Raw genomic sequence first — 57484 nt, 5'->3', positions numbered from 1 at the left:
GTCGCCGCCGCGGGGTTGGGTGCACTCGGGGCGACACTCGCCGACGGACTCAAACCCGTCATCGCGGGGTACGTCGTCGACGACAACCTCTCGATTCCACCCGCGGCGGCAGTCGGTATCTGGGTCGTACTGGCGCTGTTCGGCTGAGTCCGGAGCGACGAATCGGCTGACGGCAGGCCTATCCTTATTAGGTACCTTCGAGTAGCATCGACTATGACCGTCTACGAGAGTGACCTCCCCGGCGTCGGAAAGAAACACGAGATAGAACTCGACGATGGCTCGCGGTTGGTCGTCGTCACACACCACGCCGGAAAACGGGAGGTGTATCGACGACCCTCGGAAGATGCCGACTCGGAGAAGCTGTTCGAACTGTCGGACAAACTCGCTCGGCAGGTCGGGACGATTCTCGAAGGAGCGTACTTCCAGCCCGTCAAGACCGACCGTATCGAGACGCTCCTGGCGGGTAACGTCGTCATCGAGTGGATCGACGTCGCTCCCGAGTCGCCGCTCGTCGGCGTGACGCTGGCGGGGGCAAACATCCGTCAGAAGTACGGCATCTCTATCATCGCCATCCAGCGAGGCGACGAGACGATTCCGAGCCCCGCTGCCGACACCAGCATCGAGTCGGGCGACACGCTCGTCGTGCTCGGGCAGAAAGACGCCTGCCGGTCGTTCGTCGGCCACGTTACTGGTAACGAGGACTGATGGCGGCAGGGCTCTCACAGATCGGACTGCTGTTTTTCGGCGTGGCCGTCGCGGGGGTCATCGCGGCCCGTATCGGCCTGTCGGTCATCCCGGTCTACGTCGTTATCGGTATCGTTCTCGGGCCGAACGTCGCCGGCGCGTTCGACCTACTGTACGTCGAGTCAGGTGAGTTGACGACCGTCCTCGGAGAGTTAGGTATCATCCTGTTGCTGTTCTTTCTCGGACTGGAGTTCAGCATCGACCGTCTGCTCTCGACCAGACAACGCATCACGAGTGCGGGCGTCATCGACATCGTCATCAACCTCCCGGTCGGCATCGTCCTCGGGTTGGTGCTCGGGTGGTCGCTCGTCGAGTCGCTCCTCCTCGGCGGTATCGTCTACATCTCCTCGTCGGCGATAATCACGAAGTCGCTCATCGACCTCGGCTGGATCGCCAACCCCGAGAGCGAACCGATTCTCGGCATCCTCGTCTTCGAGGACCTCGTCATCGCCGTCTATCTCGCCATCGTGGCGTCGCTCGTCGCTGGGGGGAGCGGACTGCAAGAGACGGCGACGAACGTCGGCGTCGCGATGGGGTTCCTGCTCGTCCTCGTCGTCGCGGTGTACTACGGCGAGCAGTGGTTCGAGCGTCTCCTCGACGTCGACGGCGGCGAACTGTTCGTCCTTCGGGTGCTCGGCATCGCCGTCCCCGTCGCAGCACTCGCGCTCGCGTTGGGCGTCAGCGAAGCAGTCGCAGCGTTCTTCGTCGGGATGGGGTTCTCTTCGACGGACCACAAAGAGCGCATCGAGGACCTGCTGACACCCGTCCGCGACGTGTTCGCGGCAGTGTTCTTCGTCTGGATCGGCCTCGGTACGGACCCGGCAGTCGTCCTCGACGTGATCGGCCTCCTGGCAATCGCCGTCGTCCTGACCGCGCCGGCGAAGGTAGTGAGCGGCTACTACGGCGCACGACAGTTCGGGCTGGACGAACGGCGGTCGTTCCGAACAGGTGTGACGATGGTCACGCGTGGGGAGTTCTCGCTCATCATCGCAGCGACCGCTGCCGCGGGGACGACCGAGGTGATGACGCAGGTGATTCCGGCGTTCGCGGTCGGCTACGTCCTCGTCATGAGCGTACTCGGGTCGGTGTTGATGCAGTACGCCGACCAACTCGAAGCGGTCATCCTGCGGCGCGGGTCGACGAGTTGACCGGAGAGGACTTTTGACGTCGGGGGCGGAAGAGCGAGCGTATGCGCCGCCGTGCCCTCCTCGCTGCCGGCGGAGGTAGCCTGGCTGGACTCGTCGGTCTCAGTGGCTGTACCTCGTCGACGGGGTCGAACCCGGACGAGATAGCTCACCCACCCGTCGAGACGAACCCGGGGACGACCCCGCCACCCTCACCAGCGGAACCGACCGGTGACGAGACGGTCGTCCCACTCAGTGTGTCGACGAGGACAGTCGAGGCCACCGACGGCTACGCGACGACGGTGCAGTTCACCGTTCGCAACGACACCGACGAGAGCCTCCGATTCAACCCCTACTCGTGGCGCCTCTGGTCGTGGACCGGCGACGAGTGGTATCGGTGGAAGCGAGAGAGTATCGGGAGCGGCTTCGTCGACGTCGAACCCGCCGAGACCGAACAGTGGTCGCTGGCGGAACTCACCGAGCACTTCGGATATGGGCCGCCGACGCGCTCGGGCTGGTACGCCGTGCAGCTACGGTCGGTGTCGACTCGTCCCGTCAGATTCCGACTGGTCGAGCCCTGACAACGGGCTGAACGTAACCATTGCCGCCCCGAAAGCGTTTAATAGCCCGCATAGACAATGCTCCAGTAATGGTGGAGACTCGTCCGACCGACGCTCACACGCTCGTGAGCGCCGCGTCTCTCCTTCTCCGACCGCGACGAGTCCGACGACGGGCCCTTTAGGCCCACTACTATCTCTCCCCCGACAGTCGAGTTCCAAACTACAGACTCACAAGCCTTCGTATCGTCTATAGACATCTCTGAGACTTTATTTCAAAATTATGAAACCAAGAATTTAATACCCTCAAAGCGGGAGAGTGTAGTACATGACAAAGCGCGTCGCACTCGCATTCAGCGGAGGACTCGACACGACAGTTTGCGTTTCCCTTCTCAAAGAAGAGTACGGTTACGACGAAGTCGTCGGCGTCACCGTTGACGTCGGCCAGCCCGAGTCGGAGTTCGAAGAGGCCAAAGAGACGGCCGACGCCCACGGACTCGACATCCACGTCGTCGACGCCAAAGACGAGTTCGCCGAACTCTGTTTCGACTCGGTTCGCGCGAACGCGACGTATCAGGGCTACCCACTCGGGACGGCGCTCGCCCGCCCCATCATCGCCAACGCGATTCTCGACGTCGCCGAAGAGGAGAACTGCGACGCCATCGCTCACGGCTGTACGGGCAAAGGAAACGACCAACTTCGCTTCGAGGCCGTCTGGCGTACCTCCGACCTGACGGTCATCGCCCCCGTCCGCGAGATGGGTCTCACCCGCGAGTGGGAGAAGCAGTACGCCGACGAGAAGAACCTGCCAGTTCAGGCGGGTAACGACGGTATCTGGAGCATCGACACGAACCTCTGGAGTCGCTCCATCGAGGGCGGCCAACTCGAAGACCCGAGTTACATTCCGCCGGAGGACATCTACGAGTGGACCGACGACCCAGCCAACGCGAGCGAACCGGCACTGGTCGAAATCGAGTTCGACGACGGCTATCCCGTCGCCGTCGACGGCGAAGAGATGGACCCCACCGACCTCATCGAACACCTCAACGACCTCGCCGGAACGTTCGGCGTCGGCCGCACCGACATGATGGAAGACCGCATGCTCGGGCTGAAGGTCCGCGAGAACTACGAACACCCCGCGGCGACGGTGCTTCTCACCGCCCACGAAGGCCTCGAACAACTCGTCCTCACGAAAGAGGAGCGCGACTTCAAGACGCAGGTCGACAACCAGTGGGCCGAGAAGGGCTATCAGGGTCTCGTCGACGCACCGCTCGTGAAGTCCCTCGAAGGGTTCATCGGTGAGACGCAGAAGAAAGTCACCGGAAGCGTGACGGTCAAACTGCAGGGTGGCCAGTGCCGTCCTGTCGCCCGCGAGTCCGAGTACTCGGTCTACTCCGAGGAAGTCGCCTCCTTCAACACGAAGACGGTCGGCGACATCACGCAGGAAGACGCCACCGGCGTCGCCAAGTACCACGGGTTCCAGGGCCGCCTCGCCAACGACGTCGCCGAAGCGGTCGAGAAGCCCGAGTTGGCCGCAGACGGCGGCGAAGAGAGCGAGGAGTAACCGATGAGCGAGGACCCCTCCGAAGGTGTCGTCCGCCGCGACCGCTTCAGCGGCGGCCCCGCGCGGGGGTTCCTCTCTAGCCTCGCGGCCGACGAACGAATCTTCCAGGCGGACCTCGCCGTCGACCGCGCCCACGTGGTGATGCTCGCCGAGCAGGACATCGTCGACGACGACACTGTAGGCGAGATTCTGGCCGCACTCGACGACGTCGAGTCGGCAGGCCACGGCGCACTTCCGGACGGCGAAGACGTCCACGAAGCCATCGAGTCGGCCGTCATCGACCGGATGGGTGCCGACGGTGGAAAGATGCACACCGCCCGCTCGCGCAACGACGAGGTGGCGACCTGCATCCGCTACCGTCTCCGCGAGGACGTACTCGGCGTCGTCGAAAACACCATCGCGCTCCGCGAGGCGCTGGTGAGCGTGGCAGAGAAACACACCGAGACGGTGATGCCCGGCTACACACATCTTCAGCCAGCGCAACCGACCACCGTCGCACACTATCTGCTCTCGTACGAGGCCGCAGTCGCCCGCGACACCGCGCGCCTGCTCGACGCGTACGACCGCATCAACCAGTCGCCGCTCGGTGCGGCGGCGTTCGCGGGGACGCCGTTCGACGTGGACCGCGAGCGCACGGCCGAACTTCTCGGCTTCGACTCGGTCATGTCGAACTCGATGGACGCCTCTGCAGCACGCGACTTCCTCGCGGAGACCCTATCGGCGCTGGCGACGTACGCCACGACCCTGTCGGGGTTGGCGGAGGACATCATAATCTTCGCCAACAAGGGGTACGTCGACCTCGACGACGACTACTCCTCTACGTCCTCCATCATGCCCCAGAAGAAGAACCCCGACACGCTGGAACTCGTTCGCGGAACCGCGGGCGACGCCGTCGGCGGGTTGACGGGGCTCTTGACGACGCTCAAGGGACTCCCGCGTGCGTACAACCGTGACTTGCAGCGCGCACACGGCCACGCCTTCGACGCCGTCGACGCCGTGGGGAACGCGACGGACGTCGCCGGCGGTGCGGTGGCGACGGCGACGTGGAACACCGAACTCCTCGCCGCCGAGGCCGCAGATGGCTTCTCGACGGCGACCGGTGTCGCCGACCTGCTGGCGATGGCCGGACTGCCGTTCCGGACGGCCCACGAGATGGTCGCCGAAGCGGCCGCAGAGGCCAACGGGGAGAATCCGACCGTCGCAACACTTGACGCGGTCGCAGAGGAGGTATTAGGGGCGTCGCTATGGGAGTACGTGAACCGCGACGCCGTCGAGGCCGCGCTCGACCCGACCCAGAGCGTCGCGTCCCGCGACTCGCAGGGCGGTCCCGCGCCGTCTGCGGTCGCAGACGACCTCGACGCGGTCGTCTCGGCACTCGACGCCGATACGGCGGCGCTCGCGACTCGCCGTGACGCTCTCGCCGCGGCCGACGAGCAGTTAGCGACAGAGGTGACGCGCTATGACTGAGCAACTCGTTCGACAGCGTCGGCGACGGCCCCGACGGAGCGTCGTCGTGGAACCGCGCCCGCGGCCACCACGACGACGACCGTCCCCGTTCGGGGACAACTAATACTATCTGAATTCCGATATTTAATTCAGACACGACGTTTGGAACCCTCCTACACACCCGTAGCGAAGCCTGTACTTTCTATAATTATTTTGATAACTTCGATGGGTTTATGGTACCGAACGGCGAACGCTGGGGTACACAATGACCGAAGCAGAATGCGTCGAATGTGGGGGCGACGTCGCCCTCTCGGACGACCTGGAGACAGGAGAGATCATCGACTGCGGAACCTGTGGTGCGGAGCTCGAAGTCATCGACGTCAACCCGCCAGTCCTCGACCGAGCCCCGGAGCTCGAAGAGGACTGGGGGGAGTAAATTGCACGGTACGAACTCCCAGCGTCGGCTGACTCGCGTCGACCGGAGGTGGTCGGCGTGAAGGTCGGCATCCTCTACTCCCGTATCCGCAAAGACGAGAAGCTTCTCCTCTCGGAGCTTCGCGACCGCGGCCACGAGGTCACGAAGATAGACGTCCGCAAACACCAGTTCAGCCTCGACGGAACGACGGCACCGGTCGAAGGGTTGGACATCGTCGTCGACCGCTGTCTGTCGACCTCGCGGTCGCTCTACGCGACGCAGTTCCTCGACGCCTACGGTGTCACCGTCGTCAACGGCCCCGAGACGGCCGACGTCTGTGCGGACAAAGCCAAGAACAGCCTCGCGCTCGCTAAGGCGGGCGTCCCGACCCCCAAGACGGACGTCACGTTCACCAAGGAGAGCGCAATGCAGTCGATAGAGAAGTTCGGCTACCCCTGTGTGCTGAAACCCGTCGTCGGGTCGTGGGGCCGCCTGATGGCTAAGATAGACTCCGAGAGCGCCGCCGAGGCGATTCTCGAACACAAAGCCACACTCGGACACTACGAGCACAAGGTGTTCTACATCCAGGAGTTCGTCGAGAAACCGGGCCGCGACATTCGCGTCTTGGCGACTGACGGCGAACCGGTCGCCGCGATGGTCCGCTCGTCGGACCACTGGCTGACCAACGCCGCGAAGGGCGCGACGGTCGAACCGTTCGAACTCGACGACCGCGCACTCGAACTCGTCGAGAAAGCGAGCGCCGCCGTCGGCGGCGGTCTGCTCGGTGTCGACCTCATGGAGACGGGAGTCGTCTCCGACGATAAGTCGGAGGCCAGCCAGACGGAGTCTGGCGTTGACTACACCGTTCACGAGGTCAACCACACCGTCGAGTTCAAGGCGCTGAACGACGCCGTCGGCGACGACGTCGACGTTCCTGGAAAGGTAGTCGACTGGCTCGAATCGAAGGCCGCCGAATCGGCCGATAAGGAAGCGGAGGTGTCGGCGTGACGAATACGCTCTCGGCCGCCGTCGTCGGTGGCTCCGGCTTCACGGGCGGCGAACTGCTCCGCCTCTTGGACACTCATCCCGAGTTCGAGATTGCGCAGGCGACGTCCCGCGAGTACGACAAGAAGACACTCGGGTCGGTCCACCCGAACCTCCGCCACCTCGACGTGCGGTTCAGTGACCCCACGGACCTCGAATCGGTCGACGTGCTCTTTGCTGCGACGCCGCACGGCGTCTCGATGCAGCACATCGACACGTTCCAAGACGCCGCAGACACCGTCGTCGACCTCTCGGCGGACTTCCGTCTGAACTCGGAGGAACAGTACGACGAGTGGTACGACGGCCACACGTGTCCCGAATATCTGGAGAAGTCGGAGTACGCACTGCCCGAGATTAACCGCGAGAACCTGCCCGGTGCGGACCTCATCGCGTCGGGTGGCTGTAACGCGACGGCGACGATTCTCGGCCTGAAACCGCTGTTCGACGCCGGAATTTTGGAAGGCGACGAACAGGTCGTCGTCGACGTGAAGGTCGGGTCGTCGGAAGGCGGCGCGAGCGGTGGCAAGGCATCGAGTCACGCCGAGCGCTCGGGTGTCGTCCGCCCGTACGCGCCGACCGGCCACCGTCACGAAGCGGAGATAGAACAGTTCCTCGGACTCGACGTCTCCTTTACCGTCCACGCCGTGGACATGGTTCGCGGCGCATCGGCGACGTGTCACGTCTTCCCCGACGGTCCCGTCTCGAAGGGCGACATGTGGGGGGCATATCGTGAGAGCTACGAGGACGAACCGTTCATGCGGATGGTCGCGGGCGGCGGTGGCGTCTATCGCTACCCCGAACCGAAGGCCGTCGCCGGGACGAACTTCGGCGAAGTCGGCTTCGAAGTCGACCCGTCGAACAAACGCCTCGTGGTCTTCTCGGCCATCGACAACATGATGAAAGGCTCGGCCGGGCAGGCGGTTCACGCCGCCAACGTCGCGCTCGGCCTCGAAGAGACAGCAGGGTTAGACTTCGCGGGGTTCCACCCCATTGGAGCACCCTAACGAAGATAGCGAACTCGAACACCAATGACCAACGGATACACGCGCGAGGAACTCCTCGCCGCTCACGACGACCTCATCGACGCATCGGCCAGCGACTGCCTCTACACGGACGGAGGCGAGCCGCGAGAGCCGCCAGTCGTCGTGAAAATCGGCGGCGCCCGCGCCGTCGAACCGGAAGGTGCGGTGCAGGACATCGCGCATCTCGTCGCCAACGGCCGCAAGGTCGTCGTCGTCCACGGCGGTTCGACAGCCGTCGACGAGACGCTGGAGGAACTCGGCGAGGAACCGACCTACGTCGAGACGCCCTCGGGTGTCTCGGGACGCTTCACCGACGAGCGCACGATGGAGGTGTTCACGATGGTGATGCCCGGCAAGTTGAACACGGAACTCACCGCGACGCTGCGTGGCGCAGGCGTCGACGCGCTCGGTCTCTCCGGCGTCGACGGCGGTCTCCTCACGGGTAAACGCAAGTCCGCCGTCCGCGTCGTCGAGGACGGAAAGAAGAAGATCAAGCGCGGCGACCACTCGGGCAAGATTACCGACGTCAATACGCAACTCCTGGAAACGCTGCTCGACGGCGGCTACACGCCCGTGGCGACCGTTCCGATGCTCGCAGACGACGGCGTGCCGGTCAACGCCGACGCCGACCGCGCCGCCGCGGCCATCGCAGGCGCACTCGGCGCGGAACTCGTCGTCCTCACCGACGTCGAAGGCGTGTACGAAGACATCGACGACCCCGAGTCGCTCATCGCGTCGGCGGCGACGCCAGCGGAGTTTGAAGCGGTGAAGAACGCCGCCGAGGGCTTCATGACGAAGAAAGTAATGGCGGCCACCGAGGCGCTGGAAGGCGGGGCCGCGAAGGTCATCGTCGCCGACGCCAACGTCCGCGACCCCATCACGACGGCGCTCAACGGCGGCGGGACGCACGTCGAACCCGGCGTACTGGGTGACACCGTCGAAGCCGAGGAGGTGGCCAAATGAGCGGTGGGTTCGTCTTCAACGAGAAACCCATCCAAATCGAGTCCGGCGAGGGGCCGTACCTCTACGCCGACGATGGCACTGAATACCTCGACATGGGGGCAAACTACGCCGTCACGCCACTCGGCCACTCCCACCCGAAAGTCACCGAGGCGATTCAGCAGCAAGCGGAGAAGCTGACCTACGTGCAGGCGTCCTACCCGGTCGAGGTCCGTACCGAGTTGTACGAGAAACTCGCGGCCCTCGCACCCGGCGACTTGGAGAACGTCTGGCTCTGTAATTCGGGGACCGAGGCCAACGAGGCGGCGATGAAGTTCGCCCGCGCCTCGACAGGGAACTCCAAAATCGTCGCCACCAAGCGCAGTTTCCACGGTCGGACGATGGGCGCGCTGGCGATGACGTGGAAACAGAAGTACAAAGCGCCCTACGAACCGCTGGCTGGCGACATCGAGTTCGTCACCTACGGCGACAGCGAGGAGTTGGCGGACGCCGTCGACGACGAGACGGCCGCCGTCTTCCTCGAACCCGTCCAAGGCGAGGGCGGCATCCACCCCGCGACAGTAGAGTATCTGGAACACGCTCGCGACGTAACCGAAGACGCGGGCGCGGCGCTCGTCTTCGACGAGATTCAGACCGGCATGGGCCGGACGGGAACGCTCTGGGCCTGCGAACAGGCCGGCGTCGTCCCGGACATGCTCACGACGGCGAAGGGTATCGCCAACGGCCTCCCCATGGGTGCGACGCTCTGTGCGGACTGGCTGACCGAGGACTTCGGTGACCACGGGTCGACGTTCTCCGGCGGTCCCGTCCCCTGTGCGGCGGCGAACGCGACGCTCGACGTGTTGGTCGAAGAGGACTTACCGGGCCACGCCGGTGACCTCGGGTCGTACCTGATGGAGAACATCCAGGCAGCGAGCGAAGAACACGACCTGCCCGTCCGCGACGTGCGCGGACAGGGGCTGATGGTCGGCATCGAGGTCAAGCGCGGCGCGAACCGCCTGCTGAAGCATCTCGCGCTCAACCACGGGATTCTCGCGCTGCCTGCGGGTCGGTCCGTCCTTCGGCTCTTGCCGCCGCTCGTCGTCGACGAGAGCCACGCCGACCGCATGACAGACGCGCTGACAGAGGTCCTGCAATGAGCAGTATGGGAAAGATGACAGAACAGACGATTGCCGCACTCGACTCTGAAGCACGCCAACTGCTGTTCGACCTCGTCTCGACGCCCTCACCTTCGGGTGAGGAGGAAGCGGCCGCACAGATACTCGTCGACTTCTTCGAGGCCCACGACCGCGAGGTGTGGGTCGACGACGTCGGCAACGTCCGTGCGCCCGCAGACGACCGCGTCCTCTTGACGTCTCACATCGACACTGTCCCCGGCGACATTCCCGTCGAAGTCAAAGACGGCGAGGAAGACGCTGGCGAATCGCTGTGGGGTCGCGGCAGCGTCGACGCCACCGGACCGCTGGCGGCGATGGCCGTCGCCGCCGTCGAGACCGGCATGAGCTTTATTGGAGTTGTTGGCGAGGAACTCGACTCCCGCGGCGCACTCCACGTCGTCGAAGAGGGCCGCGCCGAACCCGGCGCGGTCGTCAACGGCGAACCGAGTGGCTGGGAGGGTATCACTCTCGGCTACCGTGGTCTGCTCGCGGGAACCTACGTCGCCACGAGCGAGTCCGGCCACACCTCTCGGCCGGAGAACAACGCGATTCAGGACGCCCTCGACTGGTGGCGAGCGGTCGAAGACGAGTTCGAGGCGGACGAGTGGACGCCCGTCTTCGAGCGCGTCACCTGCAAGCCGGTCAAGATGGCCGGTGGGACGACCGACGACGGTCTCTCCGTCGAGTCGACGATGGACGTGCAGTTCCGCGTCCCGCCGGAGATGACAACCGACGAGGTACAGGAGATGGCCGACTCGAAACTCAACGGCGGGACGGTCCGTTGGTACGACGACGTGCCACCCGTCATGATGAGTCCACGCACAGACGTCGGCCGCGCGTTCCGCGTCGCCATCCGGCAGGCAGGCGGCGACCCCCGCCTCCTCCGGAAGACCGGCACGAGCGACATGAACGTCTTCGCGAAGGTGTGGGACTGCCCGATGGTCACCTACGGTCCGGGCAATTCGGACCTCGACCACGCGCCCAACGAACATCTCCCGCTCGACGAGTACGACACGTCTATCGACGTGCTCGTCTCGGTCTGTGAACGTCTCGGTGGTACGGACGAAGAGGGAGGCGAGGACTGATGCTCGACATCGACCACCTCGTCGACATCGACGACCTCTCACCGGAAGACGTGAAGACGGTGCTCGACCGTGCTTCGGCGCTGAAGTCCGGCGAAGACACGACCCAGTTGTCCCAACAGACGCTCGGGATGCTGTTCGAGAAGCCGTCGACACGGACGCGCATCTCCTTCGAGACGGGGATGACACAGTTGGGAGGACACGCCATCTTCCTCGGGCCAGAGGACATCCAACTGGGCCACGGCGAACCGCTGAAAGACACCTCGCGTGTGCTCTCGCGCTACGTCGACGTGGTGATGGTTCGGCTGTTCGACCACGCCGACCTGCTCGAAATCGCGAACTACGCCGACGTCCCGGTCGTCAACGGCCTGACCGACGAGGCGCATCCCTGCCAGACGCTCGCCGACCTGCTGACTATCAAGGAAGCGTTCGGCGGGTTCGACGACGTGCAGGCGACGTGGGTCGGCGACGGCAACAACGTCGGCCAGTCGTTCGTGCTCGGCTGTGCGCTCGCCGGCATCGACCTCACGGTCTGTACGCCACCGGGCTACGAGATGAGCGACGCCGTGTTGGAACGCGCCGCCGAGTTAGGCGACGCACCCGAAGTGGTGGAGTCACCGAAAGAAGCGGTCGCCGACGCGGACGTTCTGTATACGGACGTCTGGGTCAGCATGGGCCAAGAGGATAAGCGCGAGGAGAAACTCGACGCCTTCGACGGCTATCAGGTCAACATGGACCTCCTGAGCGAGACGGACGCCATGGTGATGCACTGTCTGCCAGCACACCGCGGCGAGGAGATTACCGACGACGTGTTGGAGTCGGACCGCGTATTGGTGTGGGACCAAGCGGAGAATCGGCTTCACGCCCAGAAGGGTCTCTTGGTCGAACTGGTGGAGTAACGCCGCGACTCGAGCATCGTCTCGGACTCTCGGTCTATTCTTCGAACCCGTCCTCGAACCGAAAGACACCGTTCCGCTGGACGACGTCGCCATCGAATTCGATTCGCGCGTCGTGGCTCATGTCGACGAGCATGTCGACGTGCGCCGCGCTTCGGTTGAACGCATGATTGTCGGGAACGCACTCTTCGAGCGCGTTTCCGAGGGCCAGATGGACCGTGTCGCCCATCTTCTCGTCGAACAAGAGCGTGTGCGTGATGCGGTCGATACCGCGATTCATCCCGATGCCGAGTTCGCCAAGTCGGCGCGCACCGTCGTCGGTGTCGAGAACACTCGCTAGTACCTCCTCACCACGGCGTGCAGCGTAGTCGACGACGACACCGTCTTCGAAGACCAGGCGTGCGTCCTCGATATCTCGGCCGTTTCGACGGAGTGGAAGGTCGAACGTCACCTCTCCCTCGACTCCGTCGGGAACGGGAGAGGTGTACACCTCACCACCGGGGAGGTTGTATTCTGCGTCGTCGTTGCCAGCGCGCATCCCGTCGACGTCCAATCGGAGGTCCGTCGTCTCGCCGCTCACGAGACGGACTTCGTCGGCCGAATCGAGCAGGTCGGCCAACTGTTGCTGGAACTCGCGTTGTTGGTCCCAGTCTCTGTTTACGGCGTCGTAGACGAAGTCACACCACGCCGCGGTGCTCATCTCGGCCTGCTGTGCGGCGGCAGCGGTCGGATGCTGTGTGATGACCCATCTGGTGTCGAGACGTTCTTCGAGAATCGGCTGGCGGGCACGACTGGACGCCGTCGCCTTCGTGGGGTCGACGTCGCTCGTCTCGGCCGTATTCGTCGCGCCACCGACGAGAATCACGACGTCTGTCTCCTTCATCGCGGCGAGTTCGTGGTCTCTCGTGCGGAAGTCGTCGTCGTCCATCGCTCTCGCGTACGCACGGCCAGTGCGGGGGTTCCGCCAGTGGGTCGTCGGCCGCGCCCCGCGCTCTCCGAGCACTTCGTAGAGTGCAACGACTAGCTCTTCGGCGGGAGTCGGGGCTCTGATGAGGACGTTGTCGTCGGCGGTGACGTCGGTGCAGTGGTCGACGAGGAGTTCGGCGTGAGTTCTGACGCGGGGATCCATGGGTATCGACCGACTCGTGGGAGCTGCAAAAACGTCAGCCAAGTAGAGTGAAAGTGAAACAGATCACTCTCCCGCGTTCACTCGATTTACAGTTCTCGCACGAACGGGAACACTGCGCCTACGACCCCACCGTACACGAGGTGGCCGACGAGGCTCGTCGGGTTGAAGTTCGGCAGCGGCGGCGCACCGGCAAAGCCGACCGCCGAGAGCCAGATTGGCATCACCAGCGCGGCGAGGACGACCCACAGAATCGCGCCGTAGACGACGCCGAGTCCGACGCTTCTGGGGAGGTTCGTCCCGACGCCGGCGGCGTTGGCGAGACCGGCGAAGACGACGCCGAGAATCGCCGAGTGACTCATGTGGATGAACCAGCCTGCGGCCCCACCCGAGAGGCCGTACATCGCGGGAATCGCGACTTCGATGACGGGTGTCATCATCGTCGTGAGCATGACGCCCATGACTGCTCCGCCGACGAGGCCCGCACCGACACCACCCTTCCACGTGCTGTTCTCGGTTACACCGACCGTCGCTGTCGTGGTCTCTGTTGACATGCTACTACAGATTTCGCAGAGGTGAGCAAAACGCTACGTCGGCGAGGCGTCGACGACGCACCGAGGACATAGCTTCATGTCGCCTACGCGCGTACTGTACCCGTTCGAAGCGGGGTCGGACCGACACAACCTACCCCGGTTCCCGAGTGTTTTAACCCGATGACGACCAAGGCCACGTAGTGGCTGAATCGACCGGACATCTCCGCTTCTTCCCGTACGACGAGCCCTATCCGAACCAGGAGGAGGCGATGGACCGCATCGCCAACTCGCTGGCACGGCAGCAGGACGTCCTCCTCGAAGGGGCACCCGGGACGGGCAAGACGCTCTCCGCACTCGTCCCGGCACTCGACTACGCTCGCGAACACGACAAGACAGTCGTCATCACGACGAACGTCCACCAGCAGATGCGCCAGTTCGTCGAAGACGCCCGCGCCATCACCCAACAGAAGCCGATTCGCGCGGTGGTGTTCAAAGGCAAGGCGTCGATGTGCCACATCGACGTCGGCTATCAGGAGTGTCAGACGCTCCGCGATACGACTCGAAGTGTCGTCGAGAAACGCGCCGACAAAGCCGAGTTGAAACAGCGCGAGCAAGCCCTGCTAGACAGGATGCGCAGCGGCGAGGACGGCGCGGCCGACGCCCGAAGCGCCGTGATGGACGAACTCGACGCCATCGAACAGGACCTCGATGAGATGGAAGACGGCAACGTCTGTGAGTACTACTACAACAACCTCGTCGACGACACCGACGAGTTCTTCGGGTGGCTGTTCGAGGACGTCCGCACGCCCGACGACGTCTACGAATACGCGGAGGAACAGGGCTACTGCGGCTACGAGTTGCTGAAAGAGGGGATGGAGGGCGTCGACCTCGTGGTCTGTAACTACCACCACCTCCTGGACCCGATGATTCGCGAGCAGTTCTTCCGGTGGTTGGACCGTGACCCCGACGACGTCATCACCGTCTTCGACGAGGCGCACAACATCGAGGCGGCCGCGCGGGACCACGCGACTCGCACACTGACCGAGAACACCCTGGAGAGCGCACTCAACGAACTCGACGACGTCGACGACTCGCGAGCGGAACACGCCCGGAACGTCGTCGGCGCGTTCTACCGGGCGCTCAAGTCGACCTACGAGGAGAACCTGCGCTCCTCTGACCGCGACGACGTGGGTGAGAACTGGTACGACGTCGCCATCGCCAACGACGACCGCCGCGACGACCTGACGATGGCCTTTCTGGACGCGTACGAGGGCCGCGGCATCGACGCGGAAGTCGAACTCGCCCTCCAGTTGGGGAAGTCGCTCGACGAGGAGTACGAACAGGCGTACAAAGACGGCGAGACGACGACGCGAAAAGAGTGTCAGACCCAGCAGGCCGCGGCGTTCATCGACTCGTGGATGAGCGACGGGAACAAACTCGGTCAGCATCCGATGTGTTCGGTCCGTCGCGACGGCGGCACCGAGGAGATTTACGGCCGTGCGGAGCTCTACACCTGCATCCCGCGGGAAGTGACGAAAGAGCTCTTCGACGAAGTCTACGCCAGCGTCCTGATGAGTGCGACCATCCGCCCCTTCGACGTGACCGAGGACGTCCTCGGCCTCGAAGACGTCGCCACGCTGGCCTACGGACTGGAGTACCCCGAAGAGAACCGCCGGACCTACGCCGTCGAGGGACCGGCGCTGTTCGCCAGCGAACGCGGCGAACGCGATACGCAGGAGATAATCACCGCGACGCTCCGCGACGTCGTGCGCTTCACCCCGGGGAACACACTGCTCTTCTTCCCCTCCTACTCGGAGGCGCGCCGGTACTACGAACGCCTCGGCGGGGGTCGAGGGCTGACCGACGGCGACAGACACACGGAGTTCTTCCTCGATGAATCGGGCACACCCACCGAAGACCTCAGACAGGGGTTCGTCGCGAGCGAGAACGGCGCGCTGTTCACCTCCCTGTGGGGAACGCTGGCGGAGGGCGTGAGCTTCGACGGTGACGACGCCCGGACCGTCGCCGTCGTCGGCGTCCCCTACCCACACCTCTCCGAGCGGATGGAGGCCGTCCAAGCCGCCTACGACCGCGTCTACTCGGAGCGCTCCCGCGAGGCCGGGTGGCGCTACGCCGTCGAGATTCCGACGATTCGCAAGACTCGGCAGGCGCTCGGGCGGGTCATTCGGTCCCCAGACGACTTCGGGGTGCGCGTCCTGCTCGACAAGCGGTACACCGACGCCGACATGGGGAAGTACAGCGTCCGCGACTCGTTCCCACCGGAGGAGCGTGAGGAACTGCTCGACATCGGGCCGGACAAACTCAAGTTCGCGATGATGAACTTCTACACCGACCACGACGCGTACGACGGGCCGCCGCCGACGCCGTGAGAGACTCTCAACCGAGCGCGTGGGCTTTCGAGGTACGCGAACTGTAGTCACTGCTGACGGATAGAAATGTCGTACCTACTAACATCACAACTCGCCTCCCTACTGGACTGTGTGTGCTGAAGAGAGAGGGTGTATTCAGCACCACGAACAGGGTCTAATCAGAGCTGACGGTCTGAATCTCCGGTTCAGTAAGACGTTGAGTTCACCACTGATGGCCGCCGATACTAACAATCGATCCACACTGAGCACATTCGGAGACGACGAGCGAATCGGACGGAGACTGGTGCGTTACGATCTCGTCTGGCCCCGTTGGGCCACCGCACCGCTTGCAGATCTCCGAATGTTGCTGTTCCATTGTGGTAGTCTATACGGGTCTGACGAAAATAAAGTGAGCTAGCTGCTACCATCTTTCTTGCCGTTATCTGCCACTTCGGACGATGGACACTGCTGAGTTTTTTCATGGCCGACCAGCGCCCTCTATTCAGCACGGCACTTCTAGCAACTCTGAGAGAGCACACGAACCAATGTGTACCGCATTCTGTCTGGCGGTACAGAAAGAGTCTCTAGAAGACGAACCGACACCCACCGCACTACCAGCAAGCGCGTTCGTAGGCGAGTCATTCATCCCTCTCCACCCCAACTGGATGTATGAGTATCCAACCGCCGGGACCGAAGGGCGTCCCGGTCTTCGGAAACAGCGGGCAGTACTCGAAGGACCCCTTCTCCTTCATGACGGCCTGTGCGGAGGCCTACGGCGACGTCGTCAAATTCGACCTCGGGCCGATGCCGGTCTACATGCTCACCAACCCCGAGGACATCGAACGCGTCTTGGTCAGCGAGGACGCGAAGTTCCGCAAGCCCCGGTTCCAAGACGACGCGATGGGCGACTTGCTCGGGGACGGACTCCTCCTCAGCGACGGCGCGGAGTGGCGGAAACAGCGCGAACTCGCCCAACCGGCGTTCAACCCGGCGCGAATCGCCACGCTCGGTGGGATGATGAGCGAGAAGACGACTGCGATGCTCGACGACTGGCAGGACGGTGACCTCGTCGACATCCAGTTGGAGATGGCTCGATTGACCGTCCGCATCATCGTCGACGCCATGCTCGGCGCGTCGTTGGACGAAGAACGCATCCGAACGGTGCAGGAGAACCTCGAACCGCTCGGCGCACGGTTCGAACCGGACCCCCTCCGCGTCATCGTTCCCGACTGGGCACCGACACGGGAGAACCGCGACTACAAGGGAGCAATCGAGACCATCGAGCGCGTCATCGACGACATCGTCGCCGAGCGTCGCGGGAGCGAGTTCGGAGCGTCCGACCACGATGGCCGCCGCAGTGCCGACGCGGTCGACGACCCGCCGATGGACCTCCTCTCTATCATCCTCCGCGCCCAACAGCGCGGTGAACAGACGGACCAGCAACTCCGAGACGAGATGATGACGATGCTGCTGGCGGGTCACGACACGACGGCGCTCACGCTCACGTACTTTTGGTACCTCCTCTCCCAACACCCCGATGTAGAGGCGAAGGTCCAACAGGAAGTCGACGAGGTACTCGGCGGTGAGACGCCGGCGGCGGCGGACGCCCGTCAGATGACCTACACCGACCGGGTACTCCACGAGACGATGCGGCTCTACCCGCCGGTGTACACGATGTTTCGCGAGCCGAGAGTCGACGTCAGACTCGGCGGCTACCGCGTTCCCGAGGGGTCCGGCGTGATGCTCCCGCAGTGGGTCGTCCACCGGTCACCGCGGTGGTACGACGACCCCGAGACGTTCGACCCGGACCGGTGGCTCCCCGACCGACGGAACCAGCGCCCGCGGTTCTCGTACTTCCCGTTCGGCGGCGGCCCGCGCCACTGCATCGGCAAACAGTTCTCGATGCTGGAGGCGAAACTCATCGTCGGCACCGTCGCCCAGCAGTTCGAACTCGACTACACCCGCGACGAACCGTTCTCGCTTCGCGGGTCGCTGACGATGCACCCCCGCGAACCGATGGCGATGCGGCTTCGGTCGAGATAGAACGATAGAGCGACGGTGGTAGAACGGTAGCGCGGTTATCGAAGCCGAAGCGTCGCCGCTGACTCGCGAAACTTCCCGTTCCAGAGGTCGAGCGTGGAGACGGTCCACGTGACCGGGTCGATATCGAGGGCGGCGAGCGCTTCGGCGTCTTCGAGTGTCCCACCACGTGCGAGCGTGACGTGTGGAACGTAGTCGTCGCCTTCGAGTCCGTCGATGGAACCGAACTCCTCGCAGAGTCGGTCGTGAAGCGCGAAGAGACCGGGACTCTCGACGACGAGGTAGACGACCGGAGCGCTTCCCTTCGTCGGACGCTCGAAGAAGTCGATTCCCGTCACGCGAGCCTCGAAGGGCGAAACGTCGCGAAGCGGGAGACGAAGCCGTTCACGGTGTCTGTCGAGCGAGTCGTCGCCGAGACGTTTCGCGACGAGCGTGTGGCGGTCCCGAACCGTGTCGAACGCCGTGAGTCGCGGATGTAACTCGCTGGCGAGTCGCCGGACACCGCCCGGAACGGGAACGTTCAGGCTGTACACAGAGACAGATTCAGGAGACCAGAAGAAAAGCGTCGTGTTCCGTAACGTCAGAGTCGGTCGGTGAACCAGAGCACGATGAGGACGACGATGAGAATGCCCAAGAGCGGGCGGAGCGGCCCGAGAAGCCCGGCGAGCAAGCCGAGCACCTCACCGACGATTTCGAGGGCGAGCCACACGACGACCAACACGAGGACGATTTTCAGCAAATCTTCGACGTCTACTTCGGCGCGCATGGTCGTCGAATCGACCGAGTCCTACAAAAACGCACTGCTGGGAGGCTCGAAAAAGAGCTGTCGACGGAGAAAGAGGTAACTACCCGCCCGATAAACGCGAGAACATGGCTAGTGTCTTCCGCTTCCTCGGCCGCCTGAGTGCGCGAGGGCTCCCGACGAACACGATTCTCGCCGTCACGCTCGTGCTCGTCGGCCTGTTCGCCCTCACGTTCCTCCCGCCCGTCGCCGTCGTCGGCCTCCTCCTCGTCCTCCTCGCCGTCGCGGCAGTCGTCAGCGCCGTCGAACTCGTCCAAGCGTACGAAAAGCGCACGCTGACGGTGTTCGGCGAGTACCGCAAACTGCTCGAACCGGGGTTCAACCTCGTCCCACCGTTCGTCTCACAGACCTACTCGTTCGACATGCGGACGCAGACGCTCAACGTTCCTCGGCAGGAGGCAATCACCGAGGACAACTCGCCCGTCGTCGCCGACGCCGTCGTCTACATCAAAGTCGTCGACCCGAAGAAGGCCTTCCTCGAAGTCGAAGACTACCAGAACGCCGTCTCCTACCTCGCCCAGACGACGCTCCGGGCCGTCCTCGGCAGTATGGAACTCGACGAGACGCTGAGTCGCCGAACCGAGATAAACAGTCGAATCCACAATCAGTTAGACGAACCGACCGACGAGTGGGGCGTCCGCGTCGAGAGCGTCGAAGTGCGCGAGGTGAAACCCAGCGCCGACGTCGAGAACGCGATGGAACAGCAGTCCTCCGCCGAGCGGCGTCGCCGCGCGATGATTCTCGAAGCCCAAGGTGAACGTCGGAGCGCCGTCGAATCCGCCGAAGGGGAGAAACAGTCGAGCATCATCCGCGCGCAGGGTGAGAAACAAGCGCAGATTCTCGAAGCGCAAGGTGACGCTATCTCGACCGTCTTGCGAGCGAAATCCGCCCAGTCGATGGGCGAGCGAGCGATTATCGACAAGGGGATGGAGACGCTGACGAAAATCGGCCAAGGCGAGTCGACGACGTTCGTGCTGCCGCAGGAACTGACCTCCTTGGTCGGTCGCTACGGCAAAGCGCTGACCGGCAGCGACGTCCAAGAGAACGCGGGACTCGACTCGAAGGCGTTCGACGAGGAGACCCGCGAACTGCTCGGACTGGACGACATCGACGACATCGCCGACGGACTGGAGACCGAAGACGGCGACCGGCCGGACGTGGAGAACCTCGACGCGTTCGACCGCGAAGTCGAACAGTAGCGGTCTTTTCTCGTCGTGTTCAGTCCAGCGTCGGCGACGACGGCGACGGCAGGTCGCCAGGTAACGCGTCAGTGTCGAGACCCGTCACACGCGAGAGGTCCCAGAGCGTCGCGAGGTTGCTCGTGACGACCGACACGCCGCGTTCTGCTAACTCGTCGACGACTGCGAGCGTCGGGTAGTTCGTACACGAGACGAACAGCGTGTCGACGTCGGGTGCCGTTTCCAATACTGCGAGCGCCTGTTCGCGGGCGTCTGCGGGAGTGAGTCTCCCGATGTCGGTGTTTCGCTCGATGCCGCGACCGTCGAGACAGGCGACGTCGAACCCCGATTCGTCGAGGTACGAGCGTTCGCGTTCGTTCAACTCGTCGATGTACGGCGTCGCCACGGCGACGCGAGACGTGTCGAGGGCGTCGAAGAGCCGACGAACCGACAGCGCCGTCGCCACCGCGGGGACGCCCGCGGCGTCGCCGAGTCGGTCTTCTAACTCGGCGTCGAAGCCGTGGCCGTGGACGAGACTGCCCGTCGTGCAGGCGTAGGCGACGGCGTCGACGTCGGCGTCCGCGAGTCGCTCGGCCGCGGCCACCGCGTCGTCGGCCATCGTGTCGAGTCCGTCGACGGTCACGTCGACGAGGCGCATCCGGGCCGCGTGGACCGACGCGTTCGAAACCCAGTGGGCGAACTCCGGTTCGACCGTCGTGTTCGACGAGGGGACGACGACGCCGAGTTTCAGTCGGTCGCCGTCGGCCGTCGGGTCGGCGAAGTCAGACATCGTCCACCGTCTCGCCCTCTTGGGCCTCCTCGACCTTCTCGTCCAGTCGGTCCCGTTCTCGCAGTTCCGGGTCTCGCTCGGCCGGGTCGCCGTGACCGCCGCCGCCGGGCGTGAGCACCGTGACCGTCGTTCCGGCGTCGACGTCGACGGACGTCTTCGCGGCGACGGGTTCGCCGTCGACGAGATTTCGACCGACTGCGCCGTCTTTGCCGCCAGCCAGACCTGCAGGCGGGATGCGCCGCCGTTCGGTCAACAGCGAGACGGTCGCGTCCTCTTGGACGGTGACCGAGCGTTCGAGACCGAGACCGCCGCGGAACCGGCCGTCGCCGCCGCTGTTCGGCCGCAAGCCGTAGCGTTCGACGTGGAGCGGGTAGGCCGTTTCGAGTGCTTCGACGGGTGTGTTGAGCGTGTTGGTCATGCCGACCTGTACGCCGTCCATCCCGTCTTTCGTCGGCCGCGCACCGAACCCGCCGCCGATGGTCTCGTAGTAGGTGAAAGAGCCCGTGCGACTGCCGACGATGAGGTTGTTCATCGTCCCCTGGCCTCCGGCCGGGACGCGGTTCGGCACCGCCTCGCCGAAGGCCGCGAGGACGACGTCGGTGACGCGTTGACTGGTCTCGACGTTGCCGCCGACGACGGCGGCGGGAAGTTCGGGGTTCAGTAAGGAGCCTTCCGGAACCCGGAGCGTCACCGGGTCGTAACAGCCCTGGTTCGGCGGAATCTCCGGGTCGGTCACGCATCGGACGACGAAGTAGACGGCGCTCTTCGCGACGGCCAGTGGCGCGTTGAGATTCCCCGGTACTTGGTCGGCCGTGCCCTCGAAGTCGACGAGAATCTCGTCGCCGTCGACGGTGACGGACGTCTCGATGGGAATCTCGACGCTCTCGGGGTCGACACCCGACTCGTGTTCGAGGACGCCGTCGCCTTCGAGCACGTCGCGGGCGGTGTACGTCCCGTCGGGGAGGTCACGAATCTCGCTCGCGATGCGTTCTCGGGAGTAGTCGATGACCGCGTCGAACGCGTCGAGCACCAACTCGCCGTGTTCGTCGATGAGGTCACCGAGTCGCTCTTCTGCTCGCTCGTTTGCCGCGATTTGGGCGCGGAGGTCCGCACGGCGCTCGTCGGGCGTCCGGACGTTCGCGAGGATGAGTGCCATCACGTCCTCGACGACGTCGCCGCCGGCGACGAGTCGGGTCGGCGGCAGACGCAGGCCCTCCTGATAGATTTCGCGTGCACCGGCGGGCATACTGCCGGGTGTCATCCCGCCGACGTCGGCGTGGTGGGCGCGCGAGACCGCGTAGCCGACGATTTCTTCTTCTGGCGCGAGCGGCGAGACGAGCGTCACGTCGGGCAGATGTGTCCCGCCGTCGAACGGGTCGTTCAGGACGAACACGTCGCCCGGTTTCGGGTCTCGCTCTCTCACCGCGTCGACGGCTTCCGGCATCGCCCCGAGGTGGACCGGGATGTGTTCGGCTTGGGCAATCATCCGCCCCTCGGCGTCGAAGAGGGCCGTCGAGCAGTCCTGTCGCTCCTTGATGTTCGGCGAGTACGACCCGGTGATGAGCACTTGGCCCATCTCTTCGGCGACGCTCTCCAACTGGTTGCGGAGGATTTCCAGCGTCACGGCGTCGACGTCCGTCTCGCTCATGCCGTCACCTCCGTGAGGACGAGCGACCCATCGACCCGCACGGTCGCCTCCCACGCTGGCGGGACGACGACGGTGCTCTCGTCCTGTTCGAGCACTGCCGGCCCGGACACGGTCTCACCGGGCGGGAGACGTTCACGGTCGTAGATAGTCGTCGCGTACGACCCGTCGGCGAAGTGCGCTTCGCGTTCGTCGACGACGGCGTCGCCAGGTGCGTCGTAGGAGACCGAGGGGTCGGGCCGTTCTACCACCGCCTCCGCACGGACGTTCACGAGGTCGACCGACTCGTCCATCCGGTAGCCGTAGGTGTTCTCGTGGGCGGCGTGGAACCGCTCTTTCGCCGTCTCGGGGTCGAACGGCCGGTCGGCGGGCACGGTGAGTTCGAAACTCTGCCCGGCGTAGCGGAGGTCGGCGCGGCGGGTGACGACGGCCGCCTCGGGGTCGCTACACTCGTCGCGAACCGACGCTTCCAGTTCGTCGTAGGCGGTTTCGACGTTCTCGACGTCGACGGAGGCGAGCGACTGTCGTCGCGTCCGGACGGCGTCGTGTTTCTCGTCGGCCGCGAGCAAGCCGAACGCCGAGAGGACGCCGCAGGCACGCGGCGCGACGACCGTCCCGATGTCGAGTCGGTCGGCGAGGGCGGCGGCGTGCATCGGCCCCGCGCCGCCGAAGGCGACGAGACCGAAGTTCCGCGGGTCGTAGCCGCGTTCGAGCGTGACGGCGCGGATGGCGCGCGTCATCGTCGCGTTGGCGACGCGGTACATCCCCTGTGCGGCGTCGAGCGGTCCGTCGAGTCCCGCCTCGTCTGCGAGTTCCGCGAGAGAGTCGCGGGCGGCGTCGACGTCGATGGAGAGTTCGCCCCCGAGACTGGTGCTGTCGCCGATGTAGCCGAGGACGACGTTCGCGTCGGTGACGGTCGGAACGGTGCCGCCGCGACCGTAGCAGACCGGGCCGGGTTCGGCACCAGCGGATTCAGGACCGATTCGGAGCGCGCCGCCAGGGTCGACCCAGCCTTTACTCCCGCCGCCCGCGCCGACGGTCGTCACGTCGACCATCGGCGTCTTGATGGGTCGACCGTTGATTTCGGCGTTCGTCGTCTGTTCGACGTCGCCGTCACGGACGAGACTGACGTCGCTGGAGGTGCCGCCCATGTCGAAGGTGACGAGGCCGGTGAGGTCACGGTCGGCGGCGACGTCGCCGACACTCGCGCGAGCACCGACGACACCCGCCGCCGGCCCAGACATGCAGGTCCGGACGGCGTGTTCTCTGACTGTCGTCGCGTCGGTGATACCGCCGTTGGCCTGCATCACGCTGGGTTCGGGGACGCCCGCGTCGGCCGCTCTGTCGACCAGTCGCCCGATGTAGGCGTCGATGGCCGGCGTGACGTAGGCGTCGGCGACGGTAGTCGAGGTGCGCTCGTACTCACGGAACTCCGCCAGTACCTCGTGAGAGACGGAGACGGGTACGTCGAGTTCGTCGTCTAAGACGCTGGCGACGGCCGACTCGTTCTCCGGGTGGGCGTAGGCGTGGAGGAGACAGACGGCGACAGCTTCTGCCTCCGATGCCTTCACCGACGCCACCACGTCGTCGAGGGCGTCGGCGTCGACCGATTCGGTGACGCCCTCGGGCGTGGCGCGTTCGTCGACGGTGAACCGTCGTCGACGCGGCACCAGCGGCGTCGGTTTGTCGGCGTCGAAATCGTAGAGCGACGGACGCTCCTGTCGGCCGATTTCGAGTACGTCGCGGAACCCCTCGGTGGTGACGAGCGCCGTCTTCGCGCCGTCTTCTTCGAGGAGCGCGTTGACCGAGACGGTCATCGCGTGCGCGAAGTCGTCGATGGTGTCGGGAGCGACGCCCGCCTTCTCGCAGGCCTTCTCGATGCCGTCCATGACGCCGACGCTCTGGTCCGCCGTACTCGGCACCTTCGCGGTGACGAGACTGTTGTCCCGAAGCAGGACGACGTCGGTGAACGTCCCGCCGACGTCGACGCCGACGGTCGTCTCTGGCGTCTCACCGTCCATTCAGAACACCCCCGCCAGCGAGAGCAGACTCCGGATGCCGAGCCAGACGACGATGAGTGTGACGAGTCCGCCGAGGACGTTCTGTGCGGTGGTGTTGACGTAGTTGCCGAGTTTCGCGCTGTCGTTCATGACGAGGATGAGGAAGAGGGCGATGATGGGGAGCAGGACGCCGTTTGCGACCTGTGCGAACAGGATTGCTTGGACGGGGCTGAAGCCGACGGCCGAGAAGACGACGCCGACGCCGAGGATGGTCATCCAGACGGCGCGGAACTTCGTCGACGAGAGGTCGTCGTCCCAGCCGAGTGCGCCCGCCGTAGCGTAGGCACCTGCGAGCGGGGCCGTCGTCGCGCTGGTGAAGCCAGCGGCGAAGAGACCGATACTGAAGAAGATTTTCGCGTACGTGCCGGCGACGGGTTCGAGCTGTTCGGCCATCGTACCGACGTCCGAAATCTCCGTGCCGACGGGGAAGGCGGCCGCGGCGGTGATCATAATCGAGAGCGTGATGAGGCCACCGACGACGATGGAAGCGATGGTGTCGGTCCGACATTCGCCGAGGTCCTCCGGACCGGCCCACCGCTCTTGGACGCTGCTGGCGTGCAAGAAGAGGTTGTAGCCGACGACGGTCGTACCGACGAGACCCGTGATGAGGAACGCCGACCCCTCGGGGACGGTCGGAACGAATCCGGTCGCGATTGCACCGATATCCGGGCCGATGAGGATGGCGTCGATGAGGAAGGAGATACCCATGATGGCGACGAGCGCGACGAGCGCCCGTTCGATGAGTTCGTACTTGCCGGTCCACAGGAGTGCTCCGGCGATGATACCCATCAGCGGTCCCCACAGCGAGGCGGGAATACCCGTGACCGTCTCCAGTCCCGCCGCGCCGCCGAGGATGTTACCCGTCTCGTAGGCCGCAGTCCCGATACCGATGGCACTGACGACGAGTGCGACGCTGACGTACTGGAGTATCTGGTTGTCGAAGCGATTGCGTAACGCTTCGCCGAGTCCTTCGCGGGTGACGAGGCCGAGTCGGGCGCTCATCTCCTGTAGGACGATGGTGGCGACGACAGAGAACGCGATGGTCCAGATGAGCGCGTAGCCGAACTGCGCGCCCGTTACCGACGCCGTCGTGACCGTCCCCGGTCCGATGAACGCGGCGGCGACCATCGCACCCGGTCCGATAGCTCTGAGTCGTTCTACGATGCCCACTCCGACCACCTCTCGTGATACATGTTCACACGAAACGCAATATAGACCTAAAGCGTTGTTATGCGGGGTGTGTACGGGATGCACACGTCGTACGAACGAATGTGAACGCGTATGCGAAAATGCTCCGCGTGACGAGACACTCGTGTTCGTTACGTCGGTCGGCGTTCCGTAATGAGCACCTTCGAGACGCTCTGTTCGACGTCGAGTTCGAACGGGAGGTCACGGACGCTTCGCTCGATGAAACGGGTCATGAACCACCGGAGTTCGGCCGACGGGAAGACGACGTGGTAGGTGTCGCCCTCCGTCGCTCGGACGGAGAGGAACCCGCAGAACGAGAGCCACTCCAACAGGTCGCCGACGTTGTCGAATCGGTCGGCGTACTCGCGGGCGTGGTAGTCCGAGACGGTGTCGGCCGCCGCCGCGAACTCCGGGTCCGGGTCGCCGTTCGCGTCGGTGACGTGGTCCAGAAAGCAGTGCAGAAAGTCGATGTCGAGTAGGACGTGCTCGCCGCCAGAGAGCATCCGGTGGTAGGCGGCGAGATTCGGTCCGGAGTCTGTGCTCGCAGCGTCGAAGTTCGCAGCGTAGAAGGTGAGTGCCCGACGGATGACCTCGCTTTGGCCCTCGCCGGTTCGGTCGGTGAGGTCCGCCAACGCTGCTGCCGTGTCGTCGTCGAGTGAGACCGTCACGCGGTCGGCAGGCATATACACACGAGTGAGACGAGTGCGGGTATAGTTGACGCTCGAAACGAGAGAGACGAGACGCTACCAGTCGAGCGACCCGCCGGACTGGTACTCGGTCACCGTTCGCTCGAAGAAGTTGCTCTCCTTGTTCAGGTCGACCTGCTCGGAGAGCCACGGGAACGGGTTGTCGGTGCCGTACACCTCGTCCATCGCCAACTGGTGGAGTCGCCGGTCGGCGACGTACTCGACGTACTCGACGAACTGGTCGGCGCTCATGCCGAGGATACCCTCCGGACACGCTCCGCGGGCGTAGGCGGCTTCGAGGTCGACTGCCTCGCGAATTAGCGACTCGACTTCCGCTTCGAACTCGTCTGTCCACACGCCGGGGTTCTCCTCGCGGATGGTGTTGACGAGGTCGATACCGAAGTTCAGATGCAGCGACTCGTCGCGCATGATGTAGGCGAACTGCTCGCCGACGCCGACCATCTTGCCCCGGCGTTTCAGCGCGAGCATCATCGCGAACCCGGCGTAGAAGAACACGCCCTCCATGACGACGTAGAAGCCGACGAGGTCACGGAGGAACGCGCGAACGTCTTCGTCCGTCTCGATGGTGAACTCCTCGCGGTCGATGGCGCGGGTCAGGTCGACGACGAACTCGTCTTTCTCCTGAATCGCGGGCACGCGGTCGTACATCCCGTAGAGATAGTCGGGGTCGAAGCCGAGTGAGTCACAGCAGTAGATGAACGTGTCCGTGTGAATCGCCTCCTCGTACGCCTGCCGGAGGAGGTACTGGCGACATTCGGGGGCCGTGACGTAGTCGTAGACGGCGAGGACGATGTTGTTGGCCGTCAGCGACTCGGCGGTGGAGAAGAACCCGAGGTTCCACTCGACGAGTTGGCGCTCTTCGGGCGTGAGTTCGTCGTTCTGCCACTGGCTGACGTCGTCCTGCATCGGCACCTCCTCGGGGACCCAGTTGTTGGCGACGCCGTCGCGGTAGTACTCGCGGGCCCACGGGTAGTCGATGGGGAGAATCTTGTTCGGGTCGTGTTGGCTGTCGGTGTTGATGATGGGCATTGGTGGTGAGAGGGGAGCTATTGGCAGGACTCGCAGGTCGGGTCCTCGACGCTCGGGAGGTCGCAGGCGTCGGATTCGGTCGACTCTTCGTCTGTGACACCGCTATCGCCACGCGTCTGCGTGTCGCTGTACTCGCGCATGTCGAGCGTGGATTTCTCTATCTGACTCGCGCCGAGCGTCCGGAGGTAGTAGGTCGTCTTGAGGCCGAGTTTCCACGCCGTCTTGTAGACGTCGTCGAGGAGCGACCCGTCCGTCGACGGGAAGAAGACGTTGTGCGACTGGCTCTGGTCGATCCAGACGCCGCGTTGGGCAGTCAGCCGAAGTTGGTGTCGTGGGTCGATTTCGAACGCGCCGCGGTGCAGTTCCTGCACGTCGTCGGGAATCTCGTCGAGTTGCTGTATCGACCCGTCGTGGTACTTGATTCGGTCGCGAGTCTCTGCACTCCACAGTCCCTCGCGTTTCAGGTCCGCGACGAGGTGGTCGTTGACGACGGTGAAGTCGCCGGACATGTTGGACTTGACGTAGAGGTTCGAGTAGATGGGTTCGATGGAAGGCGTCGTTCCCACGATGGTCGAGATGGTCGCCGTCGGCGCGACGGCAATGGTGTTCGAGTTGCGCATCCCGTGGGCGGCGACGTGTTCTCGGACCGCGTCCCAGTCGAGGCGTTCCTCGGAGTCGACCGGAATCTCCCGACCGCGCTCGGCTTCGAGCAGGTCGAGAGTGTCCTGCGGCAGGAGACCGCGGTCCCACTTCGACCCGTCGTAGCTCTCGTAACTTCCTCGCTCCGCTGCGAGACGCGAGGAGTTCAAGATGGCGTGGTAGGCGACGAGTTCCTGTATCTCGCTCGCGACGGTGAGCGCCTCGTCGCTCGCCATCGGAACGCGCTGCTGCATCAATGCCTCGTGAAAGCCCATCACGCCGAGGCCGATTGGCCGATGGCGCATGTTCGAGCGTTCGGCGTTCTCCGTCGGGTAGAAGTTCAGGTCGACGACGTTGTCGAGCATCCGCATCGCCGTCTCGACGGTGTCGGCGAGTCGCTCGCGCTGGAAACCGTCACCGTCGCTGGCGATGCCGTCGCCATCGCTTTCGACGTGCTTCGCGAGGTTGACCGACCCGAGGTTACAGACCGCCGTCTCCTCGTCGCTCGTGTTGAGCGTAATCTCCGTACAGAGGTTCGAGGAGTTGACGACGCCCGCGTGGTCCTGCGGCGACCGGACGTTCGCGGGGTCTTTGAACGTTATCCACGGATGACCCGTCTCGAAGAGGCGCGTGAGCGTCTTCCGCCAGAGGTCCGCGGCGTCGACGGTGCGGTACTGGCGGAGTTCGCCCGCTTCGGCTTTCTGTTCGTACTCGCGGTACAGTTCCTCGAACTCCTCGCCGTACGTCGAGTGGAGGTCCGGAACCTCGTCGGGCGAGAAGAGCGTCCACGCTTCGTCCGCTTCGACGCGCTTCATGAACAGGTCGGGAATCCACGCGGCGGTGTTCATGTCGTGGGTGCGTCGGCGTTCGTCGCCGGTGTTTCGTCGCAGGTCGACGAAATCCGGGTAGTCGAGATGCCAGCATTCGAGGTAGGCAGCGGCGGCCCCGCGGCGCTTGCCCGAGCGGTTGATGGCCGCCGTCACGTCGTTCGAAATCTTGAGGAAGGGGACGGTTCCGGTCGACTCCACGCCAGTCGACTCGATGAGCGACCCCGAAGCGCGGAGGTTCGTCCAGTCGTTGCCGAGGCCGCCCGACCACTTCGAGAGTTTGGCGTGTTCGTGGTAGGACCGGAAGATGTCGTCGAGGTCGTCGGCGACGGTGGTGAGATAGCACGACGAGAGTTGCGGGTGGGTCGTCCCGGCGTGAAAGAGCGTCGGCGTCGAGTGGACGAACCGCAGCGTCGACAGCACGTCGTAGAACTCCTTCGCGTAGGCTTCGCGCTCGTCGGGGTCCTCGCGCAATGCGACGCCCATGGCGACGCGCATCCAGAACACCTGTGGGAGTTCCAGACGCTCATCGTCGTTCGTCTTGAGGAAGTATCGCTGGTAGAGCGTCTCCATCGCGAGGTAGTTCAGTTCGTCGTCCCGGTCGAGGACGAGTGCGTCGGCGAGCGCGTCGAGGTCGTAGTCGGCCATCCGCTCGTCGAGCAGGTCGGCATCGACGCCACGGGCGACGAGGTCACGAAGCGAGTCTCTGTACGCCTGCTCACGGTCCTCGTACTCACCGAGTACCTCGTGTTCGTAGCGCTCGCGGAAGGCGCGGGCGGCGACGGTCTTGTACGCCGGGTCGCGTTCGATTCTGGCGGCGGCGGCGTCGACGACGGCGTCGTACCGCTCCGCTCGCGTCGCTCCCCCGTACAGGTTGCGTTCGACGTCCGTAACGAGACGGTCGACCGACTCGTCCGTGACGCTGTGTTCGAAGCCGCGTCGAGTACGCTCGACGACGGCGCGTATCCGGTCTCGCTGCGTTGTTGTGGTTTGACTCATGTCTGAGGTGACTCGTTCTCCCGTCCGTTCGGCGCGACCGAGACGTCGGACAGTGTCGCCACTCCTCGTGAGCGGTGAATACCGCCCGACGACGGCGCGACTGAACGGCCGTGGTCCGTACTGTTCCCTGCGCAGACCATAAACATTGGCAATCGAAATTGGAGTATTGAAAGTTTAGTTGTTCTTCTGGCAGAGGCTCTCGGGTACGTAGAGTAGAGAGACGAGTCACACAGACCGGACGGCCCACACGACTAACCACCCCACCGGCAAACAGCGAACACGATGGACGACACCGAGGGCGGGGGTGTGATGCCCGACGGCGAAGAACCGTTCGCGGCCGACGAACAGCAGCGTATCGCCGTCGACTTCGACAAGACGCTGACGAAGGGTGAAGAGGAGTACATCACCGAAGAACCCGAGAAACCGAACGAGGAGATGGTTGAGTGGGTCAACTACCAGTACCGGCAGGGTCACACCATCATCGTCTGGACGGCCCGTCCGTGGGAAGCGGCCCAAGAGACCGTCGCACGCCTCACCGAGTGGGGCGTCGACTGGCACGGCCTCCGGATGGAGAAGGGCCACGCCGACGTCTACGTCGACGACAAGGGGTCGACGCCGACGGAACAACTGCTCGACCACGGCTTCGACGGCGACGGCGAACTCGACGACGGCGAAGGACTCGTCGACAAGGAGAAAGACGGCGACTTCGACGAGGCTGGAAACACCTGAGGCGACCGACGGCGTCGGGGTGAACTATATCTGTCGTCGGTCTGTCTGGTAGTCGATGGCAAGCAAGCAGTCGTGGTTCCACGGCTACACGGCGTGGTACACGCGAGCAGTCGTCTGGTTCCTCGAAGTCCTCCTCGTCGGTGCTCTCCTCCAGACACTGCTCGGGACACTCGGCGTGGTGGTGACTGGACTCGTCGGCGCACTCCTCCTCTTTCGACACGTCGAGAGACACGTGCAGCAAGAGCTCAACCAGTAGTTCGCATACCAGAACTGCCAAACGGTCGATACCGGCGGACAGACGACGTTCACCGATGGTTCCGCCCTCCACTGCACCCGCGTTCGTCGTCGCCGGAATCGCCCTCGTCGGGTCGCTGTTCTGGTTGGTGAAGACTCGTCGCGGCTACAGAGAACGAGTGAAAACACGAACAGGGCCTCCAGTGCGGACACTCGCCGAGTAGGTCAGTACGCGAGAGACGACGTCCGCAGAACGGTTCGACGAGTCAGCGGTGACGAGGCGAGACTACGACTGAAGCGGATGACGAGCGCCCGAAGTGGGCGCCGTCAACCGGAATGCCACAATCCATCGGTCGATCTCCGGGCAAGGGATCAGTCAATGGATTGTAGTCGTACGTACGCATTCCAGACAGTAGAATTTTCGCTTCACAATCGAAACCGAATATACGGACCTTCTCTCCTCGAATCGAGAGACGCAACGCTGGTGGACAGTGAGTAACCGACGAAGGGATGCTCTCTCGACCGAATGGAAGTCACACGAGAAGGGGAACCGAATCACTAGAGTGCCCCAAGGCGTACCAGACCGCCAAGCGTCGAGAAATCGAGAACCGAGAGGGTGAGGCCGCCGAATTACGCGATACCGGCGGCCATCAGGAACAGCGCGACGGAGATGATGGCGAAGAGGACACCGACGAAGTTCTTGATGGTGTCCGTCTCCAGCGCGTTCGAGACGTACGGGGCAATCTGGCCGCCGATGACCGTCGCGGGGACGGTGAAGACGACCATGTTCCACGGCGTCGACGCGAGACTCAGCGAGTGGCCACCGACCAGTCCACCGCCGAAGACGTGGACGAGCGACGCGAGCACGGCGGTGAGTGCGACGACGATGTGGTTCGTGCCGATAGCGACGCGGACGGGAACCTTCGTGCTGAGCATCGAAATGATACCGAGTTCGCCGACACCGAAGCCAGCGAGTCCCTGGAAGATACCACCGATGCTGTAGTTGCCGAACCGCCTGAGGTAGCCACCGCGGGTGTACCGGTAGTCGTCGCCGTCACGGTCGACACGGGTAACGTTGCCGTCGGCGTCGGTAGCGACACCGGCCGGGCCGAGTTTGTCGGGGTCGTTCGGTAGGTCTGCGGCGACACCACCGTCTGCGGCGACGGCCTCGTCGCCACTCTCGCTGGAGCCTTCGTGGCCGAGGTCTGCCTTGAACAGCAGGTACGACGCGGCCAACAGCGCGACGCCGAGCAGTGAGTGGAAGACGACTTCGGGAATGATGAACGACAGCAGCGCCCCGCCGACGACGAACGGTACCGCGCCGGCGACGAGCGTGAGCGCCAGTCGACGGTCGACGAGACCGTACTGGATGAACGCGACCGACGAACTGGAGAGACCGAACGCCTCGCTGATGAGTCCCACCTTCACGATTGTCTCCGGTTGCAGTGGCTGGGCGAACAGCGGGAAGATGAAGATGAGGAACGGGACGAACAGCGCCGACCCGCTGATTCCCACCGTGTTGACGATGGTCGCCCCGAGCAGGAACGCCGGGAAGAGCCACCAGTATTCGAGCCAGTAGTTCGTGCCCACGTCCCCTGTCGGCGCCGCAAAGTACACGCTCGTGACGAACAGCACCGGAGCGAGCAGGACGAACACGTGTTGATACTTTAGGAACGACTTTTGGATGCGACTTTTGTGCTGAGAACTCATCGGTCTGTAGGTCTAGTTGTAAGTTGCACTCACAGTATCCAGTGTCGAGGATACTGAGAACATCGCGCCGTACACCGGTGTTTCAGCGGAATCGAACCACGCACGCACGTCCGCCACGTTTTCCTGTGTGAACAATCGGGAACAATCTCCAATCGAACAAGGATGGTGACAGTCGTGTCCGTCGTACTCGTCCGCCGAGTCGCGGGTCACGGTCGGTACACCGAGTTGATTCTGCATAAGTAAAAAAACTTGGGCTAAAACGTCGGTGTGAGACCCTGAACCACACGATTATTGTCGTTTCCTAATACTCCTTATACAGCGCGACCACCACCTCGGGAATCAAATGTGAGCCAACTCACACCACCAGTACCCGTTCGACGAGCGCCCGCTCGTTCGCGTAGGTGAGTCTGTCGAGGGCATCGCTCGGAGCGACCCACGCGCGTTCGTCGACTTCGTCGCCCGCTTCCGGGGCGTCGGGCGGGTGTTCGTCGACGAGATGCATCCGCCAGACGAACACCCCTTTCGGCCCGTCGGCGTCGTACTGGTAGCGACCCGCGTATCGGCCACACTCGACCGCACATCTCGTCTCCTCTCGGACCTCCCGCACCGCCGCCTCGACGAGCGTCTCGCCGGGTTCGAGTTTCCCTTTCGGAATCGCCCAGTCGTCGTACCGCGGTCGGTGGACGAGGCAAACGGCGCCGTCGTCGCGGACGAGCAAGCCACCGGCCGCGAACGTCACCACGGTCAGAAGTCCGGTTCGGCCTCGGGTTCGACCCCGAGGTCCGCGGTGTTTAGGTCGAACTCCTGCTGGAGTTCTCTGATTCTGTCGCGAATGTCGGCGGCGAGTTCGAACTCTAAGTTACCCGCGGCCTCGTTCATCCGTTCTTCGAGCAGTTCGACTTTGGCCTCGGCTTCCTCTTCGGTCTCGATGTCGTCGACGGAGGTGTCGGAGGTGTCGGTCTTACTGCCGGGGAGACTCATCTCGCCGACCGCCTTCTGAATCGTCTCGGGTGTATAGCCGTGTTCCTCGTTGAACTCGGTCTGAATCTGCCGGCGGCGTTGGGTCTCGTCGATGGCGGCGGCCATCGCGTCCGTCGTCTCGTCGGCGTAGAGGACGACTTCGCCGTTGACGTTGCGGGCGGCACGGCCCATCGTCTGGACGAGCGTCGTCTCCGACCGGAGGAACCCCTGCTGGTCGGCGTCGAGGATGGCGACGAGCGACACCTCGGGGATGTCCAATCCTTCACGCAGGAGGTTGATACCGACGAGGACGTCGATGTCGCCGAGGCGAAGTGAGCGAATCAGTTCGTGACGCTCCAGGGTGTCCGTCTCGTCGTGCATGTAGGCGACGTTCACACCGGCCTCCTCGAAGTACTCGGTGAGGTCCTCGGCCATCCGCTTCGTGAGCGTCGTCACGAGCACGCGCTCGTCGCGTTCGACGCGTTCGTCGATGCGGGCCATCAGGTCGTCGACCTGTCCCGTCGCCTCCGAAATCTCGACCTTCGGGTCGACGAGATGCGTCGGTCTGACGATCTGTTCGACGATCTGCTCGGAGTGTTCCCGTTCGTAGTCGCCGGGCGTCGCCGAGACGTAGAGCGTTCTATCCGTCTTCTCTTGGAACTCCTCGAACGTCAGTGGGCGGTTGTCGTACGCAGTCGGAAGCCGAAACCCGTTCTCGACGAGCGAATCCTTCCTCGATTTGTCGCCCGCGAACTGCCCCTTTATCTGGGGCAGGGTGACGTGGGATTCGTCGACGACGGTGAGGAAGTCGTCCGGGAAGTAGTCGAGCAGCGTGTAGGGTGCCTCGCCCGACTCGCGGTTGGACATGTGAACCGAGTAGTTCTCGATACCCGAGCAGTAGCCCGTCTCTCTGAGCATCTCTAAGTCGAACGTCGTTCGCTCTTCGATTCGTTGGGCGGCGACGAGGTCACCCTGGCGCTCGAAGTAGCGCACGCGGTCCTCCATCAACCCCTCTATCTCCGTGCAGGCGCGTTCGAGGAGTCCCTCGGGAATGGAGTAGTGCTCCGCCGGGTGGATGAGGACGGCCGGTTCTTCGGATTTGACCTCGCCCTGCAGAGTGTCTATCTTCATCATCCGGTCTATCTCGTCGCCCCAGAACTCGATGCGGACGGCGTAGCGGCCGTACATCGGGAAGACTTCGACGGTGTCACCGCGGACTCTGAACGTCCCCTGCTGGAAGTCGATGTCGTTGCGCTCGTAGTTCAGGTTGACGAGTCGTTTCAACAACTCGTCGCGGCCGACGTCTTCGCCGACTTCGAGTTCCATCGCCATGTCGACGTAGTTCGTCGGGTCACCGAGACCGTAGATAGCAGAGACGCTCGCGACGACGATGACGTCGTCGCGGGTGAGAAGCGACCGGGTCGCCGAGTGACGGAGTCGGTCTATCTCCTCGTTGATGGACATGTCCTTGTCGATGAAGGTGTCCGTCTGCTCGACGTACGCCTCGGGTTGGTAGTAGTCGTAGTACGAGACGAAGTACTCCACCGCGTTGTCCGGAAAGAGGTTCTTGAACTCCTCGTACAACTGTGCGGCGAGCGTCTTGTTGTGCGCGAGGACGAGCGTCGGCTTTTGAATCTCTTCGACGGTCCACGAGACGGTGTTGGTCTTACCGGAACCGGTGACGCCGAGTAGCGTCTGTTTCTTCATCCCGTCTGCGTAGCCCGCGGCTAGTTGTTCGATGGCCTCGGGTTGGTCGCCGGCAGGCTCGAACGGCGCATCCACACGAAACGGGCGGGCAGCCTCGGGACGGTCCGGTGAGAGTGGCCCGGAATCTGTGTCACTCACGGTTGGCTGACGTTGGACCCGAAGGCACTTGACCCGCTCGTTTGGGGCAGTGTTGTGTACCTTGGGCGGGCGAAAGAGGACTCGTTTCAGTGTTCGAACGACGGGGCGTCTGGTACCTCGACGACTCTCCATCGACGGACGTCGTCACCACTTCCGGACAATTTCGCCAGCGACGAACACTTTTCGGGTTGACCGTCGTACCAGGAGGTATGGTACGAGACGAACTCCAGCAGGCGAGCGACACACTTCGAGAGGCATCGGAACTCGTCGACGAGGAGACACAGCAACGGCTCTACGACCAGTCGAACCAACTCGCGGAGTTGGCGACGCGTGACGCGGACCCGGACCACGGGCGACTGGACCGACATATGAACGTGCTGCACGAACTCGGCCGGGAACTCGACGGCGAGGCGAGCGAGTTGGTACAGTCCGCTCGTAACTCGGTCAAAGAGTACCGTAAGACGGTTCCGGGCGTCTGAATCGGCTCTCAGAACCCCCTCATTTCCGGTGGAGAATCAGTTTCTGCGAACGGTTCTCAAACGATGCAGTGCGGTCGAGTAGTGGTGAGCGACCGTTCAGGCGAACTTTCGGACGGTCATCTCCAAGGTGTCGAGGTCGAGAATCGGCGCGTACCCCGAGTCGGGGTCGATGTTGACGCTCTTCTGGAAATCGGTCTGCGACTGCCAACAGCCGGAGTTGACGGCCAGTACGTTGTGGTACTTCCCCCAGCCGAGTTTGTGGACGTGGCCAGTGTGGAAGACGTCCGGGACGTCCTCGATGACGAGGTAGTCTTTCTCCTCGGGTGCGAGTCGCATGTGCCCGCCGTACTGCGGGGCGACGTGACGTTTCTTCAAGAGTTGGTACATCGCCTTGTGTGGTTCGTCGTAGCTGGCTTTGTCCGCCGGGAGTTCGGCGATGACCTCGTCGAGTGAGACGCCGTGGTACATCAGGACAGAGACGTTCTCGACGGTGACCGTCGAGGGGTTGCTCGTGATGCGCGCGTCGTGTGCGGACATGATGTCGCGGAGTTCGTCGTCGAACCCGGGTTGGGGTTCCGCGAGACGAACCGCGTCGTGGTTGCCCGGAATCATCACGATCTCCATGTCGCCCGGCACCTGCTTGAGGTACTCCGAGAAGCGTTCGTACTGGTCGTAGATGTCGATGATGTCCAGTTCTTCGTCCTGATTCGGGTAGATACCGACGCCCTCGACCATGTCGCCGGCGATGAGGAGATACTCCACCGGGTCGGCTTCGGGTGTGTGAAGCCAGTCGGTGAAGCGGTTCCACGCGTCGGCCATGAACTCCTGGCTGCCGACGTGGACGTCCGAGATGAGCGCCGCCTGCACGTGGCGGTCGGCGGTATTCGGGCGATGTGTCCGGGGAATGTCCGGGAAGTGAATCGTGTCGACGAAGAGGATACCCGCGTCGTCGGCGAGCGTCCCCTGCACCGCGATGCACTCGTCCATCAGCATCTGGTCGACGAGTTCGGCGATGTTCTTGTCTTTCATCACCAGACACGGGAACGTCCCCGTCGTGTCCTCCAGTTCGACGAGCCAGTGGCCCGACGCCGTCGACCGGACGTCGTTGACGAGGCCGATAATCTCGGCGTCGCTGCCGCCGGGCATCTTCTGGACGGCCTCGGTCGGCCGGTGGTTCACGCGCCCACGGAGTAGTTTCGACAGCCGTTCGTAGCGGTCTTTGAACGTCGTGACGAACTGCTTGTACTCGCCGGTTCCGGTACTCTGGCCGGTCATGTCGTTCGCGATGTCGGCGGGTTTCGGCGTGCGAGTGTGTGTCGACGTCGACGACGCCGATGAGTTACGAGGCGTCGACTGGGTGGACGAAGTCGGCTGCGACGGTGTCGACTGAGTCGAAGGCGACTGGGCTGACGGCGACTGTGACGACTTCGACCCCCCTGTTTCGACTGGAGACTCTGCCGCCGTCTCCGACTCCGTGGGTGTGTGAGTCGTCGACGTGTCTGTTCCAGTCGAAGGAGAGGGGTTGGGCTGCGCCGACTCCGGGGTGGAGTCAGACATCTCGGCAGGTGTCGTCTGGGCATCCGCAGAGAGTTTGTCGGTGTCGAGGATGGCCCGGACGTGCGCGACGGTGATGCGGAGGGCGTCGTCGGGAGCGTGTTCGACCGTCCGCTCGAGTGCGAGCGCCGGATCAGCAGCGTTCGCGATGAGCGTGATAGCCTCTCGTTCGGCGTTGTATCCCCGGCGAGCGAGTTCCTTCACGAGGCTGGACGGCGTCGAAAGCGGCACAGAGATGAGAGTGGACGCGGGAGAGAAAAGGATGCCGGAACCCAGAAGCTTGAAACCCGGTCCTGCCCAACCTCGTTTCGATGAGTTCTGGCGATAGCCGCCCGCCCTCCGACGATTCTGACACCTCCGATACAGCCGGTTCTCCCGGTAGTCGCGACACCCGCGACGTCCCCTCGACGACGCTCGGTTCCGACACCGACGAGGGCCTCGTGACACGGTTCCGAACCGCACAGAGCGGCCCGTTGCTGTTCATCCGCGAGATGCTCACGAGCGTTCTCGCTGTCGTCGCCATCGGACTACTGCTCTTCGCCATCAGCGGCGTCTGGCCGCCGATGGTTGCCGTCGAGAGCGGGAGCATGGAGCCACACATGGAGAAGGGTGACCTCATCTTCATCACCGAACCCGGGCGGTTCGCCCCCGACAGCGCCTACGAAGACACCGGCGTCGTCACCTATCAGGCAGCGCAAGAGACGGACTACCGGACCTTCGGGTCGTACGGGTCGGTCATCATCTACGACAATCCCGACTCGTTCGGTCCCCCCATCATCCACCGCGCGCGTTTCTGGGTCGACGAGGGTGAGAACTGGTACGACGAGGCGAATCCGGACTACGTCGGCGCGGAGAACTGCCAGCAACTCCGCTACTGCCCGGCCCCCCACGCCGGGTTCATCACGAAGGGCGACAACAACGCCGAGTACGACCAAGCGAACGGCATCGCACCGCCCGTTCGCGCAGAGTGGGTACAGGGAATCGCACGCATTCGCATCCCGTATCTCGGTTGGGTCCGCCTCGGCTTCTCCGGGGCGGCGTTCGCGTCGCCTGCCGACACGGCATCCGCTGGAAGCGGTGTCGAGGTGACGACGACCGGTGGCGGTGGAGAACTGGTCGGGTCGAACGTGAGTGCGTCGAATACGAGTGCGGCAAATGCGACGAGCGGTCCGAGTGAAGCGAATGCGGACCCGACGAACGAGACCCTGAGGGCGGACGCGTCGGTGGCCCTTGCTTCGAGTGGAACCGCAGGGGCTGTATCGGCGTAGCTTCTTGGAGAGAAGGGCACGAGTTCGAGTCGAGGAAGAGTGAAGACGGAAAGAGACGAGAAGGAGAGAGATGAGGCGAGTCAGTTGTCGAATCGGGCCTGGACGAACGGTTGGGCGTCTTCGATGTTGCCGAGACGAGAGTCAGAGAGGAGCACCGCCTCCGTCTCGTCGATGGGAACCGAGAGGCTGATCTCCTTCGTCCGGCCGTAGCGACCCTTACTCACGACGACGGCGTTGACGATGCCGAGCATGTCGAGTTCGCTGATGAGGTCGGTGACGCGCCGTTGGGTGAGGATGTCGGCGTCTATCTCCTCACAGAGTCGCTTGTAGATGTTGAACACTTCGCCGGTGTTGATGTTGTGGACACCGTTCTTTTCGAGGAGGATGATAGAGAAGAGGACAATCTTGCTCTGCGTCGGGAGGGTTCGGACGACTTCGACGACGCGGTCGAGTTCGATCTTATCCTGTGCCTGTCGGACGTGTGCCTCCTCGACGGTGTCGGCCTGACTGCGTTCGGCGAGTTCTCCCGCGGTCCTCAGGAGGTCGAGTGCGCGGCGTGCGTCGCCGTGTTCCTGTGCCGCGAACGCCGCACAGAGCGGGATGACGTCGTCGGTGAGCGCGTCGCCTTTGAACGCGATGTCCGCGCGGTGTTGCAGGATGTCTCGCAGTTGATTCGCGTCGTACGGCGGGAAGACGATCTCCTCCTCGCCGAGACTCGACTTGACCCGAGGGTCGAGGAAGTCGGTGAACTTCAGATCGTTCGAGATACCCATGATGGAGATACGGGAGTTATCGAGTTCGGAGTTCATCCGCGAGAGGTTGTAGAGCGTGTCGTCACCGGACTTCTCGACGAGTTTGTCGATTTCGTCGAGCATGATGACGACGACGCGCTCGTTGTAGTCGACGGCTTCGAAGAACGTCGAGTAGACGCGGTCGGTCGGCCACCCGGTCATCGGTACCGTCTCCATCTCCTCGCGGTCGGTTTCGAGGTCCGCGATGCGTTCGTCGACGTCGTCGACGGTGTCGAAGCGCGTATCGGAGAGACGTTCAGAGTCGTCTGCAGCGGTAGACCGGAGGTCACGGAGTGAGTCGAGTCGGTCGTCGATGAGCGCGTGGTTCTTCTCGATGAACTTGTTCGCCAACTGGGCGAGGACACGATACTGCGTGTCGGTCACCTCGCAGTTGATGTACTCGACTTCGCAAGGGACGTCGTACTTCTGTGAGGTCGATTCGAGTTCTTGGCTGACGAACTTCGCACTCGCCGTCTTCCCGGTCCCCGTCTTCCCGTAGATGAGGATGTTCGACGGTGTCTCGCCGCGGAGCGCAGAGACCAGAATCGTCGCCATCTGGTTGATCTGGTCGGTCCGGTGCGGGAGTTCGTGCGGTGTGTAGGAGGGTCTGAGGACCTCTTTGTTCTCGAAGATTGGCTCGCCGGAGAGCAGGTCGTCGAAGAGTCCCTTGCTGTCGTCTTTCGTCTCTTCGAGGACCACTTCGTCGAGGTCGACCCCCGTCGACTCGGTGGACGAGCCGCCGCCGTTCTCCAACTCGACGTCGAGGTCGTCGAGGGTATCGTTTCCGATGCTCTCGTGGATGTCGATGTCCGACGGACGAACCGTCTGCTCGTCGTCGTCACCCGCCTCTTTCTGCTCCTCGCGTTCGTCCTCTTCGGGTTCGTCCATACTGTCGGTCGTGTCTGTCGTGTGCCTGTCTGTCTCGTGTTCCGTCATAGTACCCCCAATACCCCTCCGTTTCGTGTGGAGACACACCGGATACCATCGATATCAAGCTATCACGAGCCGATGTTCCCGGATATTCGACTCGAGAAATCGAATCGGTGCGTCCAGATGATGCAAACGAACCAGACGAACAGGTGGTACAAAAGTATTCTCCCTTTCTCCGAGTCACCTGGGTTTTCACCCCTGCTGCGGAGTGGTTAGCCCATCGTTTCTTGTCGAGCGGACTCTCGTCGGCGACATCATCAGTATGAGTAGAAACGAGTCGAGTGAGCGCCGGTGCGGACGACCAGTAGCGACGACGTTACAGAGTGGGTGTAGTCGAACTGTGTCGGAGTAGAGTCATTACGAGTGTGGCGGAGTGATTCGACAGGAAACGGTGGGGTTACTTATTCTTGATACGCGTGAGCCCGAGGAAGTCGGCACGAACACCGACTGGGAGTCAGACGAGTCGAGTACGGAAGAGGAACCAGAGCGGGACTGACGCGGTGATTGGTCCCGAGTGTCTCGACCTACTGTCTCCACCCGAGAGTTCGGGGGTACCCCCCACCCCTTCGTTTCGGGTGGAACCCACTCCGAGAGGGGGTGGGGGTGGTCTCGGAGGTTTTTGACAAGGCGTGGTTTTATTTACTCGGCTGTGCAACCAAACCCGTAGCACAAGAAGAACAGTATATTTTGGGAGATTGGGTTGGGATATTAACGGCACCGGTGCCGACGACGACGAACCGTGGACACCCTCGGCCCCGTCTCCACTCGAAACGAAGGGGTGGGGGTGGGCTCGTGAGTCTGACTCTCACTCACCGCGTCCGTCCTCCTTCTGTCGAGAAGTTCTCCATCGACCCGTACCGACAATTCAACGAATCATACATTCAGAAATCGCAAGACGTCGACCTGGAATGAGAGGACCGACCGGAGCGAGTCGCTCTCCGTCATCGGGTTCTGTTCGTGCCATGTATCTGGAGGATGAACATTGTCTGACGCAGTACTTAAGTAACCGCGGTGACGCTATACCCGCATACGCCCCTCCACGAGAACGGACAACCGGGAGGAGCGGGAGGCCATGGATGGGACTGCTAACAGAACTTAGAGACAGTATCTCACGGGTTACAGACCGGCTGTTCTCGGCCAGCGAACCGAAACGAATCGGTATCTACGGGCCGCCGAACGCCGGAAAGACGACCCTCGCAAACCGTATCGCTCGCGACTGGACTGGTGACGCCGTCGGCCCGGAGAGTCACATTCCACACGAAACACGCCGTGCCCGACGGAAGGAGAACGTCACCATCGAACGTAACGGTCGGACGGTCACTATCGACGTGGTCGACACGCCGGGTGTGACGACGAAGGTGGACTACAACGAGTTCCTCGAACACGACATGGAGAAAGACGACGCTATCCGTCGGTCCCGGGAGGCCACGGAGGGTGTCGCCGAAGCCATGCACTGGCTCCGTGAGGACGTCGACGGCGTCATCTACGTGCTCGACTCGTCGACGGACCCGTTCACGCAGGTCAACACTATGCTGATTGGCATCATCGAGAGCCAGGACCTGCCGGTGTTGATTCTCGCGAACAAAGTCGACCTCGAAGATTCGAACATCCAGCGTATCGCCAACGCCTTCCCCCAGCACGAGACGATTCCGCTCTCAGCGCTGGAAGGAGACAACATGGACGAAGTGTACGACAAAATCGCGGAGTACTTCGGGTGACCGACATGCCTGAAGCGACTCCAAACACCGACGGTGTTCAAATCGACCTCATCAGCGGTGCGCGGATGGACGGACTCCGCAGTATGGAGAAGATTCGCCTGATCCTCGACACCGTCCGCGACGGTAACATCGTCATCCTCGAAGAAGGACTCTCGCCCGACGAGGAGTCGAAACTCATCGAGGTGACGATGAACGAGATCAGTCCCGACGAGTTCAACGGCATCGAAATCGAGACCTATCCACGGTCACAGACTGGCGACAAGAGTTTCCTCGGTCGGTTGATGGGCAAAGAAGAGACGAAGAAGCTGACCGTTATCGGCCCCGCAAACCAGATCGAGACGCTCCACAAGGACGAGAACCTCATCAGCGCGCTCGTCTCTCGGAGATAGTCAATGCCTCATCAGTGTACGAACTGCGGCAAGACGTTCGACGATGGGTCGAAAGAGATGCTTTCGGGGTGTCCTGACTGCGGTGGCAACAAGTTCCAGTTCCGCCCGAAGCGAGCCACGCAGACAGAGCGCGACAGCACCGAATCGGCGTCGACTCCTCGTGCTGTCTCCCCGAGCCAGCCGTCGGACGACGACCAGCCGACCACCGAGCGGACCGAAGGGACCGAACAGTCCGACCGCAGTGGCGTCACCGGAACCGCGGCGAAAGCGGGTGCGTCAGTTCGCGAGTGGGTCGGCAACCGAACGTCGAACCCCGACGAGACAGACGAGGCGACCGACACACCCGCGAGCGACGACGTCACTATCGAACCGACTGACGACCCGTCGGACGAACCGCAGTCTGTCTCTGCTGCCGACGATGCTTCCGAGCGACCGGCCGAAGGAGAGAGCGCCGACCTCGATAGCTCCGACACCCCTGACAGCATCGACAGCGTCGACAGCATCGAGAACACCGAAGACCGAGCACAAGCGAGTGCCCGGAGTGACGTCGTCACACCCGAAGAGCTATCCGCCGCAGAGCAGCGGCCCACGCCCGAACAACCGTCCGACGCCGACGGAACCGTCGTCGAACCGAAGTCCGACGACCGACCAGACCTCTCGGACCTACGTGAAGAACTGAACGACCAGTTCGAGAGCATCAAGATTCTCAACCCTGGCCAGTACGAGTTGAACCTCATGGAACTGTACGACCGTGACGAGTACATCATCTCGCTGCGCGAAGACGGTCGGTACGTCATCGAGGTTCCCGATAGGTGGCAGAACACCGGTCGAGACGAGTAGGGGCGACCTACGCACATCTACGCACACACCTGACTGCGACGGCCCACGAACAGTCTCCCGGTTCTTTCACTCTCTTCGCTTCTTTTCGTCTCTCTTCGTCGCCCGTGTACCCCTTCACTTCCTCTGGAGATGGTTCGCGTTCTCGACTGACCTTCGACTCCACTCGAAACGGAGGGGTTCGAGCGGTGAACGACGCCAATATCGACGATGGAACCGACGCCACCGATGCCACGATGTCGCCGACACCACGATGTCGCCGACACCACGATGCCGCCGATACCACGAAACCACAATACCACCGATACCACTGATGCCGCTCAGTGTCGATGCTGGCGACCATCTCATCTCTCGAATCGACTCGGCTATCGCCGTCACGGACTGAAGCCTTTAAGCGGGATGGGACACACCGTGGCACTATGAGCCAAGCGACGAAAATCGTACTCGGAACCATCGGCATATCTGCGGTTCTCGGTCTCGCAATCCTGTTCGGCCTCGCGTTCGTCTGAGCGATGTTCTCAGAGCGGACGCTCCGTGACGACGTGGAAACAGTTCGGGCGACTGACGCGCCGGACTGTCTCGTCCTCGACGCCGACAACGACTTCGAGACTATCCCCCCAGCGGCGGCCGAAGACCTCGGGTTACTCGCCGACTCTCTCGACCCGGCGACGTATCCGACCGAGTGGCTTCCCGACGACTCTCCTGCACTGCTCGTCCGCTATGCGGGTGGAACGTTCACTATCGGGATGCCCGGTGACGGAACGGTCGTCTGGACTCGACAGACGTCGCCGCCGACGGTCATCGCGAAGAAACGTGCGGAGGGGACGCCGGAGGGCTTTCTCGACTTTCTGTTCGCCGAGGCGTTCGTCCAACTCGGTCTCGACGTTCCCGAACACTTCCTCCCCTTCTTCGGCGAGCGCTACCGTGACCTCGACCGAGCGATACCGCTCGGCCCCGCAGACGTTTATCAGATTGCTGCCGCACTCTACGAGGCGTGGATCGGCCTCCAGACACGAGCGGTGTTCCGAACGTGGGCCGACGACGCGCCCCGACTCCACGAGGCGTGGGTCGATGCCGGTGAACGACTCGAAGGACGACTGACCGACCTTCCGAGTGCCGTCGCGACGGGACAGACAGAGTTCCCGGCGGCGACGGAGTTCGCTTGCTCGGCGGTCAAACACGACCTCGACTTGCCCGCTCCGTTCGCTGCACTGGACACGGAAGCGTACGTCGAGTACGGTCCCGACTACGCGGTTCAGTGGGCAGAGAAGACGTTCGCACAACTCGTCGAGGAGTGAACGACCGGTCGACGTCCGACTGGCGTGGTCAGTTGCCCACTGTCGTTCTCGCTCTCGTATTCGTTCTCGTTCTCGTGTTCGTTTTCGCTACCGCTGGTCGTCGTAGGTGACCGCACCGTCGTCGTCGAGCGTCACGACGCCGTCGAAGAGTTCGCGGAAGCGGTCGACCGTGTCGTCCTCGTGGACCTCGTTCGAGAGGTGGAACAGACCGACGGCGTCGTTCTCTTTCAACAGTTCGATGAGTTGCTTCGTCGCGTCGTACGCGCGGTCGACGTCGGCGTAGTAGGCCATCTCGGTGACGGAGTCGACGCTGACGCGTCGTTTCCCCTCGTGACTCTGTAAGAAGTCCTCCGTCTGCGTGACGATACCGTCGAAATCGTCGGGTGAGGAGACGTAGTGAACGTTCGGCGAACTGCGACGGGAGTAACCCCGTTCGACCGAGAGCGTGTCGAGAATGACTGCTCGTGACTCGTCGACGTCGTAGTAGTCCAGTTTCTGTTCGACCTCACGCGCCGTCGTCCGCGTGGAGATGACGAAGAAGGCGTCGGTGTCGGTTTTGAAGAAGTCGGTATCGATACGGTCGGTCTCGCCGATGCTTGGGTGCAAGAGAAGGAGAGAAGTCCCTCCCGGGATGGTCTCTGGGGCGTTCTCGATGGCGAGGCTGTATTCCATACCCGACACATCACCCGAACCGACTTAACGATGCGGGCTGACACCTCGGGTCAGAGGTCGATAGCTTCGGTCTTTCTGAGAGTGACAAACAGAATACACAACCGTCAGAACACGCTGTCGGCGGTGGCCGCGCCGATGACGCTGAACACCGACCCGATGCTCATCGCCTTCAGCGTGACGAACACCTCGGTCTGGAGGGTGATGTCGACCGGGTCCATGTGGTTCGGGATGAGCGTCGCGGGTGCGTCGAACGAGAGTGCGAGGATGAGCACCGAGAGGTAGGAGACGAGGATTAGTGAGATGAACCGCACCGGAATCCCTCCGAACTCGACTTCGCGGTCCGGGTCTCGGTCGTCGTCGGCCTTGTAGAGCGTGCCGTAGCCGATGGCGAGGACGATTGCCGCAGTCAAGACGGCTTGGTACCACTCCATCCCCACAGCGAGCGCCCACACCTCGTCGGTGACGACGAACGGGCCGGCGAGGAGGAACCCTCCGACGACCTGCTGGGCAGTGTCTGCGAGTTTGAACCGACGATGTCTGCCGACACGGACCATGCAGGCAGTAGGAGCGGTGTCGGTGAAAAGACGTTCGGCACTGCCGTCGTCTCCGTCTCTCTGTTCTCTTCGTTCTCTTACTCTCCGCTCCCTGCGCTTCTACTCTCTGCCCTCCTACTCTCTGCTCCCTATTTTTCTACTCTCTCTGCTCCGAACCCGTTTTACCGGACGCGACCGACCCTCCGGTATGAGTGTTCGCGACGAGTTCGACGCCTGGGCGGCCGACGGCCGCGACAGAGGGATGGAGGACCGCCACTGGCACACCGCAAAGCACGCACTGGCCCGGATGCCGGTCGAATCCGGCGACGTCATCTTGGACCTCGGAACCGGCAGCGGCTACGCGCTCCGCGCGCTTCACGACACGAAAGACGCTGGCCGTGGTTACGGTCTCGATGGCTCTCCCGAGATGGCGCAGAACGCCCGTCGCTACACCGACGAAGCAGACTCCGACGACGTCGGTTTCCTCGTCGGCGACTTCGACGAACTCCCGTTCGCCGACGACAGCGTCGACCACGTCTGGTCGATGGAGGCGTTCTACTACGCCGCAGACCCACACCACACCCTCGAAGAAATCGCTCGTGTCCTCAAACCGGGCGGCACGTTCTTCTGCGCAGTCAACTACTACGAGGAGAACACCCACTCCCACGAGTGGCAAGAGCACATCGAAGTCGAGATGACCCGCTGGTCGGCCGAGGAGTACCGGACTGGGTTCCGCGAGGCCGGCCTCCACGTCGCCGAACAGGACAACATCTCGGACCGCGACATCGACATCCCGCCCGCCGCCGAGTTCCCGACCGACGACTGGGAGACGCGCGAGGCGATGGTCGAACGCTATCGGACGTTCGGGACGCTTCTGACCGTCGGCGTGGCACCGTAGCCGTCCGTAGTCGCCAGCAATCGCCCTTTTCTCCACCGAACTTGACGCTACGACACTACGACACTCGCCACGCGTCGTCGGCGTCGAAGCCTAACTCGACTGCTCCCGACGGCACGTCCGTCGTTCGTAGTGTCACCGACCGCCCCTTCCAGTCGAGGTGGACTCGCGTCGTCTCGCCGAGGAACTCCGACCCTTCGACGGTCGCGGTGAAGCGGTTCTCGCCGTCGCCGACTCTCAACTGTTCGGGGCGGACGCAGAACGTCACCGTGTCGCCGACGGCGAGGCCCTCACTTCGCCCGTCGCCTGCGACCCGAAACTCTTCACTATCGACGTCGACGAGATACCCCTTCGTTTCGTCTGCAGAAACTGACAATTCGCGCATCGTTCCTTCGAAGAGGTTGTTGTCGCCGACGAATTCGGCGACGAAACGCGTCTCGGGTCGACGATAGATGTCGCGCGGCGTGCCGACCTGTTCGACTCGCCCATCGCGCATGACTGCGACGCGGTCGGAGACGGCGAGCGCCTCCTCCTGGTCGTGGGTGACGTAGAGCGTCGTGATGTCGAGTTCCGACTGAATCTCCTTGATTTGCATCCGGAGTCGCTCGCGTAACTGGGCGTCGAGCGCGCTCATCGGTTCGTCGAGGAGGAGGAGTCGCGGACTGGGCGCGAGCGCCCGCGCCAACGCCACTCGCTGCTGTTGGCCCCCGGACAACTGATTCGGCTCTCTGTCGCCCATCCCGCCGAGGTCGACGAGGTCGAGCAACTGGTCGACGCGTTCGGACCTCGACTCGCCCTCGGGCGGGTCGGTGAAGCGCAGACCGTAGCCGACGTTCTCGGCGACGCTCATGTGCGGGAAGAGCGCGTAGTTCTGGAACACGACGCCGACCCCCCTCGCTTCGGGTGGAACCTTCGCCATCTCTTCGTCGTCGAACCGAACTCGACCATCTGTCGGCGACTCGAATCCGGCGACGAGGCGGAGCGTCGTGGTCTTTCCACACCCCGAGGGGCCGACGAGCGTGAAGAAATCGCCGTCGGCGACGTCGAGGTCCACGTCGACCAGCGCCGTCGTCTCGCCGTAGCGCTTCGACACCGAGTCGAGGTGTATCTCAGACATCGTCACCACCCCACTGACCGCCATAGCGCTCGATGACGACGAAACTCAGACTCGTCACGACGAGAAGCACGCATCCCATCGCCGTCGCTGGACCGAGACGGCGACCGAGGAAGCGTTCGACGGCGACGGGCATCGTGTAACTGCCCGACCCGGAGGCCAAGATAACTGTCGCATCGAACTCGCCGATGCTGATGGCGAAGGCGAACGCCGCACCGGCGACGACGCCCGCCCACACGAGAGGTAACTCCACGTCGAGCAGTGCCCGAAACCGACTCGCGCCGAGACTCCGCGCCGACTCCACGAATCGGGAGTCCAACGTGCCGAGGAGCGGCGCGACGTTTCGCGTGACGAACGGGTACGCCGCCACCGCGTGGGCGGCGACGATGGCGACGGTGCCGACGACTTGCACGCGCGTGTCGCCGATGCGGATTCCGAAGACGAGTCCTCGCAACATGCCGAGGCCGACGACGATACCGCTCACGGCGAGCGGCGCCATCGCCAGCGCGTCGATGACCTTCCGCCCGCGGAACCGCCGCGTCGTCAGCACGGCCATCACGACGCCCATCGGGAGCGCGACCAGGAGCGTCCCGAGTGCGTAGAGTAGCGAGTTCTGGATGGCCGGGAGCGGTTTCACCTGATAGCTCGCCCCCGTCGCCTGCCGCTGGAGGAGGAACTCGTAGTGTCGGAGCGTCAGTTCACCCTCTGGCCCCGTCACGCTCGCCAGTATCATGCTGACGATGGGACCGAGGAAGACCACCGCGACGACGACGCCGTAGCCGAGGACGGCGAGTCGCGTCAGTACCGACTCGACCGACGAGCGGTCCGGACCGAGCGACGAGAACGCCGGAAGCAACGAGTGTCGCGGTTGCGGATGGGCGCCCTGTCCGGCCCCTCGCTGTCTCCCCTCGTACTGGAGGTACGCGTAGGTCAGCACGAGCGAGAGAGCCGTCTCGACGACGGCGAGGGCGGCCGCCTCGGCGTACTCCAACTCGCCGACGAGTTTGTATATCCAGACTTCGACCGTCGCCAACTGGAACCCGCCGAGTGCGAGCACGATGGGAAACGAGGCGAAGGTGAAGACGAAGGTGAGCGTCGCACCGACGAGGACGGCGGGTAACAGTTGCGGGACGACGACGTCCAGAAACGCTCTCGTCGGATTCGCGCCGAGGCTTCGGGCCGTCTCGACGGTTCGGGCGTCGACGCTCTCCCACGCCGCTGTCGTGATGCGCGTCACGAGCGGTGCGTTGTAGAAGGCGTGGGCGAGGACGATGGCTTCGAGCGTGTAGAGCAGGCTCACGGGGCCGAGGCCGACGAACGAGAGCACCTGATTCAGCGTCCCGTTCTGGCCGAACATGGCGACGAACCCGATGGCGACCATGATAGAGGGGAGGACGAACGGGAGGATGGTCAGCGACCGGAGTGTCTCGCGGCCGGGAAAGTCGAAGCGGGCGAGAATCCACGCGCCCGGCAGGCCGAGTGCGACGCTGGCGAGGGTCGACAGCGCGGCTTGCTTCGCCGTGAACCAGAAGATGTCGACGAGGTAGAACCGGTCCGTGAGCACCTCGGCGATAGGGTCCGTCGACAGCGCGCCGTCGACGGTGACCGCCTCGACGAACACCGTCGCGACGGGGTAGTAGAAGAGGACGAGGAGTGCGAGCGCCGTCGCTGCGGCGACGAGGACGAGGGCCCGTCGTTCGAGTCGGTCGAGTGTCCCCGACAGTCGGCGACCGGACGCCGTCACGCGAGACTCACGAGACTCACGAGACGTGCGAGACGAACGCTCACCGTCACTTGCTCGCGAACTGTCTCGCCCACGCGTCGGTCCACTCACTGAGGTTCCCCTTCAGTTCCTCGTAGGAGAAGGTGACGGCTTCCTCGGGTTCGCGGGCGTACTTTGCGAACTCTTCTGGCAACTCGGCCGTCGTCGTCGCCGGGAACTGTACGTTGCGGACGGCGATTTCGGCCTGCACTTCCGGACGGAGGAGGAAGTCCATGAACCGGTTCGCCGTCTCCACGTTCTCGGTGTCGGCGAAGCGGGCCATCCCCTCGGGATTCGCGTACCCCTGTCCGTTCAGGAAGCGAATCTGGTGTTTGCGCAGGTCTGCGCCGTCGGCGTTGGCGTACACCTGGTCTGTCGAGTAGGAGACGACCATCGGTGCCTCACCGTTCGAGTAGGCGGTGTAGGAGTCCTCCCACGTTCCCAGGACGCGCACGCCGTTGTCTTTCAGCCTCTGCCAGTAGTCGAGATAGCCGTCTTCACCTTTCGCCTTGATGGTGTGGAGGAGAAACGCCTTTCCCGTCGCACTCGACGTCGGATTCTGCGTGATGAGATCGCCCTCGAACTCGGGGTCCAAGAGGCCGTCGAACGTCTCGGGTGCAGTGGACTGGGTCTCGTCGTAGACGAGCGAGATGTAGCCCGTGTCGTACGGAACCGCTCGGTTCTGCGGGTCGAACTCCAGTGACTCCTTCACGTCGCCGCGATTCGAGAGCGCACCCGACTCGACGGGGGCGAACAGCGGGTCGTTCAGTTTCTCGTCGAGTCGGATGAGCATGTTCGTGTCGAGGCCGACGTAGAGGTCCGCGCCCGGGTCGACGCCTTGCAACTGACGCTCGATGAAGTAGTTGAGTTCGTTCTCGGGCGTCTGCCACTCGATTGTCGTGTCGAACTCCGACTCGAACTGTTCTTTCAGCCACGGCCCGGGACTCGAACTCGGCGCGTCGACGAAGGCGCTGTAGGTGGCGACTCTGAGCGTCTCGCTCGACGACTCCGTCGTTCCCGTCGTCGTTCCGGTGGAACCGTCGCCGCCCGTCGTCGACGATTCACTCGTCTCACTCCCTGCTCCGCCGTCCGCCTGCTGTGTCGTACACCCTGCAACGAGTGCAGTCGCGCCGACACCTGCGGAGCGGAGGAAGACTCGTCGTTTCATTACTCGGTAATTGAACTGGGTCATACTTAGGCGACGTGGTTGTTATTCAAGCCACATCGGTCGAAATCGGGACAACCGTTTTGTCCGTCTCACACACAGGTCGAGTATGAACGTCTCTCGACAGTACGTCCTCGGCGGACTGTTCGTCTTCGTCACGCTCCTCGCAGCGGCGCTTCTCGCCGACGTACTCTCGACAGTCTTCTTTTCCGTTACTCTCGCGTATCTGTTGATTCCCGTCCGACAGCAACTCTCCCATCGCGGATTGTCACCTCGAACGGCAAGCCTCCTGACGACACTCGCCGCCTTCTTCGGGACGCTCGCGCTCGCTGCACCGTTCTTCGTCGTTCTCGTCTTACGGTTGGAAGGTATCCTCCTCGTCTTGGAGTCGCTTCCCGACGAAGTCGTCGTCGAACTGGTCGGATTCACGTACACCGTCACCATCGAGGAGGTGTCGACGTTCTTCGTCGGACTCGGTCGGACCTTCGCGAGGGTGGCAGCGACGGCCGCTCCCGTCTTGCTCGTCAAGTTCACGTTGTTCGGTCTGCTCGTCTTCTCGCTCCTCCACCACCAGAGCGACGCCCGAACGGCGATGCTCGCGCTCGTCCCGCCCACCTACCGCGACGTCGCCGAAGCGCTCAACCGACGGACGCGCGAGACGCTGTTCGCCATCTACGTGCTGCAGGCGGCGACGGCACTCGGCACGTTCGTCATCGCACTGCCCGTCTTCTTCGCGCTTGGATACGAGTTTCCGCTCACGCTCGCTGCCATCTCTGCGGTCCTACAGTTCATCCCCATCGTCGGCCCGAGTGTCCTACTCGCCGTCCTCGCGGGGTGGCACGTCATCGCCGAGCAAGTCACACAGGCCCTTCTCGTCTTCTTCGTGGGTGGACTCTTCATCGCCTGGTTGCCGGACATTCTCATCCGTCCTCGACTCGCCAAGGAGACGGCGAACCTTCCGGGGAGTCTCTACTTCGTCGGGTTCGTCGGCGGCCTCTTGAGTCTCGGCCCAATCGGATTCATCGCGGGTCCGCTCGTCGTCGCGCTCGTCATCGAACTGGCGAACCTCCTCGCCGCCGAGTTACGCGACGACGTCGTCGGGATGGATACGCTCGAGTCGCCCGAATCGCCTAACTCGCCTAACTCGCCTAACTCGCCTAACTCGCCCGAGTAGCCCGAATCCGTCGACTGAATCTCTCGCGTCGGCCGACGGACCCGACTCTCGACACCCGATTTCTCCTCACTCCTCGCTCTCGTTTGTTTCGCCCGTCTCGCCCGTCTCGCCTGTCTTGACGGGTCCACCGCGTTCGTCCCACTCGGTCAGGCTCCCCTCGTAGAACGCGACGTTCTCGTACCCCAGATGTCGGAGCACGACGTAGGTGTGGCTGATGCGTCGGGCAGTGTTACAGTAAAGGACGACTTCTTTCTCGGGCGTGATTCCTCGTTCGGCGAGCAGTTCCTCCAGTTTCTCGTCCGACTTCAGACCTCGACTCCCGTCGTCGACCAGTCCCATCCAGTCCAACTGGACGGCACCCGGGACGTGGCTCTCCTCGTACTCCCACGCCTCACGGGTGTCGACGATGACCGTCTCTGCGTCTTCCCCTCCTGTTTCGACGCGCTCGACGGCGTCGAGGACGTAGTCGTAGCCGACGAGTGGTGACGACTCGGGGTCGCGTACCTCGTAGTCGCTCTCGGGGTAGTCGACGGCGTCGCGTTCGACTTCGTGTTCTCGGCTCCACGCGCTGAAGTCGCCGTTCAGGAGGTGTAGGTCGCGGTGGCCGTAGAGTTCTGCGGTGACGAGGAAGCGTGCGGCGAAGACGCCGTGAGTGTCGTCGTAGGCGACGAGTGTGTCGTCGGCGTCGATTCCGGCTTCGTCCATGAGGTCCGTCCAGACGTCCGTCCCGGGGAGCATCCCCTCGTCGCCGACGTCGCTTCTGAAGGAGTCGAACGGGATGCTCACCGCACCCGGTACGTGACCGATACCGTCGAACTCCCACGCGTCGCGCACGTCGACGACACGAACGTCGTCCAGATTGTCGGCCAGCCAGTCGGCCGACACGACGAGATTCTCGTACATGCGAGGGCGTTGACCCCGGACCGTCTTATCGTTCCGGGCTTCGACACCAGCGGCCAGCGAACCTAGATAGCGGCAATTTAGTCCGAAAGCTCGGCCGGTAGTCGACACTCATTACACAGCAGTTATGGACGAACGGTGCGTCTGCGTCTCTCGCTTCCGTCTCCAGCTGTCCGCGGCAACAATCTCCGCAAGTCGGTAGGAGAGGCGAACTATGCCCTGGCTAGTGGTATTATACGACTTTGTGGAGTATATGGGGGTGCAATGTCTGATTACGCAAAAGACGTTCTCGTCTCCGCGGACTGGGTGGAGGACCACCTCGACGAATTCCAGAGCGACGACTCTAGCTATCGACTGGTCGAAGTCGACGTCGACACCGAAGCCTACGACGAGGGCCACGCCCCCGGGGCCATCGCCTTCAACTGGGAGACCCAGCTGCAGGACCAGACGACTCGTGACATCCTGACGCAGGAGGATTTCGAGGAACTGCTCGGTTCTCACGGCATCAGCGACGACGACACCGTCGTCCTCTACGGCGACAACTCCAACTGGTTCGCCGCCTACACCTACTGGCAGTTCAAGTACTACGGCCACGAGGACGTCCGCCTGATGAACGGTGGTCGCGACTACTGGCTCGACAACGACTATCCGCTCACGGAGGAGGCACCGGAGTTCTCGGAAACCGAGTACACCGCCCGCGGTCCGTTCGAGTCCATCCGCGCCTACCGCGACGACGTCGAGAAGGCCATCGACAAAGGCCTGCCGCTGGTCGACGTTCGCTCGCCCGAGGAGTACTCCGGCGAGATTCTCGCACCGCCGGGTCTGCAGGAGACGGCGCAGCGCGGCGGTCACGTCCCCGGCGCGCGCAACATCTCGTGGGCCGCGACGGTCACCGACGACGGCACGTTCAAGTCGGCCGACGAACTGCGTGAGATGTACGAGGCCGAAGGCGTCAACGACGACCAGGACGTCATCGCCTACTGCCGTATCGGCGAGCGCTCCTCGATTGCGTGGTTCGCACTCCACGAACTGCTCGGCTACGACAACGTCACCAACTACGACGGGTCGTGGACGGAGTGGGGCAACCTCGTCGGGGCGCCCATCGAGAAAGGCAACTAAGCCGAACTCGCTGAATTCGCTGAACTCACTGAACCCGGCGAATTCGCCGACTGAGTCGATTCGGTCGACTCTCACCGGTTCTCACCGATTCTTTCCTTCTTTCACCTACCCGCCGAGGACGAACGCCGCGATTCGCGGCGTCAGGAACGCCTCGATGAATGCGGCGACGACGAAGACGAGTGCCAGTCCGACGAGCACTTCGAACGCTCGGCCGAGTTCGTCGCCCACGTCGGCCGCGTCGAGTCGGCCACGGAACCAGTCGAGTCCGACACGTCCGAGGTGGAAGCCGAGTCCCCCCGAGACGGCGAGCGCCGGGAGTTCGATGACGCCGTGCGGTGCGACCAGCGCGACGAAGCCGACGCGGTCGAAGAGACCGGCTAGCGCGCCGATGAACACGCCGTTGAACAACAACTCGGACACTTGCGGGACACCGAAGGCGAGTCCACCGTAACTTCCGCCCGTCGCGACCAGCCAGTTGTTGGCCGCGATGTTGACGAAGGGGCCGATAGCGACGGTACCGAACACACCAGCGACGTCTTCAGGTGGTTGAATCGACACACCGTACGGAGCGGTGAGCATCCACCCGGCCGCGATACCGCCGGTGAGGACGACGGCGGCGGCGACGATTGAGAGGGGATGACCGACGACGAACTGCCGGAGCGCTCGCCATCCTCGACCGAAGCCACCGGTGAGTCGCCGGCGACGTGACCGTTCGTCGTGCTGTCCGGAAGGTTCGGGGAGTTCGACCCCGGCGTAGAGCGCCGTTTGGAACCCCCCGAGCGCGGGAGCGACGAGGAGCGGGGTCAGTACGCCGACGAGTCGACCGGCCCCCGCGAAGTTAGCCAGCGCAGCGGCCGTACCGACGGCGAGCGAGACGCCGATAGAGATGGCGAAGAAGAGGACGAACGTGACTGGATTTCGGCGGATGAACCCGAGACTGCCGCGGACGCTTCCGCCGACTCCGACGTCGTCGACGACGACTGCAGGGCCGACGAACGAGAGCGCGAGCGAGACGACGAGGAGGCCGACGAGAGCGAGGAGACCGACCGAGACGCCCACGACGACGCCGAGCGGACCACTCACCGCGAGGCCCGCGGCGACGCCACCGGCGACGACGCCGACGGCGACGAGCAAGACGAGGAGACGGAGGAGTGCTAGGCCGACGAACGCCCGCCAGTGGCGAACGATACCTCGAACCCCGTCGGTCAAGGGGTCGCGGCCGTCGAGTGCCGCGTAGACTGCCGAGAACGTTCCAGCGGAGGCAACCGCCTGCGTGAAGATCCAGACGACGAGCATCGCGAGGAGTGCGACGCCGAGAATCCCGACGACCGTCGGTGTCACCAGTCCAGTGACGGCTTCGTCGAGTCCGGATGGGAGCGTCGTCGGGTCCGAGGTGTCGAGTTGGTTGGGTTGGAGTCCGTCGAGTGTGCGGACGAACGGTTCGAGACGACCCTGCACGTGGAGCAGCGAGATGGCGGCGGCGAGTCCCGCGACGAGCGGAACACGCGCGACGACGAGGCTGCCGGTTGCGAGCAGGTAGAACGGGAGGACGGTCCAGGCGTACTGGACGGGCAGTCGAACTCCCGAGCGGAGGGCTGATGCGAGTGTCACAGTCGTGGCCTCTCGTGCCAGACTCCTAACTGTTCTCGTCGCCGTGTCTCGGTCTCGGTGTCCACGCGCGGACGCTTGCCGATGCTTACAAATCGTCGGCGAGAGTACGGCGGCGTATGGACGGACACACCTTCGTCGGTCAGCTTCGTGACGACCACGAGACCGCACTCTCGCGTCTCGGCTCCTCGAAATCACTGTACGCGCTCACGGGCGGCGAGATGAACGCTCCGAACGTCCGCGCCGCCGCCCACGACGAGGCGTCGACGGCCGCTCGTCTCTTCGCGGACTGGGCCGACAGCGAGGACGACCCGGACGCCGCACCCGTCTTCCAGCAGGTCGCCGACGACGAGGAGGCACACGTCGACGCCATCGGCTCCGAAGAAGGCAACCCAGACACGTCGCAGGCGATGTACGAGACGCTCGAAGGGTTCTCGGACTTCCCGGCGCGACTCGGCGCACTCGCCGGACGGACGCTCGTCACGAAGAAGACGGCCGAGCAGATGGTCGGCTTCTTCGTCGGCGACGCCGACCCCTCGTCGGCCAACACGTTCCGCGGCATCCGTGACGACTACGACGACCACCTCGACGCCGTCGCCGATGCGCTCGACAAAGCCTGTAAGACGGACGAACAGTGGGACGAGGCGAAGGCCGCTGCCGACGCCGTCGTCGAAGCCGCCTACGACGACTACGTCGAGACGCTCGAATCGATGGGCGTGAAGCCGAAGAACGTCTGCTGAAACGACCTTTTTCTTCGTCGGGTGTGCTCGCTGCGCTCGCACACCACTCCTCGAAAAAGCTCTCTTCGCGGTTTCACCGCGAAGGCTTGGAAGACGCGAAGCGTCTTCCCGTGGGCCAAAAAGGCCGCTCGCTCGGCCTTCGGCCTCGCTCGCGGTACAACAGGATTACCGCCGTACCGCACAGCTGAAAGCCTGCCTACCGCCGCGACGACGCTCCCTACTGCCTGTCCCCTGACTGATTGGCGGACGCTACCACATGTTCAGTGTGCGGGGCGTGCAACTCCGGATTCAGTATTTCCCTGTGCCGTCCCAAGTGCAAGCGATGTCAGAGGAATCCGACGTGCTCTTCGAGTCGTTCGACTTCGACGATGTGTCGCTGGACAACCGCGTCGGCCTCGCGCCGATGACGCGAACGAGTGCGACCGACGACGGACGCGCCACAGAACAGATGGCGCGCTACTACGCCAAGTTCGCCCGCGGTGGCTTCTCCTTTCTCGTCTCTGAGGGCGTCTACACCGACCACGAGTACAGTCAGGGCTATCTGAACCAACCCGGACTCGTCACCGAGGACCACGTCGAGTCGTGGCAGCAGGTGACCGACGCCGTCCACGAGGCGGGCGCACCTATCTTCGCCCAACTGATGCACGCGGGAGCCATCTCGCAGGGGAACCCGCACGCCGACGAGACGGTCGGTCCCTCCGCCGTCCAACCGGTCGGCGAGAAGTCCGGACTCTACGGCGGTGAGGGTGAGTTCGAGACGCCGCGGGAACTGCTGACGAAGGAACTCGTCGGCATCCGGCAGTCGTTCGTCGCGGCCGCACGCAACGCAGAGGAGGCCGGATTCGACGGCGTGGAACTCCACGCCGCCAACGGCTATCTCTTGAACGAGTTCCTCGCGGCCGACGCCAATCAGCGCGACGACGAGTACGGCGGCGACGTCGAGAACCGCGTGCGCTTCCCGGCCGAGGTACTGGAAGCCGTCGACGCGGAACTTCCCGACGGTTTCGTCGTCGGCGTCCGCGTCTCGCAGGAGAAGGTCAACGACGACGAGTACCGCTGGCCCGGCGAGGAGGACGACGCCGAGGTCATCTTCTCGGCGCTCTCGGAGGCCGGTGCG

54 protein-coding genes (2 of these 54 only partly in view) are annotated in these 57484 nt (G+C 63.5%); 31 read left to right on the top strand and 23 right to left on the bottom strand.

Annotation, left to right across the window (positions count from 1 at the left end):
• From BM083_RS17875 to argF, 13 genes are all read left to right on the top strand, one after another.
• Positions 1 to 147, top strand: partial view of a diacylglycerol/polyprenol kinase family protein gene (locus tag BM083_RS17875; RefSeq protein ID WP_089871244.1) — the end only. Its footprint begins 441 nt before the window's first position; 147 of the gene's 588 nt are visible here — the last part of the coding sequence; the start codon falls outside the window, past its left edge; the stop codon is at positions 145 to 147.
• Positions 148 to 213: 66 nt separating this feature from the next.
• Positions 214 to 705, top strand: a complete 492-nt coding sequence (locus BM083_RS17870; RefSeq protein ID WP_089871242.1) for a cation:proton antiporter regulatory subunit — start codon at positions 214 to 216, stop codon at positions 703 to 705.
• On the top strand, positions 705 to 1892 hold the full coding sequence (locus BM083_RS17865; protein WP_089871240.1) for a cation:proton antiporter: 1188 nt from the start codon (positions 705 to 707) through the stop codon (positions 1890 to 1892). Before BM083_RS17870 ends, BM083_RS17865 begins: the two co-directional genes overlap by 1 nt.
• A 41-nt stretch (positions 1893 to 1933) precedes the next feature.
• Positions 1934 to 2449: a hypothetical protein gene (locus tag BM083_RS17860; protein ID WP_009367135.1), complete on the top strand. Its 516-nt coding sequence runs from the start codon at positions 1934 to 1936 to the stop codon at positions 2447 to 2449.
• Between the two features lie 304 nt (positions 2450 to 2753).
• Positions 2754 to 3989 carry an argininosuccinate synthase gene (locus tag BM083_RS17855; protein WP_089871238.1) on the top strand — a complete coding sequence of 412 codons (1236 nt, stop codon included), beginning with the start codon at positions 2754 to 2756 and terminating at the stop codon, positions 3987 to 3989.
• A gap of 3 nt (positions 3990 to 3992) precedes the next feature.
• Positions 3993 to 5456 carry an argininosuccinate lyase gene (argH, locus tag BM083_RS17850; RefSeq protein WP_089871236.1) on the top strand — a complete coding sequence of 488 codons (1464 nt, stop codon included), beginning with the start codon at positions 3993 to 3995 and terminating at the stop codon, positions 5454 to 5456.
• Positions 5457 to 5700: 244 nt separating this feature from the next.
• Entirely contained in the window at positions 5701 to 5871 is a 171-nt protein-coding gene (gene lysW / locus BM083_RS17845) for a lysine biosynthesis protein LysW (RefSeq protein ID WP_009367138.1), read from the top strand.
• 57 nt (positions 5872 to 5928) lie between these two features.
• On the top strand, positions 5929 to 6858 hold the full coding sequence (locus BM083_RS17840; protein ID WP_089871329.1) for a RimK family alpha-L-glutamate ligase: 930 nt from the start codon (positions 5929 to 5931) through the stop codon (positions 6856 to 6858).
• Complete coding sequence (argC, locus tag BM083_RS17835) at positions 6855 to 7898, top strand: N-acetyl-gamma-glutamyl-phosphate reductase (RefSeq protein WP_089871234.1); 1044 nt, start codon at positions 6855 to 6857, stop codon at positions 7896 to 7898. Before BM083_RS17840 ends, argC begins: the two co-directional genes overlap by 4 nt.
• A gap of 24 nt (positions 7899 to 7922) precedes the next feature.
• Positions 7923 to 8879, top strand: a complete 957-nt coding sequence (locus BM083_RS17830; RefSeq protein WP_089871232.1) for an acetylglutamate/acetylaminoadipate kinase — start codon at positions 7923 to 7925, stop codon at positions 8877 to 8879.
• The gene (locus tag BM083_RS17825) at positions 8876 to 10015 is read left to right on the top strand and encodes an aspartate aminotransferase family protein (protein WP_089871229.1); all 1140 of its coding nucleotides are present in this window, start codon (positions 8876 to 8878) and stop codon (positions 10013 to 10015) included. The genes BM083_RS17830 and BM083_RS17825 overlap by 4 nt, the downstream gene beginning before the upstream one ends.
• 14 nt (positions 10016 to 10029) lie before the next feature.
• Positions 10030 to 11118: a [LysW]-lysine hydrolase gene (locus tag BM083_RS17820; RefSeq protein ID WP_049893795.1), complete on the top strand. Its 1089-nt coding sequence runs from the start codon at positions 10030 to 10032 to the stop codon at positions 11116 to 11118.
• Positions 11118 to 12014: an ornithine carbamoyltransferase gene (gene argF / locus BM083_RS17815; protein ID WP_089871227.1), complete on the top strand. Its 897-nt coding sequence runs from the start codon at positions 11118 to 11120 to the stop codon at positions 12012 to 12014. The genes BM083_RS17820 and argF overlap by 1 nt, the downstream gene beginning before the upstream one ends.
• 34 nt (positions 12015 to 12048) lie before the next feature.
• Here argF and BM083_RS17810 read toward each other — a convergent pair whose 3' ends face one another.
• Both BM083_RS17810 and BM083_RS17805 read right to left on the bottom strand, forming a co-directional pair.
• Positions 12049 to 13140, bottom strand: a complete 1092-nt coding sequence (locus tag BM083_RS17810; protein WP_089871224.1) for an aminopeptidase — start codon at positions 13138 to 13140, stop codon at positions 12049 to 12051.
• Between the two features lie 86 nt (positions 13141 to 13226).
• Positions 13227 to 13691: a histidine kinase gene (locus BM083_RS17805; RefSeq protein ID WP_089871222.1), complete on the bottom strand. Its 465-nt coding sequence runs from the start codon at positions 13689 to 13691 to the stop codon at positions 13227 to 13229.
• A gap of 179 nt (positions 13692 to 13870) precedes the next feature.
• Here BM083_RS17805 and BM083_RS17800 point away from each other — a divergent pair, with 179 nt between their 5' ends.
• Positions 13871 to 16060, top strand: coding sequence for an ATP-dependent DNA helicase (locus tag BM083_RS17800; RefSeq protein ID WP_089871219.1), 2190 nt, complete (start codon positions 13871 to 13873; stop codon positions 16058 to 16060).
• A gap of 648 nt (positions 16061 to 16708) precedes the next feature.
• Positions 16709 to 18082: a cytochrome P450 gene (locus BM083_RS17795; protein ID WP_089871217.1), complete on the top strand. Its 1374-nt coding sequence runs from the start codon at positions 16709 to 16711 to the stop codon at positions 18080 to 18082.
• Between the two features lie 35 nt (positions 18083 to 18117).
• Here the strand turns inward: BM083_RS17795 and BM083_RS17790 are convergent, their stop codons facing one another.
• Positions 18118 to 18612 carry a 2'-5' RNA ligase family protein gene (locus BM083_RS17790; protein WP_089871215.1) on the bottom strand — a complete coding sequence of 165 codons (495 nt, stop codon included), beginning with the start codon at positions 18610 to 18612 and terminating at the stop codon, positions 18118 to 18120.
• 47 nt (positions 18613 to 18659) lie between these two features.
• Complete coding sequence (locus BM083_RS17785; RefSeq protein WP_089871212.1) at positions 18660 to 18845, bottom strand: DUF7554 family protein; 186 nt, start codon at positions 18843 to 18845, stop codon at positions 18660 to 18662.
• A 104-nt stretch (positions 18846 to 18949) separates the two neighbouring features.
• On the opposite strand from BM083_RS17785, the gene BM083_RS17780 reads away from it, so the two are divergent.
• Positions 18950 to 20080: an SPFH domain-containing protein gene (locus BM083_RS17780; RefSeq protein ID WP_089871210.1), complete on the top strand. Its 1131-nt coding sequence runs from the start codon at positions 18950 to 18952 to the stop codon at positions 20078 to 20080.
• Between the two features lie 19 nt (positions 20081 to 20099).
• Here BM083_RS17780 and BM083_RS17775 read toward each other — a convergent pair whose 3' ends face one another.
• The 7 genes from BM083_RS17775 to BM083_RS17745 form a co-directional block, all read right to left on the bottom strand.
• The gene (locus BM083_RS17775; protein ID WP_089871208.1) at positions 20100 to 20849 is read right to left on the bottom strand and encodes a maleate cis-trans isomerase family protein; all 750 of its coding nucleotides are present in this window, start codon (positions 20847 to 20849) and stop codon (positions 20100 to 20102) included.
• Complete coding sequence (locus BM083_RS17770) at positions 20842 to 22497, bottom strand: hydantoinase B/oxoprolinase family protein (protein ID WP_089871206.1); 1656 nt, start codon at positions 22495 to 22497, stop codon at positions 20842 to 20844. The genes BM083_RS17775 and BM083_RS17770 overlap by 8 nt, the downstream gene beginning before the upstream one ends.
• On the bottom strand, positions 22494 to 24515 hold the full coding sequence (locus BM083_RS17765) for a hydantoinase/oxoprolinase family protein (RefSeq protein WP_089871204.1): 2022 nt from the start codon (positions 24513 to 24515) through the stop codon (positions 22494 to 22496). Before BM083_RS17765 ends, BM083_RS17770 begins: the two co-directional genes overlap by 4 nt.
• Positions 24516 to 25724, bottom strand: coding sequence for an Nramp family divalent metal transporter (locus BM083_RS17760; RefSeq protein WP_089871201.1), 1209 nt, complete (start codon positions 25722 to 25724; stop codon positions 24516 to 24518).
• 149 nt (positions 25725 to 25873) lie between these two features.
• Positions 25874 to 26425 (bottom strand): ribbon-helix-helix protein, CopG family, encoded by a 552-nt coding sequence (locus BM083_RS17755; RefSeq protein WP_089871199.1) that lies wholly within the window; start codon positions 26423 to 26425, stop codon positions 25874 to 25876.
• Positions 26426 to 26485: 60 nt separating this feature from the next.
• Positions 26486 to 27478, bottom strand: coding sequence for a ribonucleotide-diphosphate reductase subunit beta (locus tag BM083_RS17750; RefSeq protein ID WP_089871196.1), 993 nt, complete (start codon positions 27476 to 27478; stop codon positions 26486 to 26488).
• 17 nt (positions 27479 to 27495) lie between these two features.
• Positions 27496 to 30078, bottom strand: a complete 2583-nt coding sequence (locus tag BM083_RS17745) for a ribonucleoside-diphosphate reductase subunit alpha (RefSeq protein ID WP_281244223.1) — start codon at positions 30076 to 30078, stop codon at positions 27496 to 27498.
• Positions 30079 to 30225: 147 nt separating this feature from the next.
• On the opposite strand from BM083_RS17745, the gene BM083_RS17740 reads away from it, so the two are divergent.
• From BM083_RS17740 to BM083_RS22925, 3 genes are read left to right on the top strand one after another with little or no spacing between them, the layout of a single operon-like run.
• A complete protein-coding gene (locus BM083_RS17740; RefSeq protein ID WP_009367159.1) occupies positions 30226 to 30672 on the top strand; it encodes a hypothetical protein in 447 nt (148 codons plus the stop codon).
• A 55-nt stretch (positions 30673 to 30727) separates the two neighbouring features.
• Positions 30728 to 30928, top strand: coding sequence for a hypothetical protein (locus BM083_RS17735; RefSeq protein ID WP_009367160.1), 201 nt, complete (start codon positions 30728 to 30730; stop codon positions 30926 to 30928).
• A gap of 55 nt (positions 30929 to 30983) precedes the next feature.
• A complete protein-coding gene (locus BM083_RS22925) occupies positions 30984 to 31130 on the top strand; it encodes a hypothetical protein (protein ID WP_177197690.1) in 147 nt (48 codons plus the stop codon).
• 406 nt (positions 31131 to 31536) lie between these two features.
• Here BM083_RS22925 and BM083_RS17730 read toward each other — a convergent pair whose 3' ends face one another.
• From BM083_RS17730 to uvrB, 3 genes are all read right to left on the bottom strand, one after another.
• Complete coding sequence (locus BM083_RS17730) at positions 31537 to 32616, bottom strand: sulfite exporter TauE/SafE family protein (protein WP_089871192.1); 1080 nt, start codon at positions 32614 to 32616, stop codon at positions 31537 to 31539.
• 355 nt (positions 32617 to 32971) lie between these two features.
• Entirely contained in the window at positions 32972 to 33358 is a 387-nt protein-coding gene (locus tag BM083_RS17725) for an NUDIX hydrolase (protein WP_089871188.1), read from the bottom strand.
• Positions 33359 to 33360: 2 nt separating this feature from the next.
• Positions 33361 to 35421: an excinuclease ABC subunit UvrB gene (gene uvrB, locus BM083_RS17720; RefSeq protein ID WP_089871186.1), complete on the bottom strand. Its 2061-nt coding sequence runs from the start codon at positions 35419 to 35421 to the stop codon at positions 33361 to 33363.
• A gap of 209 nt (positions 35422 to 35630) precedes the next feature.
• Between uvrB and BM083_RS17715 the strand changes: the two genes are divergently transcribed.
• Entirely contained in the window at positions 35631 to 35900 is a 270-nt protein-coding gene (locus tag BM083_RS17715; RefSeq protein WP_089871327.1) for a DUF7553 family protein, read from the top strand.
• 96 nt (positions 35901 to 35996) lie between these two features.
• Here the strand turns inward: BM083_RS17715 and BM083_RS17710 are convergent, their stop codons facing one another.
• Positions 35997 to 37685, bottom strand: a complete 1689-nt coding sequence (locus tag BM083_RS17710) for a DNA-directed DNA polymerase II small subunit (protein ID WP_089871184.1) — start codon at positions 37683 to 37685, stop codon at positions 35997 to 35999.
• 80 nt (positions 37686 to 37765) lie between these two features.
• Here BM083_RS17710 and BM083_RS17705 point away from each other — a divergent pair, with 80 nt between their 5' ends.
• The gene (locus BM083_RS17705) at positions 37766 to 38722 is read left to right on the top strand and encodes a S24/S26 family peptidase (RefSeq protein WP_089871182.1); all 957 of its coding nucleotides are present in this window, start codon (positions 37766 to 37768) and stop codon (positions 38720 to 38722) included.
• 80 nt (positions 38723 to 38802) lie between these two features.
• On the opposite strand, the gene BM083_RS17700 is transcribed toward BM083_RS17705, so the two are convergent.
• Positions 38803 to 40449: a Cdc6/Cdc18 family protein gene (locus BM083_RS17700; RefSeq protein ID WP_089871180.1), complete on the bottom strand. Its 1647-nt coding sequence runs from the start codon at positions 40447 to 40449 to the stop codon at positions 38803 to 38805.
• 1070 nt (positions 40450 to 41519) lie between these two features.
• On the opposite strand from BM083_RS17700, the gene BM083_RS17695 reads away from it, so the two are divergent.
• From BM083_RS17695 to BM083_RS17680, 5 genes are all read left to right on the top strand, one after another.
• On the top strand, positions 41520 to 42161 hold the full coding sequence (locus BM083_RS17695; protein WP_009367173.1) for an Era-like GTP-binding protein: 642 nt from the start codon (positions 41520 to 41522) through the stop codon (positions 42159 to 42161).
• Positions 42162 to 42166: 5 nt separating this feature from the next.
• On the top strand, positions 42167 to 42550 hold the full coding sequence (locus tag BM083_RS17690; protein ID WP_049893798.1) for a DUF2073 domain-containing protein: 384 nt from the start codon (positions 42167 to 42169) through the stop codon (positions 42548 to 42550).
• A 3-nt stretch (positions 42551 to 42553) separates the two neighbouring features.
• A complete protein-coding gene (locus BM083_RS17685) occupies positions 42554 to 43390 on the top strand; it encodes an OapC/ArvC family zinc-ribbon domain-containing protein (RefSeq protein ID WP_089871178.1) in 837 nt (278 codons plus the stop codon).
• A 416-nt stretch (positions 43391 to 43806) separates the two neighbouring features.
• Complete coding sequence (locus tag BM083_RS24235) at positions 43807 to 43896, top strand: hypothetical protein (RefSeq protein ID WP_449405002.1); 90 nt, start codon at positions 43807 to 43809, stop codon at positions 43894 to 43896.
• 3 nt (positions 43897 to 43899) lie between these two features.
• Positions 43900 to 44685, top strand: a complete 786-nt coding sequence (locus tag BM083_RS17680) for a DUF7089 family protein (protein ID WP_089871176.1) — start codon at positions 43900 to 43902, stop codon at positions 44683 to 44685.
• 87 nt (positions 44686 to 44772) lie between these two features.
• On the opposite strand, the gene BM083_RS17675 is transcribed toward BM083_RS17680, so the two are convergent.
• A complete protein-coding gene (locus tag BM083_RS17675) occupies positions 44773 to 45357 on the bottom strand; it encodes a DUF7090 family protein (protein ID WP_009367180.1) in 585 nt (194 codons plus the stop codon).
• Positions 45358 to 45461: 104 nt separating this feature from the next.
• Entirely contained in the window at positions 45462 to 45911 is a 450-nt protein-coding gene (locus BM083_RS17670; protein ID WP_089871174.1) for a DUF2391 family protein, read from the bottom strand.
• 187 nt (positions 45912 to 46098) lie between these two features.
• Between BM083_RS17670 and BM083_RS17665 the strand changes: the two genes are divergently transcribed.
• The gene (locus tag BM083_RS17665) at positions 46099 to 46788 is read left to right on the top strand and encodes a class I SAM-dependent methyltransferase (RefSeq protein WP_089871172.1); all 690 of its coding nucleotides are present in this window, start codon (positions 46099 to 46101) and stop codon (positions 46786 to 46788) included.
• A 55-nt stretch (positions 46789 to 46843) separates the two neighbouring features.
• Here the strand turns inward: BM083_RS17665 and BM083_RS17660 are convergent, their stop codons facing one another.
• The 3 genes from BM083_RS17660 to BM083_RS17650 are packed head-to-tail and all read right to left on the bottom strand — an operon-like array spanning position 46844 to position 50829.
• On the bottom strand, positions 46844 to 47902 hold the full coding sequence (locus tag BM083_RS17660) for an ABC transporter ATP-binding protein (RefSeq protein ID WP_089871325.1): 1059 nt from the start codon (positions 47900 to 47902) through the stop codon (positions 46844 to 46846).
• A complete protein-coding gene (locus BM083_RS17655) occupies positions 47895 to 49643 on the bottom strand; it encodes an ABC transporter permease (RefSeq protein WP_177197688.1) in 1749 nt (582 codons plus the stop codon). The genes BM083_RS17660 and BM083_RS17655 overlap by 8 nt, the downstream gene beginning before the upstream one ends.
• Positions 49644 to 49689: 46 nt before the next feature.
• Entirely contained in the window at positions 49690 to 50829 is a 1140-nt protein-coding gene (locus BM083_RS17650; protein ID WP_089871170.1) for a thiamine ABC transporter substrate-binding protein, read from the bottom strand.
• Between the two features lie 106 nt (positions 50830 to 50935).
• Between BM083_RS17650 and BM083_RS17645 the strand changes: the two genes are divergently transcribed.
• Positions 50936 to 52000: an AI-2E family transporter gene (locus BM083_RS17645; protein WP_089871167.1), complete on the top strand. Its 1065-nt coding sequence runs from the start codon at positions 50936 to 50938 to the stop codon at positions 51998 to 52000.
• Positions 52001 to 52066: 66 nt separating this feature from the next.
• On the opposite strand, the gene BM083_RS17640 is transcribed toward BM083_RS17645, so the two are convergent.
• Positions 52067 to 52903, bottom strand: coding sequence for a sulfurtransferase (locus BM083_RS17640; protein WP_089871165.1), 837 nt, complete (start codon positions 52901 to 52903; stop codon positions 52067 to 52069).
• Positions 52904 to 53164: 261 nt separating this feature from the next.
• Here BM083_RS17640 and BM083_RS17635 point away from each other — a divergent pair, with 261 nt between their 5' ends.
• Positions 53165 to 54019: a sulfurtransferase gene (locus BM083_RS17635; protein WP_049893745.1), complete on the top strand. Its 855-nt coding sequence runs from the start codon at positions 53165 to 53167 to the stop codon at positions 54017 to 54019.
• 105 nt (positions 54020 to 54124) lie between these two features.
• On the opposite strand, the gene BM083_RS17630 is transcribed toward BM083_RS17635, so the two are convergent.
• Positions 54125 to 55630: a stage II sporulation protein M gene (locus BM083_RS17630; RefSeq protein ID WP_089871163.1), complete on the bottom strand. Its 1506-nt coding sequence runs from the start codon at positions 55628 to 55630 to the stop codon at positions 54125 to 54127.
• Positions 55631 to 55746: 116 nt separating this feature from the next.
• Between BM083_RS17630 and BM083_RS17625 the strand changes: the two genes are divergently transcribed.
• Both BM083_RS17625 and BM083_RS17620 read left to right on the top strand, forming a co-directional pair.
• Entirely contained in the window at positions 55747 to 56367 is a 621-nt protein-coding gene (locus tag BM083_RS17625) for a ferritin family protein (RefSeq protein WP_089871161.1), read from the top strand.
• A 322-nt stretch (positions 56368 to 56689) separates the two neighbouring features.
• Positions 56690 to 57484, top strand: the 5' portion of a protein-coding gene (locus tag BM083_RS17620; RefSeq protein ID WP_089871159.1) for an oxidoreductase. 336 nt of this gene lie beyond the right edge of the window; the window shows 795 of its 1131 coding nt (coding positions 1–795); its start codon is at positions 56690 to 56692; its stop codon lies off the right edge, out of view.

It is taken from the genome of Halogranum rubrum, from assembly GCF_900114455.1.
In the GTDB taxonomy this organism is placed as follows: domain Archaea; phylum Halobacteriota; class Halobacteria; order Halobacteriales; family Haloferacaceae; genus Halogranum; species Halogranum rubrum.
This window is presented reverse-complemented; position numbering and strand designations above follow the sequence as displayed.

What these genes read in the sequence shown, in the direction of transcription:
- BM083_RS17785 (WP_089871212.1), bottom strand. Translation starts at nt 18,845, where the DNA reads ATGCGCGCCGAAGTAGACGTCGAAGATTTGCTGAAAATCGTCCTCGTG.
- BM083_RS17675 (WP_009367180.1), bottom strand. Translation starts at nt 45,357, where the DNA reads ATGGAATACAGCCTCGCCATCGAGAACGCCCCAGAGACCATCCCGGGA.
- BM083_RS17705 (WP_089871182.1), top strand. Translation starts at nt 37,766, where the DNA reads ATGAGTTCTGGCGATAGCCGCCCGCCCTCCGACGATTCTGACACCTCC.
- BM083_RS17865 (WP_089871240.1), top strand. Translation starts at nt 705, where the DNA reads ATGGCGGCAGGGCTCTCACAGATCGGACTGCTGTTTTTCGGCGTGGCC.
- BM083_RS17665 (WP_089871172.1), top strand. Translation starts at nt 46,099, where the DNA reads ATGAGTGTTCGCGACGAGTTCGACGCCTGGGCGGCCGACGGCCGCGAC.
- BM083_RS24235 (WP_449405002.1), top strand. Translation starts at nt 43,807, where the DNA reads ATGAGCCAAGCGACGAAAATCGTACTCGGAACCATCGGCATATCTGCG.
- argH (WP_089871236.1), top strand. Translation starts at nt 3,993, where the DNA reads ATGAGCGAGGACCCCTCCGAAGGTGTCGTCCGCCGCGACCGCTTCAGC.
- BM083_RS17810 (WP_089871224.1), bottom strand. Translation starts at nt 13,140, where the DNA reads ATGGATCCCCGCGTCAGAACTCACGCCGAACTCCTCGTCGACCACTGC.
- BM083_RS17820 (WP_049893795.1), top strand. Translation starts at nt 10,030, where the DNA reads ATGACAGAACAGACGATTGCCGCACTCGACTCTGAAGCACGCCAACTG.
- BM083_RS17645 (WP_089871167.1), top strand. Translation starts at nt 50,936, where the DNA reads ATGAACGTCTCTCGACAGTACGTCCTCGGCGGACTGTTCGTCTTCGTC.
- BM083_RS17775 (WP_089871208.1), bottom strand. Translation starts at nt 20,849, where the DNA reads ATGTCTGACTTCGCCGACCCGACGGCCGACGGCGACCGACTGAAACTC.
- BM083_RS17855 (WP_089871238.1), top strand. Translation starts at nt 2,754, where the DNA reads ATGACAAAGCGCGTCGCACTCGCATTCAGCGGAGGACTCGACACGACA.
- BM083_RS17715 (WP_089871327.1), top strand. Translation starts at nt 35,631, where the DNA reads ATGGTACGAGACGAACTCCAGCAGGCGAGCGACACACTTCGAGAGGCA.
- BM083_RS17690 (WP_049893798.1), top strand. Translation starts at nt 42,167, where the DNA reads ATGCCTGAAGCGACTCCAAACACCGACGGTGTTCAAATCGACCTCATC.
- BM083_RS17740 (WP_009367159.1), top strand. Translation starts at nt 30,226, where the DNA reads ATGGACGACACCGAGGGCGGGGGTGTGATGCCCGACGGCGAAGAACCG.
- BM083_RS17680 (WP_089871176.1), top strand. Translation starts at nt 43,900, where the DNA reads ATGTTCTCAGAGCGGACGCTCCGTGACGACGTGGAAACAGTTCGGGCG.
- BM083_RS17695 (WP_009367173.1), top strand. Translation starts at nt 41,520, where the DNA reads ATGGGACTGCTAACAGAACTTAGAGACAGTATCTCACGGGTTACAGAC.
- BM083_RS17755 (WP_089871199.1), bottom strand. Translation starts at nt 26,425, where the DNA reads ATGCCTGCCGACCGCGTGACGGTCTCACTCGACGACGACACGGCAGCA.
- BM083_RS17770 (WP_089871206.1), bottom strand. Translation starts at nt 22,497, where the DNA reads ATGAGCGAGACGGACGTCGACGCCGTGACGCTGGAAATCCTCCGCAAC.
- BM083_RS17765 (WP_089871204.1), bottom strand. Translation starts at nt 24,515, where the DNA reads ATGGACGGTGAGACGCCAGAGACGACCGTCGGCGTCGACGTCGGCGGG.
- BM083_RS17795 (WP_089871217.1), top strand. Translation starts at nt 16,709, where the DNA reads ATGAGTATCCAACCGCCGGGACCGAAGGGCGTCCCGGTCTTCGGAAAC.
- BM083_RS22925 (WP_177197690.1), top strand. Translation starts at nt 30,984, where the DNA reads ATGGTTCCGCCCTCCACTGCACCCGCGTTCGTCGTCGCCGGAATCGCC.
- BM083_RS17730 (WP_089871192.1), bottom strand. Translation starts at nt 32,616, where the DNA reads ATGAGTTCTCAGCACAAAAGTCGCATCCAAAAGTCGTTCCTAAAGTAT.
- BM083_RS17700 (WP_089871180.1), bottom strand. Translation starts at nt 40,449, where the DNA reads ATGACGGAACACGAGACAGACAGGCACACGACAGACACGACCGACAGT.
- BM083_RS17640 (WP_089871165.1), bottom strand. Translation starts at nt 52,903, where the DNA reads ATGTACGAGAATCTCGTCGTGTCGGCCGACTGGCTGGCCGACAATCTG.
- BM083_RS17625 (WP_089871161.1), top strand. Translation starts at nt 55,747, where the DNA reads ATGGACGGACACACCTTCGTCGGTCAGCTTCGTGACGACCACGAGACC.
- lysW (WP_009367138.1), top strand. Translation starts at nt 5,701, where the DNA reads ATGACCGAAGCAGAATGCGTCGAATGTGGGGGCGACGTCGCCCTCTCG.
- BM083_RS17830 (WP_089871232.1), top strand. Translation starts at nt 7,923, where the DNA reads ATGACCAACGGATACACGCGCGAGGAACTCCTCGCCGCTCACGACGAC.
- BM083_RS17870 (WP_089871242.1), top strand. Translation starts at nt 214, where the DNA reads ATGACCGTCTACGAGAGTGACCTCCCCGGCGTCGGAAAGAAACACGAG.
- BM083_RS17635 (WP_049893745.1), top strand. Translation starts at nt 53,165, where the DNA reads ATGTCTGATTACGCAAAAGACGTTCTCGTCTCCGCGGACTGGGTGGAG.
- BM083_RS17750 (WP_089871196.1), bottom strand. Translation starts at nt 27,478, where the DNA reads ATGCCCATCATCAACACCGACAGCCAACACGACCCGAACAAGATTCTC.
- BM083_RS17735 (WP_009367160.1), top strand. Translation starts at nt 30,728, where the DNA reads ATGGCAAGCAAGCAGTCGTGGTTCCACGGCTACACGGCGTGGTACACG.
- BM083_RS17825 (WP_089871229.1), top strand. Translation starts at nt 8,876, where the DNA reads ATGAGCGGTGGGTTCGTCTTCAACGAGAAACCCATCCAAATCGAGTCC.
- BM083_RS17780 (WP_089871210.1), top strand. Translation starts at nt 18,950, where the DNA reads ATGGCTAGTGTCTTCCGCTTCCTCGGCCGCCTGAGTGCGCGAGGGCTC.
- BM083_RS17650 (WP_089871170.1), bottom strand. Translation starts at nt 50,829, where the DNA reads ATGAAACGACGAGTCTTCCTCCGCTCCGCAGGTGTCGGCGCGACTGCA.
- BM083_RS17670 (WP_089871174.1), bottom strand. Translation starts at nt 45,911, where the DNA reads ATGGTCCGTGTCGGCAGACATCGTCGGTTCAAACTCGCAGACACTGCC.
- BM083_RS17860 (WP_009367135.1), top strand. Translation starts at nt 1,934, where the DNA reads ATGCGCCGCCGTGCCCTCCTCGCTGCCGGCGGAGGTAGCCTGGCTGGA.
- BM083_RS17805 (WP_089871222.1), bottom strand. Translation starts at nt 13,691, where the DNA reads ATGTCAACAGAGACCACGACAGCGACGGTCGGTGTAACCGAGAACAGC.
- BM083_RS17685 (WP_089871178.1), top strand. Translation starts at nt 42,554, where the DNA reads ATGCCTCATCAGTGTACGAACTGCGGCAAGACGTTCGACGATGGGTCG.
- BM083_RS17660 (WP_089871325.1), bottom strand. Translation starts at nt 47,902, where the DNA reads ATGTCTGAGATACACCTCGACTCGGTGTCGAAGCGCTACGGCGAGACG.
- argF (WP_089871227.1), top strand. Translation starts at nt 11,118, where the DNA reads ATGCTCGACATCGACCACCTCGTCGACATCGACGACCTCTCACCGGAA.